Raw genomic sequence first — 56123 nt, 5'->3', positions numbered from 1 at the left:
AGCACGTGGAAAAGGCCGACTGGGCCGCTCTGGCCGAGGAGATGAACGCCTACGGTTGCGCGCTGACCGGGCCGATCCTCACCGCCGCCGAGTGCGGTGAGATCGCCGGCCTGTACGACGAGGCGACCCGCTTCCGGTCGACGATCGACATGGAGCGGTACAGGTTCGGCAGGGGTCAGTACCGCTACTTCGACCCGCCCTTCCCCGACCTGGTGGAGGAACTGCGGCAGGCGTTCTACCCCAGGCTGCTGCCGATCGCCAGAGAGTGGGCGGACAAGCTCGGCAAGCCCTCCCCCTGGCCCGACACGCTGGCCGAGTGGCTGGGGATGTGTCACAGGGCGGGCCAGCCCAAGTCCACCCAGATCCTGCTGCGCTACAGGGACGGCGACTGGAACGCCCTGCACCGCGACCTGTACGGCGACCTGGTGTTCCCGATGCAGGTCGTGGTCGGGCTGAACAAGCCTGGGGCGGACTACGACGGTGGGGAGTTCCTGCTGGTCGAGCAGCGCCCGAGGGCCCAGTCGCGCGGCACGGTGACGCTGCTGCCGCAGGGGCACGGGCTGATCTTCACGACCAGGGACCGGCCTGTGCGCTCCTCGCGCGGCTGGTCGGCCTCGCCGGTCAGGCACGGCGTCAGCACGGTACGGCGTGGCCTGCGGCACACACTCGGCCTGGTCTTCCACGACGCCGCCTGATGATGGCGCGTCACGCCTGCGTCGCGTGCCGTTCGAGGAAGGTGTAGACGTCGGCCTCGTCCACGCCGGGGAACGACCCGGGCGGCAGCGCGGCCAGCACGTGGGAGTTGGCGCGCGCCGAGGGCCACGCGTACCCCTCCCAGCGCTGGGCCAGCTCGGTGGGAGGGCGGCGGCAGCAGTCGCCGGTCGGGCAGTTCGAGCGCGTCCTGTTGGTCGTCTCGCGCCCGCGGAACCACCGCGACTCCCTGTACGGCACGCCCAAGGTGATCGCGAAGTCCCGCTCGCGGGAGGGGTCGACGTGCGCCACGCAGAAGTAGGTGCCGGTCGGCGAGTCGGAGTACTGGTAGAAGACCGAGAACCTGTCAGGTGACTGGAAGACCTGCCGGCCCGACCACTGCAAGCACATGCGCTGCCCCTCGATGGCGCCCTGCTCGTCGGCGGGGAAGACGATGCCGTCGTTCTCGTAGGCCTTGTAGATCGTGCCGCCGGCGTCGTTGCGGACGAAGTGGCAGACCAGGTCGAGGTGGTGGGTGGCCAGGTTGGTGAAGCGGTGGGCGGCCATCTCGTAGGAGACGGCGAAGACGTCGCGCAGGTCCTCCACCGACAGGGCGCGGTCCTGCTTGGCCTCCTGCAGGAACAGGGTGGCGGTGCGCTCGGGCACGAGGACGGCGGCGGCGAAGTAGTTGGCCTCGGTGCGCTGCAGCAGGAAGTCGGCGAAGTCGCGCGGCTTGCCGTGGCCGAGCGCGAGGTGGCCGAGGGTCTGCAGCAGGATCGTGCGGGGGGTGTGCATGCCGAGCTGCTCGTGCTTGACGTAGATGCGGCGGTTGCGCAGATCGGTGATGGAGCGGACCGAACGCGGCAGGTCCTGCGCGGTGTGGACGGTGTACCCGAAGTGGGTCACGAGCGCCTGGACCGTGCTCTGGGACAGCGCGCCCGTGCGGTAGCCGACGGCGGCCAGGGCCGCGGCGGCCGCCTTCTCGATGTCGGGGAAGTAGTTGCCCTGCTCGCGCTGTCTGCGGCGCAGCTCGGCGTTGGCGGCTCTGGCCTCCTCGGGGGTGGCGGTGCCGCGGGCCTGTCTGGCGCGTAGCTCGCCGTACAGGCCGAGGATGTGTTCGAGGACGTCGTTGGGCACGCGGGCGGAGACCTTCAGCCGCGGCAGGCCGAGCCCTGTGTAGAGCGGGTCGCGCTGGGCCTCCTCGAGCGCGATCTCCAGCTGGGCTCGGCGGTTGGGCGGCTGGCGGCGCAGGAGCTCCTCGACCGGCACGTTGAGCGCGGTGGCCAGCGACTTGAGCAGAGACAGCTTGGGCTCGCGCTTGCCGTTCTCGAGCAGGGAGAGCTGGCTGGGCGCCCTGCTGACGCGCTCCCCCAGGTCGGACAGGGTCAGTCCGCGTTGTTTGCGCAGGTGACGCAGCCGTTGGCCGAAGGCGATGAGATCGAGCTCCTGTGTCAAAGAAAGCGGTTCTTCGCCGAGCAAGGGGGCCATGTGCGCATCATAAGCGGAAGAATCAGGCTTTTTCTATAGTCCGGCCGCGCCTGATCGTCACCGTGACGCCCCGCACGGTCATTGGTCTAGTCCATAGAGAAAAGTCGCGATTTCTTCTGCACTGAATACCCGCCAGTATCCCTGAATCGAGAAATTTCACTATTCTTCTCCTCGTCGGCCTCTACTGGGAGAGCTCCACCGGGGCAGACACTCGGTACAAGCACCCCAGGGGACGACAAAGGAGTGAACAATGAACGATCGCCTCAAGGGAGCGGCTGAGCAGCTGCGGCACGACTGGAAGAACGACCCCCGATGGAAGGGCACCGAGCGCACCTACACCGCTGAGGACGTCGTCAGGCTGCGCGGCAGCGTGCAGGAAGAGCACACGCTGGCCAGACTCGGCGCCGAGCGGCTGTGGGACCTGCTGCACACCGAGGACTACGTGCACGCGCTCGGCGCGCTGACCGGCAACCAGGCCGTGCAGCAGGTGAAGGCGGGATTGAAGGCGATCTACCTGTCCGGCTGGCAGGTGGCGGCGGATGCGAACCTCGGCGGGCAGACCTACCCCGACCAGTCGCTCTACCCCGCCAACTCGGTTCCGGCCGTCGTGCGCCGCATCAACAACGCGCTGCTGCGCGCCGACCAGATCACCTGGTCGGAGGGGTCGGACCAGACCCACTGGCTTGCTCCGATCGTGGCCGACGCCGAGGCAGGCTTCGGCGGCGTGCTGAACGCCTTCGAACTGATGAAGGGCATGATCGCGTCCGGAGCCGCGGGCGTGCACTGGGAGGACCAGCTCGCCTCGGAGAAGAAGTGCGGCCATCTCGGCGGCAAGGTGCTGATCCCGACGGGCCAGCACATCAAGACCCTCAACGCCGCCCGCCTGGCGGCCGACGTGGCGGGCGTCCCCTCACTGATCATCGCGCGGACCGACGCACAGGCCGCGACGCTCCTGACCAGCGACGTGGACCCCCGCGACCAGCGCTTCACCACCGGTGACCGTACCGCCGAGGGCTTCTACAGGGTGCGCAACGGCGTCGAGGCCTGCATCGACCGCGGCCTGTCCTACGCCCCCTACTCCGACCTGCTGTGGATGGAGACCTCCACGCCGGACCTCGACGTGGCCCGCGAGTTCGCCGAGGCGATCAAGGCGAAGTACCCCGACCAGATGCTCGCCTACAACTGCTCGCCCTCCTTCAACTGGAAGCAGCACCTGGACGACTCCACGATCGCCAAGTTCCAGCGCGAGCTCGGGCACATGGGATACAAGTTCCAGTTCATCACGCTGGCCGGCTTCCATTCGCTGAACTACTCGATGTTCAACCTGGCCCACGGCTACGCCGCCGACGGCATGACCGCCTACGTCGAGCTGCAGGAGGCCGAGTTCGCGGCCGAGCAGCGCGGCTACACCGCCACCAGGCACCAGCGCGAGGTCGGCACCGGCTACTTCGACCTGGTCAGCACGGCGATCGCGCCCGACTCCTCCACGACCGCGCTCAAGGGCTCCACCGAGGAGGAGCAGTTCGCCCACTGACCGCCTGAAACTCGCCGATTCCTCCTAGGGCATGGGAGGGTTCCCCGGCGACCGTCCCGGCCCCGCGCGCCCGCGGGGCCGGGGCGATTTCGCTCTGCGTGATCCTCCGCATTTCTCGCATCTCGTACATCTAGTGTCACGAGAGTGCTGGAGCTGCTGAAGGATCGCACCTACCTCAAATATTGGCTGGCCGTCGTGGTGTCCTTCCTCGGCGACGCCATCACCAGGGTCACCCTGATCTACGTCGCCGCGACGCTCACCGACGCCCCCGTCGTGCTGATCGCGCTCGTCATCGTCGCGCAACTGCTGCCCTCCGGCGTCCTCGGCGCGTTCGTGGGCCCGCTGGCCGACCGGCTGCCCAAGCGGGTCCTGCTCATCGGCTCCGACCTGGCCAGGATTGTGATCGTGCTGGCGATGATCCCGGCGCTGGGGTCGACGTGGCTGCTGCTCACGCTGGTCTTCCTGGAGGGCGTCGGCAAGGCCTTCTTCGAGACCGCCCGCATCGCCGCCATCCCGAAGATCGTCGGCGGGCACAGCATCCCCTCGGCGGTGGCGCTGTTCCAGAGCACGGCGCATACGATCAACCTGCTCGGCCCCGCGCTGGGCGGCCTGCTGGTCGCGGTCGGCAGCGTGCCCGTCGTGCTGATGATCGACGCGGCCACCTTCCTGGTCTCAGCGCTGCTGCTCGGCGCCATGGCGGTGCTGCGCGAGGTGCCGGCGGCGGCTCGCGAGCCGTACTGGACGGCGCTGCGGACCGGGGTGCGCGGGGTGCTGGAGGTGCCGTCACTGCGGTTCCTGGCGATCTTCCTGGTGCCGGTGATGCTGGTCCTCGGCCTGTTCACCACGAACTTCAACGCGCAACTACTGACCGTCTTCCACCTGCCCGCCCTGTCCTACGGGCTGGCGCAGGCACTGTTCGGCGGCGGCTCGATCCTCGGCGCGCTGCTCGGGCCCGCGCTGATGCGCCGTTTCCCCGACCGCCTCCTGACGGCCTCGATCGTCGTGTTCGGCCTGTCCATGCTGGCGCTGGCGCCCGCCCAGTGGAGCGGCCACTTCGCGGCGATCGCGGTGTGGTGCCTGCTGACCGGGCTCGGCTCGGGCCTGTTCCAGGTGCCCGTCGCGCACACCCTGCTGCGTGACCTGCCGGAGGATCTGCGCGGGCGCGGCGTCGCGCTGGCCAACGCGCTCATGGTCAACTTCACGATCGCGGGGGTGGTGGTGGGCAGCGTGGTCGCGGAGCTCGCGGGGGTCGCCGCGTCGATCATCGGGTCGGGCGCGCTGCTGCTCTGCGCGGCCGCCGCCCTCTCCTCCCTGTACGGCAGGCACCCGGCAGCCCCAGCGGGTCACCGCTGACTCCCGTCAACCCGACGAGGACCCCGTGGGCGTCTGCGACACCTGATCGGTCGGGGTGACCGACACCGAGGCCGTGGGATCGGGCGTCTCGCCGGGCCCCTCCTGCGGGATCGTCGTGATGCTGGAGGACGGCTGCGGGCAGTCCCGCGCCCGCTTCCTGACCGCGGGATCGACACAGTCGCCTGGGTCGCCGTTGCCCGGCGGCCCTGGCGACCTGCCGTCCTGCTCGGCCCACGTCCGCTCCTCCAGCTCCGAGCGCGTCGGCCGCAGCTTCGAGGGCTCCACCGTCCTGGTGTGGGTGACGACGACGGTCGGCGTGATCGAAGGACCGGCGGGGAACGGTCCCGCAGGGGACCTGGTCAGCGGGCCCGGATTGATCGTGGACCCCGCGGTGCCGTTCGGCACGACGACGGGAACGGTCTCGGGCAGTCCCGTGCCGTCCAGCCGTACCCCTCCTCCTCCTCCGCTGGCCGCGGCCACCGTCAGCGCCGCGATCGAGACGGTGGCCAGCGCCGCGAAACTGGCGTGCGACAGCTGAGCCCCCGCCCTGGCCCGGCGGCGGCGCGCCGAGGGACCCGGCGCCTCGGTCTCGGCCCTGTCCTGCGGCGAGCCCGCCAGGCGCACCCTTCCCCCGCCCGGCGGGTACGGCACCGGCGTCCAGATCTCCGACAGCACCCTGCCGACCGCCTCGCGCAGGTCCCACGGATCGCCCACGCCGCCCGCGGCCAGTAAGGCCCGCAGCAGCTCGACCGAGGAGGGCCGCTCGGACGGGTCCTTGGCCAGCGACGCCTCCACCGCGGGCCGCAGCAGCGCGGGCACGCCGTCGACGCGCGCGGGTTCCAGCATGATGCGCCTGGTCAGCACGTCGGCCTCGCCGGTGCCGAACGGATGGTGGCCGGTGGCGGCGAAGGCGATCAGGCACCCCCACGCGAACACGTCGGAGGCAGGCAGCGCGGGCCCGCCGGTCAGCCGCTCGGGCGCCACCCAGCCGGGGCTGCCCATCACCTGTCCCGCCTGGGTGTGAGCGGCCGCGGTGTCGACGTCGCGGGCGATGCCGAAGTCGATGACCCGCGGCCCGTCCGGCGACAGCAGCACGTTGCCCGGCTTGAGGTCGCGGTGGACCAGCCCCGCGTCGTGGACGGCGACCAGCCCGGCGGCCACGCCGAGCGCCACGCCGTAGGCCAGGTCAGGGGTCAGCGGGCCGCGCGCGACCACGACCTGCGACAGCGCGGGCCCCTGGATGTACTCGCAGACCAGGTAGGGGCGGTCACGGTCGGTGCCGTCCTCGATCACGGCCGCCGTGCAGAACGGCACCACCCTGCGCGAGAACCTCACCTCTTCGGCGAACCTGGCGCGGAGGGTGGCGTCCTGGAGGTGGACGGCGTGCGGGGTCTTCAGCGCCACGAACCCGCCCCGCGGGTGCTCGGCCAGGTAGACCACGCCCATCCCGCCGGTTCCCAGGCGCCCGAGCAGCAGGTATCTGCCGATGATCACCGGGTCGCCCACCGTCAGCGGTCGCACGCCTGGTGGCATGCCACTCGAACCACGTGCCATCCGGGGTGCCTCTCCTGCTCTGGGACACGGCCACAGCACACTGTGACCGGATCGGGCGAGGCATTTCTCCGGGACTGTCACAAGGGGTATCGAAGGTAAGGCGAATCTTCCCCAGGAGTGAGAAAGAAGTGAGGTACCTGGGCTTTCAGGTAAGAGAAGAGAGCGCTGATGCTCACCCGCCGAGGGCGGCGCTCTCCTCGACCTCCACCTGCCGGTTCCAGTCCTTCTTCACCGCGCGCCAGCCCTCGTCGTCGACGCCGAGCCGCCAGTAGCCGGAGATCGACAGCTGGTCCAGCGGGATCTGCTTGTCCACGCGCAGGAACCGGCGCAGCTCCTTGACGAAGGCGGCCTCCCCGTGGACGAACGCGTGCACCCTGCCCTCGGGGAAGTCGAGGCCGCGCACCGCCTCGACGAGCTTGCTGCCGTACGGGGCGCCCTGGCGGTGCAGGTAGGTCACGGAGGCGTCCAGCTTCTGCTCCTCCTCAGGGCCTTCGACCTCGAGGAAGACGTGCGCCTTCGTACCCGGGGCAAGCACCTCGAGGGAGGCGGCGATCGCGGGAAGCGCGCTCTCGTCGCCGACCAGCAGATGCCAGTCCGCCTCGGGGCTCGGCGCGTAGCCGCCGCCGGGGCCGATCATGTGGATAACGTCGCCGGGCCGCGCGGAAGCGGCCCACGGGCCGGCCAGCCCCTCGTCGCCGTGCACCACGAAGTCGAGCGTCAGCTCCTTGGCCGCCGCGTCCCAGGCGCGCACGGTGTAGGTGCGCAGTCGCGGCCAGTGCTCGCGCGGCACGCTCTCCCTGCAGCTCGCCACGGTGAACGGCGTCGGGTACTCCACTCCCTCGTAGGGGAAGACCAGCTTCACGTAGTGGTCGGTCAGCCCTTCGGTGGCGAAGTCGCGCAGCCCTTCACCGCCGACCACCAGCCGCACCATGTGCGGGGTGAGCCGCTCGGTCCTGAGCACGACGCCCCGATGTTCCGCCATGAACCCTCCAACTGTAGTTAGGCGGACCTAACCTATAGCTGGAACGTCATGCCGCGAGAGAAGATTCCTCCCCTGATGCGCGCACGGCGCTCAGGAAGCGGGCCATGTGCCGGTAGACCAGGCGTGCTTCGGGCAGGACGTCGGCCAGGATCGCGAAGACGTGCGGCATCCGCGGCCATTCCTCGTAGGTCACCGGCACGCCCGCCTCGCGGGCGCGCAGCGCCACCCTGCGGCCCTCGTCGCGCAGCACCTCGGTCGAGCCCGTGACGATCATCAGCGGCGGCAGCCCCGTGTAGTCGCCGAAGGCCGGTGAGACGAGCGGGTCACGCGGATCGAGACCCGACGTCCACCGCCTGGCCAGCCACTCGACCCGGCCGGCCGGCAGCATCGGGTCCTCCCATCGGTTGGCCCTGCGCGGGGTGTCGCTCAGATCGGTCCACGGCGACAGGCAGATGGCCGCGGACGGCAGCGGCAGCCCGCGATCGCGCAGCGCGAGCAGGGTGGCCAGCGTGAGGTGACCACCCGCCGAATCGCCCGCGAACAGGATGTCGGCGGGATCGTGTCCTCGCCCGAGCAGTTCGCCGTAGGCGTCGAGCGCGTCCTGCAGCGACTCGGCCAGCGAGTGGACGGGCCCCTGCCGGTAGTCGACGGCGAACACGGGGCGGCGCGCCACCACCGACAGCCGCCAGGTGATCGGCCGATGCGTGGCAGGCGAGCAGCTGAAGTAGCCGCCGCCGTGGAAGTAGAGGACCACCTTGCGCTCGTCGAGCCCCTGACCCGCGCGCACCCACTCCCCCGCGCGATGCGGGACGATGCTCACGTGGCTCGGCGGTCGCATCGGGACGAGCCTGACCAGCTCACCGAGCCGGGAGCAGGCGGTGATGGCCAGGGAGTGGCGCAGCAGCAGGCTGGACGCCGGCTTCAGGGTGCCGCGCATCAGGCCGTTGAGCGCTCGGGACTGCCAGCTGAAGGGGTAGTCGGGGAAGACGTCCAGATCGATCTCGTGCCGCACACCTAAGGAATTCCCTCTAGAGGATCGTTCTACCGGCAAGTAAGTAACTCCTCTATTTCCGGTAAATCACGGATGGCCGTATGAGACCCTTCCTGCATGGCCGGATACTCCGGAACACCTCTGCCGCAGAAGCTGGGGATCAAACCGGGCCATCGCGTGCTGGTCGTCGACGCGCCCTGCGACCTCGACATCCCCGCCTACCACCGCCGGCCCGGACGCGAGCCCTACGACGTGATCCTGATCTTCTGCGCCGACGCGGCCACCCTCCACCAGCGCTTCGGCAAGGCCGCGGCCCGGCTGGTGAAGAACGGCGGCCTATGGGTGTGCTGGCCCAAACGGGCCGGCGGCGTGCCGACCGACCTGAGCGACGACCACGTCAGGGAGTACGGACTAGCACAGGGCCTCGTCGACAACAAGGTGGCGGCCATCGACGGCACCTGGTCGGGCCTGCGCTTCGTTTATCGCCTTGCTGACCGCTGATCCCTCAGCGGATAATTACCGCTCCTAACACCCGTGCCTTCTTCTGGGCACGGGCTGTCGCCATGCCATCACTCTGCGGAGGTGACACACCATTTCCCTCTATCTCCGGCTCATCCGGTTCGGCTTCCGCAAACACGCGACCTACGTGTGGGCCGCGCTGGCGGGAGCGTTCACCAACAGCGTCTTCGGCATCCTGCGCGCCTACGTCCTGATCGCGCTCTGGCAGGCCAGACCCGGCCTGGCGGGCTACGACGTGATCGACGCCGTCACCTTCTGCTTCATCACTCAGGCCTTCATCGGCCCGATGCAGCTGTTCGGCGGCGGCCTGACCATCCCCGAACGCATCCGCACCGGCGACATCGCCCTCGACCTCGTCCGTCCGGCCTCCCTGCAGGCCTGGTCCCTGTCGGAGGACCTGGGCAGGGCGGCCTACCTCTTCCTCGTCCGCGGCGTCCCGCCCACGATCATCGGCGCGCTGGTGTTCGGCATCGTCGTGCCGTCCGGCAGGGGACAGTGGGCGGCCTTCGCCGTCAGCTTCGCCCTCGGCGTGCTGGTCAGCTTCGCCTGGCGCTACCTCGTGGCGCTGTCGGTCTGCTGGCTGGCCGACGACCGCGGCGTGGCCACGGTGTCACTGGTCCTCACCACGTTCTTCAGCGGCATGATGCTGCCCCTGACGATCTTCCCCGGCTGGCTCGGCGAGCTGGCCACCGCGCTCCCCTGGGCCGCGATGGTGCAGGTGCCCGCCGACGTCTACCTCGGCAAGGCCGGCTTCCTCGACGCCGTACCGTTCCAGGCCCTCTGGGCGGCCGCGCTGCTCGCCCTCGGCGCGCTCGGCACCCAGGCGATCAGGCACAAGGTGGTGATCCAGGGTGGTTAGGACCTTCGCCATGCTGGCGTGGACGTGGACGCGCGCCGCCGCCGCCTATCCCGTCTCCTTCGCGCTCATGATCGCCTTCGGCTGCCTGATGGGCGCCGTGGACGTCGCGGTGATCCTGGTCGTCTTCGCCAACACCACCGCCCTGGGCGGGTTCACCCGTGCGGAGGTCCTCTTCCTGTACGGCACGGCCGGCACCGCCTTCGCCCTCGTCGACATGTGCGTCGGCAACCTCGACAAGATCAGCCAGCACATCAAGGCGGGCACCCTCGACACGATGCTCGTCAAACCCGCCCCCGCGTGGGTGCAGGCCGCCGTCGACAGGTTCACCCCGACCAGGTTCGGCCGCGTCCTGCAGGCGGTCACCATCCTGGTCGTGGCCCTGGCCGACATCGGGGTCCCGTGGGAGCGCGCCTGGATGATCCCAGTGATGATCGTCACGGCGATGGCCATCTTCGCGTCGCTGTGGACGCTGGCGGGGGCGGCACAGTTCGTGCTCACCGACGCCCCCGAGGTGGTCAACGCCTTCACCTACGGCAGCGGCCAGCTCGCCCAGTACCCCTTCAGCGTCTACGGCCGCGACCTGGTGCGCGGCGTGACCTACGTGCTGCCGCTCGCCTTCATCAACTGGCAGCCGGGCCTGTACGTCCTGGGCAAGGACGACCCCTTCGGGACGCCCGGCTTCCTGCGTTTCCTCGGGCCCGTCGCGGCCCTGCTTCTCGCCCTGCTGTCCGCCTTCGCCTGGCGCCAGGGCGTTCGCCGCTACCGATCGACGGGGAGTTAGGAATGATCGAACTGGAGCGCGCGGGACGCTCGTTCAAGGTGAAGCGCACGGTCGTGCACGCCGTACGGGACCTGTCCTTCAACGTGGCGCAGGGAGAGTTCGTCGGCTACCTCGGCCCGAACGGCGCGGGCAAGTCGACCACGATCAAGATGCTGTGCGGGATCCTCACCCCCACCTCCGGCAGGGTCCGCGTGGCCGGCCTCGACCCCTCGCGCAAGAGGACCACGCTGGCCAGGCGGATCGGCGTGGTGTTCGGGCAGCGGACGACGCTGTGGTGGGACCTGCCGCTGAGGGACAGCTTCGAACTGATCCGGCTCCTTTACAAAGTAGATCGCAAAGTGTTCGCCGGGCGGCTCGACGAGCTGGTGGAGACCCTCGACCTGGCCGCGTTCATGCGCACGCCGGTGCGCCAGCTCAGCCTCGGCCAGCGCATGCGCGGCGACCTGACGGCCGCGCTGCTGCACGCGCCCGACGTGCTGGTGCTGGACGAGCCCACGATCGGGCTCGACGTCGTCAGCAAGAACAGCATCCGCGCGTTCCTGCTGAGGGTGAACGCCGAGCGCGGCACCACCGTCCTGCTGACCACGCACGATCTCGGTGACATCGAGCGCCTGTGCCGCAGGGTGATGCTGATCGACCACGGCAGGCTGGCCTTCGACGGCTCACTCGACGACCTGATGGCCACCGCGCCGGACGAGACGATCGAAGAGGTCGTGACCAGGCTCTACACCCGCGCGGGTCAGTAGTAACCGCCCTGCTCGGCCTCCTCGTATTCGTCGTCCATGTCGTCCCGCCGGCCTGCCCAGCGGGACGGCATCAGCACCGGCAGGAACAACGCCACGCCCAGCATGGCGTAGACGCCTGTCGTGAGCAGCGTCCTGCTGCCCGCGCCCGCCTCCAGCACGATGTGGTGCATGGAGGGCTCGTCGGGCACGAACGACAACGCCCTGTTGACGTCCAGCGCGTAGACGACCGTCCATGCCAGCAGCACCAGCGAGGGCACGAACGTGGCCAGCGGCGACACCCTGCCCGCCACCACCAGCCCGGCCACCAGGCCGATCACCGCCATGGCGCCGAGCGCGATCCACAGCTTCGGCCCTGGGGCCGAAGCTGTGGTTCCAGGCGCGACCATCAACGCCTGCTGGACTGCCCAGCCGCCCCCGACCAGCAGGACGCCGGTCACGATCACGCCGAGAAGCAAACCAGCGAAATGCCGCACGTACATCACCTCGGCCCCGACCATAGCGACAAACCAGATAAATGAGCCAGGCATTGGCCGGAGCCGTATGGCATCGAGCGGGCCGTCAGCCGACCTTCTCGAACGGCGTCGGCGCCTGGCCGGTCCAGCGGTAGAGCTGGGCGTGGCTGGTCTGCTTGGTGACGCCGCCCTCGGTGACGGTCCCGGCCTTGGAGACGTAGTAGCGGCCGTCGCCGAGCGCGGCCAGGCCGTACTGGCCGCCGAACTCCCAGCCGCGGACGCCGGAGGGCTCGTGCTGGAGGCCGCCGGGCGCCAGGGAGAGGAGCTTGCCCTGCTCGGGGGTGGGCTGGCCCACGATGGGGCCGGTCCTGGGCCGCCGGCTTCCGTCGACGATGAAGAAGGAGTAGTTGGGGAACTGCGGCTTGACGCCCTTGTAGACGGCCATCATCCAGTTGCCGGTGTGGGCGTCGTACTCCAGGTTCTGCACGCCGTACGTGGTGTTGCCGGTGTAGGCGAAGTACTTGCCGTCGACCTCGCCGGGACCGCTCTTGTGGGGAGCGTTCTCGGTGAGCGGCCGCTCGTACTTCTTCCAGTGCCTGACGTCGTACTGGAGGATGACCTGGTGGTCGTTGTCCTGACGGGTGACGTTGGAGTAGACGCCGTAGGCGACGGTGAGCCTCTGCCTGCCGTCCTTCCTGCCGAACTCCGGGCCGAACGACACGCCGTCGATGCCGCTGCAGCCGTAGCGGTGGTCGGGGGTGTCACCGATGTTGCCGTCGAACCTGCCGTCGCCGTTCATGTCCGCGACGTAGTCGTCGACGACCTCCTTGAGGTAGACCGTGCTCACCACGTCGCTGGACTGGGCGTCCATGTCCATCCTGGTGATCCGGTCGACGTCGAAGATGGCGATGTAGAACGACTCCTGCTCCTTGTACTCCAGCGACCCGTACACCCGCCCGTCCTTCTCGTTGAAGTCAAGGTCGCCGAGGTGCCCGGTGAAGCCGGACACCGACCCGACGGGGTTGCCCCGCAGGTCGGTCTTCACCAGGAGGTTGGTGAAGGAGAAGTACATGAAGCCCTTCCGCTGGTCGACGGCGATGCCCTGCACGTGTCCCGAGGACCAGGCCCCGCCGTAGATCTCGGTCGGCATCTCCTGTGGGGCCCTGTCCGGCCCGGCCGCCGCCGCGGAGGAGGAGGAGAACATCCCGAGGGTGAAGGTGGCCGCCAAGGTGAGCGTCGCCATTCTGCGCATGTTCCGGTACCCGTCTTCATTAGGGAGCAGACCGAAATAGACGTTAATGGAGTGGACGGTGATAGTTCCGACAAAGTCATGAACTGAGAGTGAAGGGCGCCCGAAGAAGCCCACCGGCCTTCACCCGCAGCGCCGCCGTGAGAACATATGGTCACTCATGCGCGCCAACCTCCCCCTACGGCTGACGCGGGCGGCGGCCTTCTCCGCCGTCTGCGTGCTGCTGGCTGCACTCGGCCACCGCGCCGCCGGCGGCACGGGGCCCGCGACCTGGGCGTTCGGCCTGGGCGGCGCGACCGTCATGGCGGTGGCGCTGGCGCTGTCGGGCAGGGAGCGTTCGACCTCCACCATCAACCTCACGCTCGTGGCCCTGCAGGCGGGGCTGCACGAGCTGTTCGGCCTCGACGGCACGGGCGCCGTCCTCACCCTGGCCCACGGCCAGGGCCAGGCGGGCCACGGCTCGGGGCTCGGCGAGAGCCTCGGCATGCTGCTGGCCCACCTGACGGCCACGCTCATCACCGGCTGGTGGCTGGCGCGCGGCGAGGCCGCGCTCTGGTCGCTTCTGCGCCGCCTCGGGCGCCGCCTGATCAGGCTGCTGCCGCCGCTGCCCGCCGTGGCCCCGGTACGGCGGTCGCCGGTACGCGCGATCCGCCGCGTCGCCTCCCGCGGCGTGCTCCTGCGCCACATCGTCAGCAGGCGCGGTCCTCCACTTCCCGCCTTCTGACGCCCTTCCCTTCTTTCTTCTTCCCAGTCAAGTGGAGTTCCCGCATGTCCAAGTTCCGCCGCACGGCAGGCGTCCTCGCCGCCGCCACCGCCCTGTCCCTCGGCCTGGCGATCCCCGCCCTCGCCCACGTCACCGTCAACCCAGGCACCGCCGAGCAGGGCGGGTTCACCAAGGTCGCCTTCCGCGTCCCGAACGAGCGTGACAACGCCTCGACGACGAAGATCGAGGTGTCCTTCCCCGTCGACCACCCGCTGGCCTTCGTCTCGGTCAAGCCGGTTCCCGGCTGGGAGGTCAAGGTCGCCGAGGGCAAGCTGCCCAAGCCGGTGAAGACCGAGTACGGCGACCTGACCGAGGCGGTCACCAAGGTCGTCTGGTCCGGGGGCGAGATCAAGCCAGGGCAGTTCCAGGAGTTCGAGGTGTCGATGGGGCAGCTGCCGACCGACACCGACCGGCTGATGTTCCCCACCGCGCAGACCTACTCGGGCGGGGAGGTCGTGAAGTGGGCCGACGAGCCCAAGACGGACGGCACCGAGGCCGAGCATCCCGCGCCGACGCTGAAGCTCACGCCCCCTTCGGCCGACGGCGACCACCACGGAACGGCGTCGGCCTCGCCCTCGGCGGCGCCCGCCTCCCCCGCGACGCCTTCGGTGGCGCCGATGGCCGCCGGCTCGGGCTCGTCCTCCGACGGCACGGCCCGGCTGCTGGGCGGGGCGGGGCTGGTCGTGGGGGCCATCGGGGTGGTGGTCGGCTTCATGGGGCTGCGCCGCCGCAACGCCTGACCCTCTCCGCGGCCCCGGGGTCTTCCGGTACGGCGGATGACCCCGGGGATCTTCGGCCGCTCTCCGACGGCACAGGGCCGGGTCTCTCGAAGACCGGGGGGCCGGACCTGGTCTGCGGCCCTCCCCGTGGTCGCAACGCCGGGTCCGTCGAAGACCTGGATCCGGTCCTGGTCTCCGGCCGCCGTCACGCGGCCGGCGTCTTTCCGGGGTGACGGCCGAGCCCGGCCGTCTCAGGGGACGGGCGGGGGCGGGACCGTCCCCCGGCCGTCGACCCTCAGGAGGTGATGTCCTTGCTGGTGAAGCGGGCCCAGGCGAACGAGCCGAACAGCAGGATGTAGGCGCCGAAGGCCAGCAGCCCCGAGGTCAGGTCGTCGAAGGCGATCGGATCGCGCAGGACCGCGTCGAAGTCGCTCCACCAGTTCGGCAGCAGGTACGGCTGGATGACCTCGAGCTGCGGGATCGCCCTCAGCACCTGCGTGGTGATGACCAGCACGACGGTCGCCGCGATGGCCCCGATCGGCGCCTCGGTCAGCGTCGACAGCGCGATCGCGACCGCCGCCAGCGCGGCCATGCCGAGCGTGACGTAGCCGATGACGATCAGCATGCGCAGCAGCGCGTCGCCGAGCGGGATCGCCACACCCGACAGCAGGGTGACGGGCCCCGCGGGGAACAGGACCAGGCCGGTGATCAGCGCCGCGAGCGCCACGGCCGAGGCGACGGCCAGGCAGAACAGCACGGCGTTGAGGTACTTCACCGCCAGCAGCCTGGTACGGCCCGCCGGCGCCGCCAGCAGGTAGCGAAGGGTGCCGCCCGCGGCCTCGCCGGCGAGCGCGTCGCCCGCGACGACGGCGACGGCGACCGGCATGAGCAGCGGGACGAGCGCGCCCAGCGAGATGAAGGCCAGGAAGAAGCCGTTGCCGGTGACCTGCTGGATGAGGCCGCCAGGGCCGTCGGCCATGTCGTCGCCCACCATGCGCAGCACGATGCCGATGACGACGGGCACGACGGCGAGGACGGCGAGCATGGCCAGGTTGCGCGGCCTGCGGAAGGTCAGGCCGAGCTCGGAGCCGAGCATCCTGAGGAACGCGCTCACCGGTCCCACCGCGTCGGCCGTCCGCTCCTGGGGGCCGAGGACGCTCGGCGCGGTGGCCGGAAGGTCGGCGCGCGGGCCGAGTTCGGCGGTGCGCCTCGACTCGCTCACCGGCACGAGGCCCGGCGTCCTCCTGGCCGCGCCGCCGGATGACGTCTGGAGTTCCTCCTCGACCTCAGGCTCAACCTTCGACATCGAACCCCTCCCCTGTCAGGCCGACGAAGACCTCTTCCAGGCTGGGCCGTACGACCGACAGGCCCCTGACCGCGACGCCGGCCTCGACCAGCGCGGCGTTGAGACGTTCGGGGGCGTGGCCGCCGAGGTCGGCGCTCACCTCCACCCCTTCGTGGGCGACGGCCGTCAGGCCGAGCCCGAGCAGGACGCGTGCCGCGTCGGCCGCGTCGGGCGTCTCGACCCGCAGGCGCGGTGCGCGACCGCCGTTCAGCGATGCGATGGTGCCGTGGGCGACGAGCCTGCCGGTTCGCATGATCGCCGCGTGCGTGCACATCTGCTCGACCTCGGCCAGCAGATGCGAGGAGACGAACACGGTGGTGCCGTCGGAGGCGATCTCCTTGACCAGCGTGCGGACCTCGCGGGTGCCCTGCGGGTCCAGGCCGTTGGTCGGCTCGTCGAGGATGAGCAGCTCACGCGGGCCGAGCAGGGCGCCGGCGATGGCCAGGCGCTGGCGCATGCCGAGGGAGTAGTTGCGGTAGCGCTTGCCCGCGGCGGCCGACAGCCCCACCCGCTCCAGCGCGGCGGCGACCCTGGCGCGGGCCGTACGGCCTGAGGCGGTGGGGTCGGCGGCGTCGTAGCGCAGCAGGTTGGCCTCGCCCGACAGGTAGGGGTAGAAGGCCGGGCCCTCGACCAGCGCGCCGACCTGCGGCAGCGGCACCACCGAGTAGGTGCCGGAGGTGGGGGCGACCAGGCCGAGCAGCATGCGGATGGTGGTGGTCTTGCCCGACCCGTTGGGGCCGAGGAAGCCGTAGACCGAGCCGCGCGGCACGGTCAGGTCGAGGGCGTCGACCGCGATCTGCCCGCCCTTGAAACGCTTGGTCAGGCCCTCCGTGACGATCGCGTGGTCATCGGAGGGCGGGGCCGCCCCGAAGGGCGCCCCCGCTTCCAGCGTCATGCTCACTTGGCGCCTGCCGCCTTCGTGAGCTCCTCCGGGGTGACCGCGCCGACCAGCAGCCGGCCGTCGTCGGTGAACAGCGCGCTGACCAGCTTGGTCTTGATCAGTTTGCCGCTGCCCCACGGGCCGCTCACCGGGGTGGCGGACTGCAGGATGGTGTCGAGCGACGGCACGTCCTGGCGACCGGACTCCGATGTGGGCTTGGGGGCGTCGGCCGTGGGCGTGGGAAGGACCGCGACCGTGTTCCAGCCCTCGCCGACGGTCTTGACGTCGCCCTCGCGGAAGTCGGCCTTCGGCTGCTGTTCCTCGTGGACGCCGCCGAACGTCTTCTCCTCCACCTTGGCGCCGGCGGGCGGGGTGAAGGTGAAGTTCTCGGGTGCCGGCGCGGAGAAGGTGACCTGGGTGAACCCGACCTCGAAGGCGGGCTCGGCCGATCCCTTGGCGTACACCTGGACGCGCAGCGGGACGTAGGTCTCGCCGTCGAGCGCCAGGCGGATGTCCTGGATCAGCGAGCCGCTCTCCTTGGGCGCGAGCACCAGCTCGTAGGCCGAGCGTCCGGCCACCTGGGTGGTGTTGGTGACGCTGACCACGCTGTGCTCGCCGACCTTGGCCAGCAGCTGCTCGGCGGCCTGCTGCGGGGTCAGGGCGGGGGCGTTCGGCATCCGCGTCTTGTCCGGCCGGTCGGTGGCGCCCGGCTCCAGCTTGATGCGGGTGGCCTTGTTGGCCTGGCTCTCCCACAGCCACGCCTGGTCGCCGTTCACGATGACGTTGGTCTCGTTCATGGGCCCCGGTACGGCCAGCCTGAACTGGTCGCGGGAACCGTACCAGACCTTCGCCTCGTGGGAACCCGACAGCAGGCTGAGCGGGGAACCGGTGGCGGCGCCCTGCGGGAGGGCGGGAAGGCCGAGGGAAGCGGTCTCCAGGACGGTCCCCGACATCGGGGGCAGGCCGTCCTTCTGTACCGCCGCGGCCGCGTCGGCCAGCAGCTGCTGGGCCGAGCGTTCGGGCAGGACAGGGTCCCCACTGACGGCGGCGATCACCGGGCCTGCGCCGATGGCGGCGCCGATCACGGCGACGGCCGCGACAGGGACGCCCCACCTCACGAGCTTGCCTCTGGACATCTCACTCCTTCACGGTATTGCTTACGTCTCAACAGTGCGTGAAGAGTGCTGTGGCGATCCTGAGACGAGCTGAGAGGCCTCTCAGCGCCGATGGTGCACTATGTGCCCTATGAGAGTTCTGGTCGTCGAGGACGAACGGCGGATGGCCGCCGCCCTCCAGCGGGGGCTGCAGGCCGAGGGGTTCGCCGTGGATCTCGCCCACGACGGCGAGGAGGGCCTGCACCTGGCCCGCCATGGCGACTACGACGTGGTCGTGCTCGACATCATGCTGCCGAGGCTCTCGGGCTACAACGTGTGCAAGCGGTTGCGCGCGGAGGAGAACTGGGTGCCGATCCTCATGCTGTCGGCCAAGGACGGCGAGTACGACATGGCCGACGGGCTCGACCTGGGCGCCGACGACTACCTCACCAAGCCGTTCTCCTACGTGGTGCTGGTGGCCAGGCTGCGCGCGCTGCTGCGGCGCGACGCGGGGCGGCGTCCCGCGGTGCTGACGGCGGGCGACCTGTCACTGGATCCCGCCAGGCGCAGGGTGCAGCGGGGCGAGGAGGCGGTGGAGCTGACCCCTCGCGAGTTCGCGCTGCTGGAGTACCTGATGCGCCGCCACGACGAGGTGGTGTCGAAGGTGGAGATCCTGGAGCACGTGTGGGACACCTTCGACACCGACCCGAACGTGGTCGAGGTGTACGTCGGCTACCTGCGGCGCAAGATCGACGGCCCGTTCGGCAGGAACGCTTTGCAGACCGTGCGGGGCGCGGGTTACCGGCTGGCCGGCGACGGTGGCTGAGTGGTGGCGGCGCAAGAGCCTGCGCTTCAGGCTGACGGCGCTGTCGGCGGTGGGGCTCACGCTCGCGTTCGCGATGTCGGCCTCGGTGCTGATGGTGGTGCTCGGCAGGTCGCTGATGGACACGGTGGACGAGACCACCAGGCAGCACGCGCAGGCCGTACGCGCGCAGGCCGACAGCGGCACGCTGACCGACCCGATCACCACGCAGGACGGCACGATCGTGCAGGTCGTCGGCGCCGACGGCAGGGTCACGCACGGCACCTACGGGGCCGACCGGCTGGTCCCGCTGCTGGACGCCGGTAATCGGCGCAGGGCGCTGCGCCACGACTCCGCGTGGTTCCTGAACGGCGAGCCGTACGGGATCCCAGGGCCGCTGCGGGTGATCGTGATCAGCGGCGACAAGGGTGTGACCGTGCTGGCCGCGCGGCCCGTGCGTGAGATCGAGCGGAGCCTGGTGACGGCGGGCAAGGTGCTGCTGTTCGGCACGCCGCTGCTGGTGGCGTTCCTGGCGGGCGGCGGCTGGCTGATCATCGGCAGGACGCTGCGGCCCATCGCCGCGCTGCGCAGGGGCGCGGCCGACATCACCCACACCGCCAGGTCGAGGCGGCTGCCGGTCCCGCAGGCGCGTGACGAGGTGCACTCGCTGGCCGTCACCCTCAACGACATGCTGGCCAGGCTGGAGGAGGCCGAGTCGCGACAGCGCGCGCTGGTCTCCGACGCAGCGCACGAGCTGCGCAGCCCTCTCGCCAGCATCAGGCTGCAGCTGGAGGTGGCGCTCGGCCACCCCGAGGGTCAGGACTGGCCGGAGACCGCCGAGGGCGTGCTGGAGGACACCCTGCGCCTGTCGCGCCTGGCCGAGGACCTGCTCGCCCTCGCCAGGCTCGACGAACGCGGCGGCAGGCTGGCCAGGAACGAGCCCGTCAACCTGGACGAGGTCGTCAGGCAGGTCGTGGAGAGGTACGGCGAGGCCAGGCTGACCGCCTGCGACCCGGTCGTGGTGCGTGGCGACGCCCTCGACCTGAGCCGCGCGCTGACCAACCTGATGGACAACGCCGTACGGCACGCCGCCTCCAAGGTCGAGGTGGCGCTGACCGCCGACGGCGTGCTGACCGTGACCGACGACGGGCCCGGCATCCCCGAGGAGGACAGGGAGCGGGTGTTCAACCGCTTCACCAGGCTCGACCACGGCCGCAGCAGGGACGAGGGCGGCGCGGGCCTGGGCCTGGCGATCGTCCGCGAGACGCTGCTGGCGCACGGCGGGGCCGTCCACCTGGAGGACGCCGCGCCCGGCCTGCGCGCGGTCGTCGCGCTGCCCTCCATCAAGTGATTGACCGAGCGAGGCGACCCGAACTAGTTTCGGTTCTATGAGCCAGGTCGAGACGATCCTCAAGGCGGCGACCCAGCTGTTCGCCGCCCTCGGATACGACGGCACCACCACCAGGCAGATCGCCGAGGCGTCCGGCCTCAACATCGCCACCGTCAACTACCACGTCGGCGGCAAACGCGAGCTCTACCTCGCGGTGATGGAGCGCGCGCACCAGGGCGAACGCGCGATGCTGGAGCGGGCGATCGCCGACACCGAGGGCCTGGACCTCGCCGAGCGCGTCCATCGGATCGCCGACCGCTACCTCGACTTCTACGTCGACAATCCCGAGGTGTCCGCCCTGTGGCTGCACCGATGGCTGCTGGACGCCAGTGACGTCACCGAGCTGGAACGCCAGTACATCAGGCCGCTGCTGACGCTCGTCGGCGACGTGACGGGCGCGGACACCGAGATGGCGATGTGGACGGTCGTGTGGTGCGTGAACGGGTTCGTCAGGGGCGGCGTGCTCGACGACGAGGGCAGGCGCAGGGGCGCCGACGACCCCAAGGCGCTGCGGCGCTTCCGCTCCTACCTGCATATCGTGCTGCACCGCGCGCTCGGCCTCCCGGGCGACCCGCCGTGAGCCTGCCGAGAGGGCGGCTGCTCGGCTACGGAATCGGCTGGGTCGGCACCGGCGTGTTCTCGGCGGTGCCGGGGCTGCTGCTGCTCTACTACCTGACCGACGTGCTCGGCGTGGCCGCGGGGGCGGCGGGCGCCGTCCTGGTGGCGCCCAAGATCTGGGACGTGGTGCTGAACCCGGTCGTCGGGGCTGCGAGCGACCGCGAGGCGGTCCGCACCGCCAGGCGCTTCAGGCTGCTGCTGCTCGGCTCCCTGACGCTGCCCGTGGCCTTCGCCGCCATGTTCGCCGCGCCGAACGCGCCGCTGGTGGCGGTCTCCTTCATCCTGGCGGCGTCGGCCTTCGCCTCCTTCCAGGTCCCCTACGTGGCCTTACCCGCGGAGATGTCGGCCTCGCCCGCCGAGCGGACCAGGATCATGTCGTGGCGGGTGGTCTGCCTGACGGTGGGAATCCTGGTGGCGGGCGGCCTGGCTCCGGCGATCGCGTAGGCGGCGGGCTACGCGTGGATGGGCGTCGCGGTCGGCGCGGTGATGGCGGCGGCGCTGCTGGCGGCGACCTTCTCCACCCGCTGGGTGCGCTCGATGCCGGGGCCCGCCCCGCTCGGGCTGGTGGCGGCCTTCAGGATCGCCAGGGGGAACAGGGCGTTCTTCGCGCTGCTGTCGGCCTTCGTCGTGCAGGCGCTGGGGGTGGCGGTGACGCGCTGGTGCTGGCCGCCACCGGGTTCGTCTCCGTCGAAGGGTCGGCGCCCCAGCCCGGCCCTGCGCTGGCGGGGCTGACGCTCGGGTTCACCGCGCTGCCCGCGCTGCTCATGCTCGCCAGCCTGCCGTTGATCATCTGGTACGCCAAGGAGTCCGCGTGAACCTGTCCGACCTGCTGGCCGAGGTCTCCCGCCTGCGCGCCGGCGACCTGCCCGTGCGCGGAGGGAAGGTGACCGCCTACGTCTACGACACCGGAGAGCCGGAGGTCCACGAGGCGGCGGCCAGGGTGTACTTCGAGATGCTGGAGGCCAACACCCTCGATCCGACCGCGTTCCCCAGCGTGGTGGCGATGGAGAAGGAGGTCGTCGGGCAGGTCGCGGCGCTGCTCGGCGGCGGGCACGGCATCTTCACCAGCGGCGGAACCGAGTCGATCATGCTCGCGGTGAAGGCGGCGCGCGACGCGTCGGAGGTCGCCGACCCGTCGATCGTGCTGCCGGTGACCGCGCACCCCGCCTTCCACAAGGCCGCGCACTATCTCGGGGTGTCGGTGGTCCAGGTGCCGGTCTCGCTGGAGACGTTCGAGGTGTCCGCGGACGACGTGGCCGCGGCGATCACCCCGTCCACGATCATGGTGGTGGTCTCGGCGCCCTCCTACCCGCAGGGGGTCATCGACCCCGTGGCCGAGGTGGCCGCGGTGGCGGCCGCGCGCGGCGTGCCGTGCCACGTGGACGCGTACGTGGGCGGCTGGCTGCTGCCGTGGCTGCGGCTGGGCGGGGCGTGGGCGACGATGCGGGCGCTGGGGCGGGACGGCTACCTCGCGCTGGGGCGGGCGACCCTGGAGGCTTCGGTACGGCTGCGCGAGGGCCTGGGCAAGATCGCCGGCCTCCGGGTGCTCGGGGCGCCCGGCTCGTCGTTGATCGCCTTCGCGTCGGACGAGGTCGACGTGTTCGTGGTGGCGGACGAGGCCAGGCGGAGGGGGTGGTTCGTCCAGCCGCAGCTGTCGTACGCGGGGATCCCCGCGAACCTGCACATCACGGTCACCGGGGTCACTCTGTCGGGGGTGGACGCGATGCTGTCGGTGATCGCGGACTCGGTGGCGGCGGCCAGGGCGCGCGGGCCGGTCGCCGTGCCGGAGGGGCTGGTGGAGCTGGTGGCGTCGCTGGACCTGTCGACGCTGGACGACGCGGAGTTCGGGGCCCTGGCCGCTTCGGTAGGCGTGGACCTGGCCGGTGGCGGTCAGCCGGAGATGGCGGTGGTCAACACGATCCTGGACGCGTTGCCCGCCCCGAAGCGAGAGGAGATCCTGGTGCGCTTCCTCTCGTTGATCTACACCTGACCGGTTCCCGGCTCGAGACGCTCCACCTCCGCCAGGGCCCTCCGGGCCGAGGCCGCGTCGTGGACCCTGAACACCCGGGCCCCGTGCAGCGCCGACACCGCCAGCGTCGCGATCGTGCCCGCGTGCCGTTCATCCACCGGCAGCCCGCCCAGTGTCTCCCCCACGAAGTCCTTGTTCGACACCGCCACCAGCACCGGCCAGCCCGTCGCCACCATCTCGTCGAGTCTCCTGCTCACCTCCAGCGAGTGGAAGGTGTTCTTGCCGAAGTCGTGCGCGGGGTCGATGAGGATCGACTCCCGCGCTACCCCTGCCGCGACCGCCCGTTCGGCCAGCTCGACCGTGTAGCCGATGACGTCGGCGACCACGTCGGCGTACGCGATGCGGTGGGGCCGGGTGCGCGGCTCGACCCTGCCCGCGTGGGCGCACACGAGCCCGACGCCGTGCTTGGCCGCCACCTCGGCCAGGAGCGGGTCGACGCCGCCCCACGTGTCGTTGAGCAGGTCGGCCCCCGCCCTGGCCACCACGTCGCCCACCTCGGACCGCCAGGTGTCGACGCTGATGACCAGGTCGGGATGGCGGTCGCGCACGGCGGCGACCAGGTCGGCGACACGCCTGATCTCCTCCTGGGCGTCGACGACCTCGCCGGGGCCCGCCTTGACCCCGCCGATGTCGACGATGTCGGCGCCGCCCTCGACGGCCGCGTCGACCGCTTCGAGCGCGGCGCCGAAGCCGTAGGTCTTCCCCTTGTCGAAGAAGGAGTCGGGGGTCCTGTTGACCACGGCCATCACCGCGTGGTCCCCAGGACCGAACTCCCTGCCGCGCAGTCGCAAGATGCTCATCGTCTCCGAGCCTACGGAAGATCCCACGGCTTGGCACATCGCCCGGCGGTGGTACGGCTTGTCTCCGGGGTGGAGGGCGAGGGCGATCTCGTGGATCCCGGGCCTGGCCCTGATGTGGAGGCCGGGGACCCACGGCCCGGGGTTGCCGCCGACATCCCCTGAACGGCGCGACGCCGCACGGGAATCGTCCTTCTGTTTCGATGGGCAGACTGAATCAGGCACCCCGTGGGGGTTGTGATGGCACAGGGCACCGTGAAGTGGTTCAACGCGGACAAGGGCTTCGGCTTCATCGCGGTGGACGGCGGCAATGATGTCTTCGTCCACTATTCGGCCATCCAGACCAAGGGCCATCCGACCCTCCAGGAGGGTCAGCGGGTGGAGTTCGAGATCGTTCATGGCCGGAAAGGGCCGCGGGCCGCCCTGGTCTACGCGGATGCCGGTGGCGGCGGACACGAATCCGAGGGGTCCGCCGACGGGCCGGCCACGCCACCTTCTCACCCTGTCGAGCCGTGGGAGCCGACGTCGGCGCCTGCCGGCCGCCAGGCGTATGCGACCCCGCCGGGCTGGTTCCCCCGCGAGGGGCGATCTTCAGCCGGCGGAGGCGCCGCGGACCTCGGGCTCCTCGGCGCGGCCGAGATCCCGGTCTCGGTGCATCTGGACGACGAGGGCGACGCGGTGGAGGTGGAAGCGGCTGTCCGAGCGGTCCTCGCGGAGGCCGGCTACGAGATCACGATCGACTTTCCCCCCGTGCTCGGGTCCTGGTTCAAGAAGATGTCAGCCCGGCCTGGGGTCTCAGGGGAGGGCCGGCGAGGGGCTCGGGGCGTCTGCGGCCAGGTCGAACGTCTCGACGATGTCGGTGCAGGTGCCGTGTTCGCCCATGACGCACAGCGCGAGCGTGCGGTAGGTCGCGGTGAACGCCTGGGCGGGCGGCAGCGCCGCGGGGTCGACCTGGTGGGCGCGTTGCTGGAAGCGGGTCATGGTGATGTGCGGGCGGAACAGTTCGCCGACCTCGTCGTAGCCGTACCGCTCCAGGTTGTCGCGGGCGAGCGGCGGAGCCGTGAGCCGGTATTCGGACAGGACGCGGCCGACGGGATCGCGGTGCCGCAGACCGGTGCGCAACGGGGCCAGGGCGGCGATGACCTCTTCCTGCAATCGCGTGAGCGCCTGGCTCGTACGGTAGAACAGCTCGAACATGCCCTGCTCGTTGCCGGCGAAATGGTCCCCGTCGAGACTGATCCGGGGTGTCTGCGCGCTGATGGAGCGCAGCAGGCTCGCCGCGGCCTCGCGTTGGGCGGGCGTGAAGTTAGCCATGTAGAGCGACAGGTGCGCGTAGGGGCCGTCCTCGCCGAGGGTGAACTCGGTGGCCGCCCGTTCCGCGCACTGCTGACTCAGCTGTACCGATCGGATGCCGGCTTCCTGGGGCGGCAGCAGCACGACGTCGTAGACCGGAAGATCGCCCATACGGGTCAGTGTAGACACATGGGTCATAGGGAATCTGCCCCTGCGAGATCACAGGGCGGCGGGTTCGGCGTCGGCACTCTCGCCGGGTGGCCGGTCGGGCCGCCGGGTCTCCGGCGCACCGCGCGGGTGGGCGATGCGGGCCTGGGGCCGGCGCTGGACGTGGTGGCCGATGTCCTGATGGGCGGAGCTCGCGTTGGTCCCGGGGGTGGCGCGTGGCCCCCGGGCGGATGGTTCGGTGGGCTTGGGAACGTTCCTAAGCGGCCGAGCCCTTCTCCGCGGTCGCCAGGAAGTCCTGGGCGATCAGCGGGAGTCGCCGGCGCGCGTGGACGACGGCGATCACGCGGCGGACGGCCGGTTCGAGTGACCGCACCACCAGCCCCGCCCTCGCCGCCTGCTCGGCCATTCCGCGGTACCACAGCAGCGACGCCTGGCCCGCGCGGACCGCGTTGAGCCAGCCGTTCCTTTCGTCGGTCTCCAGCACGATGATCGGGTTGACCGCGTACTTGCCGAACATCGCGTCGAGCTCCCTTCTCCTGACGCTTCCCCTCGCGGGGAGGGCAAGGCGCAGTCCGTCGAGGCGGGTCATCGGGACGGGGTCGGGCAGGTCGAGCCCTGGCGGGGAGATGAGCACGATCTCCTGCCGCTCGAGCGGGTGGGTGATCAGGTCGGTCGGGACCGGCAGGTCGGTGAGGCCGAGATCGGCCCGCTGGTCCCTGATCGCGTTGACGACCGCTTCACGGCCGTCGCAGCGGATGATGTGCACGCGGACACCGGGGTGCTCGGCCGCGTAGGCGGGAAGCAGCCGCCCCGCCAGGCCGGGCTCGAGGTTGGCTGTCGATGCGATGCGCAGTTCGACGTCGGAGACACCGCCGTGGTTGGAGAGCGCCTCGATCTCCCCCACCGCGTCGAGCGCCTCTCTGGCCAGTTTGACGACCCTGCGGCCCTGCGCGGTGACGACCACCCCGCGCCCGGATCGGGCGAAGAGGGTCATCCCGAGCTCGCGCTCCAGATCTCGGATCGCGCGCGAAAGCGCAGGCTGCGCGATGTAGAGCGACCTGGCCGCGTCGGTCATGGTGCGGTGCTCCGCAGTCGCGACCACGTAGCGGAGCTGCTGCAGATTCATGGCATTGAAGCTAGGACAACGGCCGCCTCTCGGACGGCGACATAGCGGAGATCACCTCGAATGATTTCGGACTGTAACCGAGTACGGCGACATCCGTGACGGGTGATAAATCAGTATGCTTCTGCCCCAAATTCGACAAAGGTCCGGAGTGCGGGTCCCATTTCGGACAACCAGGTCAAGGGGGAGACAGGGTGACAGGCAACGGGCAATACCCCCCGCCGCCTCCCGGGCATCAGGGGCAGCCGTCTTCAGGCGAACCCCAGCAGCCGCCCTTTCCTCCCTGGCCCCCGCAGCAGCAGGGGTACGGCCAGCCGTACGAGGAGCCGGCCACCCGCCAGTATCGGCCCACGCCCCCGCCGCCCGCCCCGCCCCAGGGCCCCCCGCAGGGGCCTCCCCCCGGACCTCCGCAGGGTCGCCCCTACGCGGCCCCGCCGCCTCCGCCCCCTGCCGGTCCGCCGAGGACGTCCCCTCCGCCGTACGGCGCGCCGCAACCGCCGCCGCCCGGTGGCCCTCAGCCCTACGGTCGTCCGCAACCCCCGCCCCCCGGCGGGCCGCAACCTCCACCGCCTGGCATGCCGCACGGTCCCGGTATGCCGGGTCCCGGTGTGCCAGGACCCGGCGGGCACGGACAAGGGATGCCGGGTCCTGGCGGGCCTGGACAGGGCGGCCCCGGACAGGGCTGGCCAGGACAGGGTGGGCCAGGGCAAGGAGGGCCCGGTCCGGGCGGGCCGTACCAGCAGGGGAACGGCCACCAGGGGAACGGCCACCCGCAGCCGGGGTGGCCTCCGCACCAGGGGCAGGGTCCCGGCTACAGGCCGCCGCAGGGGCCTCCGCAGGGGGGGTACGGCCCGTGGCAACGCCCGCCGCAGCGCAGGAAGTCGAACGCGGGCGCGGTCATCGGCGCGGTGTTCGGCGCCATGGCGGCGATCTTCGTGCTGCTCGTGATCGGCTCGGCCGTCTTCAAGAGCGCCTCGAAGACCGACACCACCTCGCCGGTGGCGATCCCGACGTTCACGCCGCCGACGTTCACGCCATGGAACGAGGAGACCGATGAGCCGATCGAGCCGTCCGACCGGCCCTCCGAGCAGCCGTCGTCGTCCGACGAGCCGTCCTCGTCCGAGCAGCCGTCGCCCTCCGAGCAGCCGTCCTCCTCGGAACAGCCGTCCGAGCAGCCCTCGGAGCAACCGGCCAAGGTGACGCTGAACACGAGCCTGCAGGCCAACACCCTGTACTTCGCCGGCGCGCTGCCGCGCACGACGTGCAGGGCGGGGAACGCGAGCCTGTTCAGTCACAACCAGCTCAAGGCGCTGATCCTGAAGACCGGCAAGTGCATGGACGCGGCGTGGGGTCCGATCCTGCGCAAGAGGGGCATGCCCTGGAGCCCGCCGAACTACGCGATCGCCGCCAAGCGCGGCAGGGGCGCGTGCGGCGACTACCCGTCTCCCGGCAGCATGGTGCCGTACTACTGCCCGCGCAACAACACCATCTACGCCTCCACCTCGGCGCTGGCCAGGGGCTACGGCAACTCCATCGGCTACGGCGAGATCGTCTCGTGGCACGGCGCGACGATCAGCATGATGGCCCACGAGTACGGTCATCACATCCAGCAGATCACCGGCATCATGAACTCGCACTGGCAGAAGCATCTCCAGACGTCGAGCCAGAGCGGACGGCTGGCGCTCAGCAGAAAACTGGAGCTCCAGGCAACGTGTTTCGGCGGGATGTTCATGCGCGCGGTGTCCGGCACATATCCGGTCAATTCTCGCCAGCGTGACGTGCTCTTCTGGTTCTATTCGAGAGTGGGCGATCATCCTGGATATCCCCGCGACCACGGCACTCCGGCCAATAACAACATCTGGTTCCGGCAAGGCTGGCTGAAGAACAAGGCCTACCAGTGCAACACTTGGCTCGCTCCCGCTTCCACGACGTCGTAGCTTCATGGGCTGTTCATCCCACATTGGTCATCTGTCATTGATGTCCCGATATGGGGGCTAGAATCCTGGCAATCTCGTGACCAACGGGGGGCAAACCTCCGGGTTTGGCCTGGTACGACGTGCGAAGGAGCCGGTGTGTCGAAGCGCCCTGGAGGAGACTCCGCCGAGCGCGGGAGGAAACGACGTGCTCCTCGGCGCGCCGCGCCCGCCGAGTCCTCCGCGCAGGACCGCCAGACCCAGGACCCCGCCGCTCAGGATCCCGCGACACAGGACCGGGCGGCGCAGGACCGCGCCGCCCGTGACCAGCCCGTCCAGGACCGCACCCCCCAGGGCCACGCACCGCAGGACCGCGACGTCCAGAACCGCGCGCCTCAGGACCGCCCCGAGCCTGGCCGTGTCGATGCCGGGCATCCGGTGCAGGACCGGGCGACGAACCCGAGCAACCCACGGCCCAGAGCCGGCAAACCCCCGAGGGCGCCGAAGGCCGTTCAGGCACCCAGGTTCGCGGCGAAGATGACCCTCGGTTCGATCATCGGCTGGACCGCGCTGTCGGCGCTCATCCCCGGCGCCGCGCACCTGCGGGCCGGGCGGCGCCGTACCGGATTCATTCTGCTGGGATCGTTCGGCGCGCTCCTGATCGCGGCGCTCGTCTACGGCCTGTCGTTCATGGGCAACATCGGCGCGGTGACGCGGGAGAGCACGATGCTCACCGTGTCGGTGGCCGCCGTCATCGGCGCGCTGGCGTGGTTCGCGCTCGTGCTCACCTCCTACATCACGCTCGGCCCCGACCGTCTGAACGGCCGGGGCCAGATCGTTTCCGGGATCGTGGTCGGCCTGCTGTGCGTGTCGGTGATGGCGCCGTTCGCGCTGACCGCCAACACGATGCTGACCGTCCGCGAGACGGTCAAGGGGATCTTCCCCTCGACCTCCGACCCCGACGTACAGCCGATCAAGGAGGAGGACCCGTGGAACGGCAAGGAGCGGGTCAACTTCCTGCTCATCGGCGGTGACGGCGCGGGCAACCGCGACGGCGTGCGAACCGACAGCATGACCGTGGCCAGCGTCCACATCAAGACCGGCAACACCGTGCTGTTCAGCCTGCCGAGGAATCTGCAGCACGTACGGTTCCCCGCCTCCTCCCCGCTGGCCAAGCACTTCCCCAACGGCTTCATGGCCGAACTGCCCAACGGCGGCCTGCTGAACGAGGTCTGGAAGTTCGCCAACGACAACCCGCAGATCATGGGCGGCAAGAACAAGGGCCCCCGCGCGCTGATGGACGCCATCGGCCACACTCTCAACCTGCGGCTCGACTACTACGCGCTGATCAACATGTACGGCTTCGTCGACCTGGTCGACGCGATCGGCGGCATCAAGCTGCGCGTGGAGAAGGACATCCCGTGGGGTGGCCACTTCGGCACGGCCGGCACGATCAAGGCGGGCTATCAGCGGCTGTCGGGCGAGGAGGCGCTCTGGTACGGGCGCTCCCGCGTCGTCGACGACGACTTCGGGCGCATGGCCAGGCAGCGGTGCGTGATCGGCGCGTTCGCCCAGCAGGCGACGCCCGACAAGATCCTCACGAACTTCACCAAGATCGCGCACGCGGCCCGGCGGATGGCGGACACGAACATCCCGCAGGAGCTGCTGGAGCCGCTGGCCAACCTGGCCCTCAAGGTGAAGGACGCGCGGATCACGAGCCTGCAGTTCGTACCGCCGCAGTTCTACACCGCCTCGCCGGACTGGCCGAAGATCCGCAGGGCTGCGGTGAAGGCGCTGAGTGACTCGGTGAAGCCGACTCGGCGGGCGCTGGCGGCTCAGGTGACGGCGTCTCCTGGGGCGACCTCAGCGCCGTCCGGCAGCCGTCCTGTGACGCCGTCGGCCAGCCGTACCGCCACGCCTTCGCAGACGCCGACGAGGAACGGCCAGGCGGCGAACAACGGGTCGGCCAAGAGCCTCTCGGAGCTGTGCGGCCTCTGACCGTCGCCCCGCTTACCGCGTGACGGGACCTGGGGCCCTTACGGCCCCATCCCTGACGTCGGGTGGGGACTGGGGTCCATTCGGCAGACGCGAAAGCCACACCCCTTGCGCCCCCGCCGACCTGGGGCGGGGGCTGGGGTTCTTGGGAGGGTGGCTCCATCCGGCGTCGTGGGGTTTCCTGCGGTCGAGGACGACGGCACGCTCGGCGATCCCGCCGACCTGGAGCGGGCTGGGGTTCTTCGGGGTTGGGTCCATTCGGCGTCGGATCGGGCGGGTTCCCGTCGGGCTGGTCGGGTGACGGCGGGACGCGGGGCGTTCGCCGTCAGCCCGGTGGTGGGACGCTGCGGCATGTGTGGGGATTCGTGCCCGTATGGGAAGCAGGATGCATTTTGACGGCTGGCAGTGCATCCGCAGACAGTTCCCGCGCGAAGATAGGAGGGAGAGGGTGAGGGGGCGATGACCCGGATGCACCAGCTGACCGAACTCCTCGACGCGCTGGACGCCCAGCTGCCTGCCGTGCCGTACCGGATCAGGCATTTCCCCGAGGGGGAGGAGTTTCTCCGCCTGGGCCTTCCCGACTCCGCGCGTTCGATTCTCTATGTGTCGGGCGACCAGTGGATCTGCGTCGGCGAGGACCGATCCGGCATGATCTCCCAGCGCTGCCTGGGCAGGGTGGGTGAGGCGCCCGAGGCCATCGTCAGCCGTCTGGCGGTGCCCGCCGGGCCGCCACCACGACCGCGGTCGCGGGCCTCACGGCTCATCCGCACGATCGCCGTCGGCGTGGCCTCCGGGTTGGGCGCGTGCGTGCTGGCCGCGATCATCATCGCCATCCTCGTACTGGGCAACGGCTACGGGTACGGCTCCGACGTCGTGTACTGGACCATCAACGCGCTGGCCGCGGCCATCGGCGTCGGCGTGGGGTTCTGGGTGGCCTGGCGATACCACCGGGCCGTGTCGAGGCGCAGGAAGGCGCAGGACGATGGATGACCTGACGACCGTTCCCAAGGCCATCGCCGACCCCGCGGAGTTCATCGACGACCGGACGGGCGTGGGCGGCTTCCTGAAGAGGAACCTGCGCAAGGTCTTTCCGGACCACTGGTCGTTCCTGCTGGGTGAGATCGCGCTCTACTCGTTCATCATCCTCTTGCTGAGCGGGACGTTCCTGACGTTCTTCTTCAGGCCGAGCATGGAGCACGTGATTTACGACGGCGCGTACGCGCCGCTCAGGGGCGTCATGATGTCGGAGGCGTACGCCTCGACGTTGGACATCAGCTTCGAGGTCCGCGGCGGCCTGCTCATGCGGCAGATCCACCACTGGGCGGCCCTGCTGTTCGTCGCCGGCATGATGGTGCACATGCTCCGCGTGTTCTTCACGGGCGCGTACCGCAAGCCACGCGAGCTCAACTGGCTGATCGGCGTGATGTTGCTGACGCTGGCGCTGCTGGAGGGCCTGACCGGTTACTCGCTGCCGGACGACCTGCTGTCCGGCGCCGGTCTGCGCATCACCCAGGGCGTGATGATCTCCCTTCCGCTGATCGGCACCTACCTGTCGTTCTTCCTGTTCGGCGGGGAGTATCCGGGTGAGCTCGTCATCGCCCGCTTCTACTCGCTGCACATCCTGCTGATCCCCGGCATTCTGCTGGCGCTCATCACCGGGCACATGGTGCTGATGTGGGTGCAGAAGCACACGCAGATGCCCGGCAAGGGCCGCAACAACCACAACGTGATGGGGGCTCCGTTCTTCCCCGCGTTCATGCTCAAGGCCGGGGCGTACTTCCTATTCACGTTCGCGGTGATCGCCGGACTGGCGACGTTCGCGCAGATCAACCCGATCTGGGCGTTCGGCCCTTACACCCCTGCCGACATCTCGGCCGGTTCGCAGCCCGACTTCTACATGGGCTTCCTGGAGGGCGCGCTGCGGCTGATGCCTGCCTGGGAGATCAACCTGTTCGGGACCAACGAGTTCGGCACGCTGCCGCTGAGCGTGATGATCCCGGCGCTGCTGCCGATGGGCATCATCATGACCGGGCTCGCCCTGTATCCGTTCATGGAACAGTGGATCACCGGCGACAGGCGCGAGCACCACATCGCCGACCGTCCCCGCAACAACCCGCACCGCACCGCGATCGGCATGGCGGCCATCACGTTCTACGGCGTGCTGTGGCTGCTGGGCGCCAACGACGAAATCTCGGCCAACTTCCACATCAGCCTGACCTGGACGACCTACATCGGCCGGGTGCTGGTGCTGGCGGGCCCGGTGATCGCCTACATCGTCACCTACCGCATCTGCCTGGGGCTGCAGCGCTCGGACGCCGCGGTGATCGGGCACGGCGTGGAGGCCGGTGTGATCAAGCGGCTGCCGCACGGCGAGTACATCGAGATGCACACCCCACCGGCCGACGACATCGAGGCGCACGTGCGGGGCAAGGAAGCGGTCCCGCAGATCGAGGGCGCGGACGTCGATGGCGACGGCATTCCGCCGAAGGGGCTGCGCGGTCCGCTGGGCAAGCTGCGCGGACGGCTGTCGAACGCCTACGGCGGGGAGAAGGTGCCGCTCGACGACGGCCAGGGGCACGGTCACGCCGCCATCGGCCAGAAGGACGACAAACCCCATCCGAGCTGACCGGGGAGGCAGTCGAGCAGGCGTGAGGTCTCCGCGGCCGTCGCCTCAGGCGGCCGCTCGACGCGGCAGGAGGGCGAAGGCTCCCAGGTAGAGGACGGCGGCCACCAGCAGCAGTCCCTTGTAGCCGATGACGAGCGCGAGGTACTCGAGGCAGCCGCCCACCATCGCGCCGAGCAGGTTCGCGCCGAAGGAGGTGGTCGCGTCGGCGGTGTCGGCGAAGCGCTTGGCGAAGACGACGTTCGCCGCGAAGATCGGCAGGAACGCCACCGTCACCGCCGCCACCGCGCGCAGGGGCACCGGCAGGCCGAGCAGCCACGAGTTCGGCACCAGCCAGGCGAGCGCGAGCCCCGCGAACAGCACGCCGTACATCACGGGGAGGGGCGGGACGCGGAAGCGGCGGGTGATCTCGACCGCGGCCAGCACGGCGACCAGCACCCCTGCGAAGACGATGGCGTTGACCACCCACGTGGTGCCGAACAGCAGCGCGAACCCGGTGACGCTCTTGGTCTCGAGCAGCAGGAAGCCCACGCCGAGCAGGAACAGGTCGGCGTAGGGGCGCATCCTGGCGAACGGCCCCGCGACCACCCGCACCGCCAGCAGCGAGACGATGAGAATGAGGGTCAGCGTGATGATGTACAGCGACGGGATCGTGGAGTCCTTCAGGTAGAGGAAGGGCCGGTCGTCGCCGGTCGGCGCGGGCGTGCCCGCCGCCGCGCCCGCCCACTCGCTCCCGCAGCGCTGGGCGGCGGGCGTGATCCCCGCGGTGATGACGGCCTGCTGGCCCGCCTGGCTGACCACGTCGACGCACGGCTTGTGGCCGAAGGCGTTCTGCATGGTGGAGGCGAGTCTGTCGACCAGCCAGCTCTCCCTGTAGTAGTTGTACATCGAGAACGCCCCGCCGGGCTTGAGGTGCGCGCGGGCCGCCCGCATGGCCTCCTCGGTGAACAGGTAGCTCTCCAGCCGCAGCGACGAGGCCCCCGACACCAGCGTGAGGGAGTCGGGCAGGGCGAACAGGATGAGGTCGTACTTCTTGTCGGTCTGCTCCAGAAAGGCGCGGCCGTCGGTGATGGTGGTGCTCACGCGCGGGTCGCTGTAGGGGTGGTCGGGGTGATAGGTGCCGCCCAGCTCGCGCAGCTTGGGGTCGATCTCGACGGCGTCGACCTTCTGCGCGCCCTTGGACAGGGCGATGGCGACGTCGGTGCCGCTGCCCGCGCCGACGATCAGCACCTCCTTGGGCGGGCTCACCGCCCTCTCGTACGGCAGGCCGTACTGCGCCTCCCACTGCAGCCTGGCGGCCGCGGGCACGGCCTCCTGGTGCGGGATGCCGTTGACCTGGATGTTCATGACCTGCTCGCCGGCCCTCTCGAGCTGCCGGTAGGTGACCTTGTAGTAGGGCGACCAGAGGGCCCCCGCGGTGAGCGTCTCGGCCAGCAGCAGCCCGACCACGACGATCGAGGGCGTCACGACCAGCAGCAGGTACGGCACGGGCGGCTTCGGCACCAGCAGCAGCGCGTAGGCGACGGCCACCAGGACGCCCCAGAAGACCGGCGGCGCGCTCAGGAACGACAGCGCCGTGAACAGCGCGATCCCGCTGAGCGAGCCGATGAGGTCGTAGCGGTAGGCCTCCAGCCTCGGCAGCTCGGGGAAGCAGCGCCCGACCAGCTCGGCGGGGCCCATGAGCACGGTCGCGGCGGCGGCGAAGATGACGGGGAGTATGACCCACGCGGGCGGCCCGGTGGTCTCCAGGCTGGTCCAGTACAGGACGCCGTCGGCCTGCCGGTCGACGGTCACCGGGAACATCAGCACGACCAGCACGAGCGCGGCCAGCACGATGGGCGAGTAGTACGGCTGCCGCCTGCTCCTGCCCACGCGCAGGAACCCGAGGCCGATCCCGAGGAAGGAGCCGAGCAGGACGAAGTTGGTGAAGTAGCTCAGGTGCACGATGTTCGAGCCGGTCCAGCGGATCAGCGCGAGCTCGAGGAAGAGCATGAACCCGCTCGCCAGGATCAGTCGTGGCCGCACGGCCATCCAGTGATCACGCGTGGAGTCGGAAGAGGTGGCCTGCACCTGTGCGGTCATGCCGTCACACGCTAGTGAACCGACCGTAAACAGGGAAGCCCCCACGCGGCGTCCCGATACGGGCGATTTGCCGCGTTATTGCAGGTCACAACCCTGGAGACTCGCTGGACGCGGAGGTGATGTTGAAGGAATGTGGGAGTGGTTCGTTCCCTCCATCAGAATTCGGTGATGCTCCGTGCGAGTACTGATCCAGCTACGTCCCTCCCCCGATGTCGTGGCGGCGGTGGCCGACCCCGAACGGATCGCCACCACCGCCGACGTGGCGGACGGCCTGCCGGGCGTGGCACTCGACCCTTCGTTCGTTCCCGTGGCCGTCCCCCGGCCCGTTCCCGCGTCCGGCGGTGACCCGCTCTCGCTCGACCAGCCGCTCGACTTCTCGCTGGCCGCCGAGGACGCCTCGGTGCTCGTGCGGGGGGAGATCTCCGACGACGAGCTGGCCGTCAGGGTGTCTCTGCTGCCCACGATGCGCTCGGACGTGGTCGGGGTCTTCGCCGACCCCTTCATCGAGTCGAGCCTCACCTGTGGCGGCGACGCTCCCGTCGGCGACTGGCACGACGTCGAGCGGTTGCTGAGCACCGCCGCGTTGCACGGCGAGGGCCTCGACGGTTCGGGGGTGGCGCTCGCCGTCCTCGACACCGGCATCAACGCCGCGCACGTGGCCAGGCACCTGGGCAGGGGCGTCAACCTCGACGCCGAGCGCAGCTGGAACCCCTCCGGCGTCTCGGGCCGTCCCGGCGAGTTCGAGGTGGACCACGGGACGATGTGCGCGTTCGACACCTTGATCGGCGCTCCCCAGGCATCGCTGATCGACATCCCGGTGCTCCTGTCGAACCGTCCTGGCGGGTCGGCGCTCGACGGGCTGCTGTCGGACGCGGTGGCCGCCTTCGCGCATCTGAGGACCGTGCTCGACGCCCAGCCCGCCGAGACCAGGGCGCTGGTGATCAGCAACTCGTGGGGCTCGTTCTCCCCTCGATGGGACTTTCCTCCCGGGCATCCCGGCAACTACTCCGACAACGCCGCCCACCCGTTCAACCTGATCGTCGCCTCGCTCGAGAGGGCGGGCGCCGACGTGCTGTTCGCCGCGGGCAACTGCGGCCGCGACTGCAAGGACGGCAGGTGCGCCTATCCCGACCGGCCGATCGTGGGCGCCAACTCCCATCCGAGGGCGCTGTCGATCGGCGGCGTCGACGTCGGCGGCGAGCGGGTCGGCTACTCCTCGCAGGGGCCGGGACGGCTGACCGCCCGCAAGCCCGACGTGTGCGCCTACACCCACTTCTCCGGGTCGAAGGCGTTCGGCGACGGTGAGCCCGACTCGGGCACCTCGGCGGCCTGCCCGGTGGCGGCGGGCCTGGTCGCGGCGATCCGCACGCACTGGCCCGCCTCGCGCCTGTCGCCCAGCCAGCTGCGCTCGCTGCTGCGCCGTACCGCCGAGGACCGCAGCGAGGTCGGCTACGACTTCGACTACGGCTACGGCGTCGTCGACGCCGCGGGCGTCCTCGCCGCGTTGCGGCGGAGGGCCAAGCGCGTAGCCTGACCTCATGGAGCAGCGCGGATCCGACGGCGGCGAGCGGCGCCTCGTCCTGATAACGGTGCGGCTGCCGCAGGGCGCGACGCTCGCCGACGCGATCGAGCGGCTTCGCCTGTCGGAGGCGGATGTGGACACCGGCTACGGCCTGGTCCTCATCGACCCCGACCAGGGTCTGTACGGCCTGCGCGTGACGGAGGAGGCGGGCCGCACGGCCGGTCCGCCCTTCTCCGATCCCAGGATCGAGCCCTACGGCCCGCCTAGGCGTTCGCGCGACTGAAGATCCGGTTGCCGACCGTCAGGCTGATCGCCGCGAAGGCCGCCACGACCAGCACGCCGATCGCGACCGTGCTGGTCGTGTAGCGCCCGGAGAACAGCTCGCGCATGGCCTCGAGGACGTAGCGGAACGGGCTGACGTACGACAGCGCGTTCAGCCAGCCCGGCGCCATCGACATCGGCAGGAACGTGCCGGACAGCAACATCAGCGGCCAGACCGCGGTCATCATCACCGGCGCGAACAGGTGCTCGTTCAGCCGCATCGCCGCCGCGTAGGACAGCGCGGCGAGACTGACGCCGAGCACGACCACGAGGAGCAGCCCCCCGACCACCCCGAGGACGGGGGCGCGCAGGCCCAGGGCGTAGGCGACGGCGACCAGCAGCACGGTCTGGACCACCAGCGTGAAGGCGTTGGTGAGCACCCGTCCGAGCAGCAGGGACAGGCGGCCGGCCGGGGTCACCCTGAGCCGTTCGAGCACGCCCGAGCGCCAGTCGAAGACCACTCCGAATCCCGCCAGGCCCGCGCTGAGCAGCCCGAGCTGGATGATCAGGCCGGGCACCAGCGTCTCCCACGTGCCGAAGGTGGCGAAGATCGGCCCGAACAGCACCAGGAAGAACAGCGGCTGGGCGGCCGAGATGAGGATGCCGAGCTTGTTGCGCAGGATGATGCGGGTGTCGTGCCGGAAGATCAGCCAGGTGTCCCTCATGACGCGATCTCCATGAACGCCTCGATCAGCGTGCGCTCACCCTTGAGCTCCGCGGGGGTGCCCTGGGCGGCGATCCTTCCGCCGTCGATGATCAGCAGCCGGTCGCAGAGCGCCTCCGCCTCCTCCAGGTAGTGCGTGGACAGGAACACCGTGAGGTCGAGCGAGCGGATGTGCTCCCACAGCCCGGCCCTGCTCTGCGGGTCGAGCCCGGTGGTCGGCTCATCGAGGAAGAGCACGGACGGGCGGTGCAGCAGGCTGAAGGCGATGTCGAAGCGGCGCCGCTGGCCGCCGGAGAGCGCGCCGCCCGGCGTGTTCTCCATACCGGTCAGTTGGAGGGTCTCCAGTGTCTGCGCGATCCGCGCGCGGGCTTCGGCGCGGCTCATGCCGTACAGCATGGCCTGCAGTTCGAGCTCGTCGCCGAGGGGGTTGATCGGGTTGATGCCTCCGCTCTGCGAGACGTAGCCGATGCTGCGGCGCACGCCGCGAGGGTCGGTCAGCAGGTCGTGACCCGCGATGGTGGCCGCGCCCGAGGTGGGCGGGAGCAGGGTCGTCAGCATGCGCATGGTCGTGGTCTTGCCGGCGCCGTTGGGGCCGAGGAAGCCGACGATCTCGCCTGGCGCGACGGAGAAGTCGACGCCGTTCACGGCGTGCACGCCGTTCTTGAAGGTCTTGGTCAGACCGGATACATCGATCACATTTTTAGAGTAACCACAATTTTAGAGTCACTGCAATCTTGTAGCATGTCCACATGGACGAGGGGCTGCGGGAGCGAAAGAAGCGGGAGACCAGGCAGCGCATCGCCGACATGGCGATGGGGCTGTTCATGATGCGCGGGTTCGAGCAGGTCACGGTGGCCGAGGTGGCCAGGGCCGCCGACGTGTCGGTCAACACGGTCTTCAACTACTTCGGGACCAAGGAGGATCTCTTCCTCGACCGGCGCGAGGAGGTCGAGGAGCTGCAGAGCAACGTGGTGCGCGAGCGGCGGCGGGGCGAGAGCGTCGTGGCCGCCTTCCGCCGCGACTTCCTGGAGGCGGTCGAGGAGCGCGACTGGCGTTACGGCCTCAACGAGGGCTCCGACGTGTTCGGCCGTATCGTCGGCGAGAGCCCCTCGCTGATGGCCCGCTTCAGGGAGCTGGAACACGAGCAGACCCAGCGCCTGGCCATGACGCTGGCGGAGGAGTCGGACGCCGACCCCGACGACCTGACGCCGCGCCTGGTCGCCGCGCAGATCATGGAGACGACGCGCCTGCTGTCCCGGCACGCGATCGCGCGCAGGCTCGCGGGCGAGAGCTGGGCGGAGATCCTCCCCCTCCTCAGGACGCAGGCGGAGCGGGCCTTCGATCTTCTGGAAAGCGGAATCTCGGACTACTGTGTTCGAATGTGACGATCATTGAGCGGTTGAAGCCGTTCTTCCAGTGGCTGGCGGGCACCGACGCCTTCATGAAGGTCGGCCCGAAGATCGTCCCCGCGATGGACCGCCTGGTCCACAAGGTCACCAGAGGCCGCCCGATCAGCGACAAGATGATCCCCACGCTCGTGCTCACCACGACAGGCGCCAAGACCGGGCAGGCGCGGGAGGCGCCACTGGCGTGCCTGCCCGAGCCAGGGGGCGCCTTCCTGATCGTGGGCAGCAACTTCGGCAGGGACCACCACCCCGCGTGGAGCGGCAACCTGCTCAAGACGCCCGAGGCCGTCGTCAGCTTCAGGGGGACGCGGGTCGCCGTCGTGGCGAGGCTGCTGGAGGGCGAGGAGCGCGAGCGCGCCTGGCCAGGCCTGGTCGCGCAGTGGCCGGTCTACGACCGCTACACCGTCAAGTCCGGCAGGCACCTGCGTGTCTTCAGGCTGACGCCCGTTGACTGATCGTCCGCGGCACGTCCACCCCCGCCCCTCATGGGGGTCTGCTCATGTACCACCCTCACAAGGAGTTCCTCTGTGCGCGAGCGCGCTCGTCTGATCATCGAGAGCCCACGCTTCCAGCGATTCGTCATCGCCGTCATCCTGATCAACGCGGCCACCCTGGGTCTGGAGACCTTTCCCTGGGTGATGGAGAACGCCGCGCCCGTGCTGGGCGCGGTCGATCACGCGGCGCTGTACGTCTTCGTCGCCGAACTGCTCGCCAAGGTCTACGTCTACCGAGGGCGCTTCGCCCGCGACCCGTGGAACATCTTCGACACCGTCATCGTCGCCATCGCCGTCCTGCCTGCCGCGGGCGGCCTGTCGGTGCTGCGCGCGCTGCGCATCCTGCGGGTGCTGCGCCTGGTGTCGATCGTGCCGAGCCTGCGGCGCGTGGTCAACGCGCTGCTGGCGGCGATGCCGGGGATGAGCTCCATCGTGGTGCTTCTCACGCTCGTGCTGTACGTCGGCGGCGTCATGGCCACCAAGCTCTACGGCTCGACCGCTCCGGAGTACTTCGGCTCGCTGCCGGTCTCGCTGTTCACACTGTTCCAGACCATGACGGGCGAGGCCTGGCCGGACATCGCCCGCGAGGTCATGGCCGCGCACCCCTCGGCCTGGATCTTCTTCGTCGTCTTCATCCTCATCTGCAGTTTCGTGGTGCTGAACCTCTTCATGGCGGTCGTGGTGAGCGCCATGGACGACGAGAAGCACGCGGAGGAGGAGGCGCTGGCCGAGGTCGTGGAGGAGACCTCGGCCAGCGCCACCAACGCGATCATGGCCGAGCTCGCGGCGCTGCGGGCGGAGGTCAGGCAGCTGCGCGAGGAGGTGAGCGTCAGCGCGCCCGGCTAGGCGGGCTGTACGGCGGGCGAGGGGGCGGGCGGCTTGTAGAGCACCCGCCACAGCGCGATGGCCAGCATGAGTGCGACCAGACCCCAGCCCGGCACGGGCCCGGCGAACAGTCCTACGAGCAGCGGCGCCACGACTGTGGGCAGCGCCCAGAGCAGGATCCACCGCTGCCCGGCCTTGGCGGCGACGCCGAGCAGGGTCGAGACGGCGAAGTAGGCCGCGAGCCCGCCGCACAGCAGCCAGCGGATCCCGCCGGGCACGTGTCCCTCGGTGTGCCCGGCCACCAGGCCGAGGCCCGCGGCGACCGTGGTGATCGAGGCGGTCATGACGAAGTGGGCGGGCAGCAGCAGGTACGGCTTGAGCCCCTGCTCGCTGGCCTCGGGCACGGCGCTCAGGCCGTAGTGGAGGGTGAGCCACCACAGGCACACGATCAGCCCGAACCCGGCGAGGGCGGCCAGCATGAGGCTCTGGCCCCACGTCTCCTGGTCGGAGGCGGCGACGACCACCTGCATCACCGCCTCGCCGAGCACGATGATCACGAAGAGGCCCAGCCGTTCGCCCAGGTGCGCCGTGTGCAGCACGGCCGCGGCGGGCGTCCCGATCCGCCGGACGGCGCCGCCGCGGCGCAGCTCGCGGGCCTGGAGGCGAGCGTGGTGGTTGCGCATCTCCTCGACCAGCCGCTCGGGATTGCGCACCTGGATCACGGTGAAGGCGATGTCGAGCGCCATCCCGATGCCCCACATGAGGTAGCGCCACAGCGGGTCGTCGACGAACAGCGAGCCGATCCACGGGCCGAGTCCGATGCCGAGCTGGGCGGCCGGCCACGCGGTGACGACCGCCCCCGTCGCCTGCAGCGACCTGGAGGCGCTGATCCTGCAGATGACGTAGGCGACCACGAAGGCCGTGTCGTGCGTGCCCAGCGCTCCAGGGAGGTTGTCGGCGACGTGCGGGGCGGCCGCGGCCATGACCGCGATGCAGAACATCCCGATCAGCATGCTGCGGGTGCGGGTCTTGTCCGCCTCGACGTTGGAGTAGAGCGTGAGCGAGGTCCACACACTCCACACCGCGTAGTACAGCACCGCGAAGAGGGCCAGATCAGCCCAGGTCGGGTGGTGCAGGCGGTGCGCGAGCTGCGCCACCGCCACGACGACCACCAGATCGAAGAAGAGCTCGAGCCAGCTGGCGTGGCGTTCCTCGGTGTGATTCACGACTAACGAGAGTAGAACTCCACCACGAGCTGCTCGTCCACGGGTACCGCGATCTGATCGCGCTCGGGTCTGGCGACCAGCGTGAAGGTCAGGTCGGCGTGGTCGACGCTCAGGTAGCCGGCGATCCGCTCGTCCGCGTGGACGCCCGCGGTCGCGGCCACGAACGGCTGCATCGTGCGCGAACGCTCGCGCACGCTGACGACCTGTCCGGGCTTGACCAGGTAGCTGGGGATGTCGACCTTGCGGCCGTCGACGCTGATGTGGCCGTGGGCGACGTACTGCCTGGCGGCGTAGATCGAGGGGGCGAGGCCCGAGCGGAGCACGAGCGAGGCCAGGCGGCTCTCCAGCAGCACGACGAGCTCGGCGCCCGAGGCGCCCGACTTGCGCACGGCCAGGTCCCAGTAGCGGCGCAGCTGGCGCTCGGAGACGTCGTAGTACCAGCGCAGCTTCTGCTTCTCCATCAGCCGCAGACCGTAGTCACCGGTGGTGCGGCGGTTGGTCTTGCGGCCGTGCTCGCCCGGCGGGTAGGGGCGCTGCTCGAAATAGCGGACGGCTTTCCTGGTCAGCGGGACGCCCGCGCGTCGGGACAGTCGCACCTTCGGGCCGGTGTAGCGCACGTTCACCTCATGTGGTTAGGTAATGCTTACTAAGGCAAGCCTAACCTATATTCATCGTCGATCTCAAGGAGACGCCATGCCTCTGGCCGCCCCTCCGCTGCCCGAACGCGTCCGCACCCTCGCCGCGACCTCGCGGGCCGCGCAGCTGATCGTCGACGGCGCCCGGTCTCCCGTGAGAGGGGCCGTCGACTCCCGCGGCCGTCCCGTCCTGCTCGTCAGGCCGGGCGAGCGGCTGCACGGGCTGCGCGGCGACGCGGTCGTGTCGGTGAATTTGACCGCGATGCGGTGGCTGGGCGAGGTGGAGCACCCCCGCGGGCTGATCGAGGTCCAGGGATGGGCCGAGGCCGTGCCCGAGGGCGAGGCGCGGGAGGCAGCGGTGGCGATCTCGGCGCACACCGCCGACGAGGGCCTGTTCGAGGCCCTGGAGCGGTACGGCTCGCCGGACGCGCCCCGCCTGCTGCGCCTCGACGTCGGCCAGGTGGTCTACCTGACGGGCGAGGAGTCGGGCGTGCTGGACGCCGACGAGTACCTTGAGGCCTCGCCCGACCCGCTGTCCGAGGTGGCCGAGCAGGTGCTGGCCCACGTCAACGGCTCGCACCGGCAGCAGCTCGCGGCGGGCGTCGGGCGGCTGCTCGGGCGCCCGGCCGAGTCGGTGTGGCTGTGGGAGCTCGACAGGTACGGCGCGACGGTCAGGCTCGACGACGAGGACGCCTCGCTGGTCCGCTTCCCATGGCCGGTGCCCGCCGGCACGGGATCGTGCCTGGAAACCGCACTCAGAGGCATCCTCTGCGCCTGCTGAGCCGGGCCGCGACAGCGGGTATCTTGATCCACCCGCTCGGCGGCTCACCTACCATGCATGTCGTGAGCGATACCGGGCGGCGCGAGCGCGCCATGATGACCATCGCGGCTCTCGCCGGCACGATGATGCTGGCGTTCTCGGCGATCCTCATAGGCGGATCCCTGCCCTCACCAGGGCCGTGGAGGGCTCAGGGCGAGGCCGAACCGCCGTCGCCCGCCGAGCGGCCCGCCGGCACGCACTCGGTGAGCAGCACCCCCCGCTCGACCGAGCGGGCCTCGCTCCAGCGCGAGACGCCCGTGCCGCCCGCCACCCACGACATCCGCCCGTCGGCTGCCCCCTCGCCGCCCGCCTCATCGCCCGCGTCGTCGCCCGCCAGGAGCAGGCCGACGCGCAGCCCCGGCATGGTCCCACCGGCCACGCCCACCGAGAACCCGGAGATGTCGGCCGCCGCCAGGCCGTCCGCGCCGGGGCTGATCGAGGCGACCTCGGCGTCGCCCGAGCCGCCGCGGCGGACGAGGAAGCCGAAGAAACCGAAGAAGCTAGTCCGTCGCGACACGAACCTCAGGGAAGTCACCGATCCTGGCCTTGAGCGGGGCAGCGCTTTCTGAGGGCAGCGCAAGCATCGCCCAGAACTCCTTGGTCTGGCCCGGCTCGAAGCTCTCGGCCCCCAGGCGGACGCCCGAGGTCCCGCTGCAGGCGCAGTAGGCGTCGGTGTCGCCATCGGTGGTGACCATGATCCGTCCAGGCAGGTACCTGCGGCGGGCCGCCACGTCCGTGAGACGGACGTTGCCGGCGCCGAAGTACTTGAAGGTCGGCGAGGGGCTCGACGCCGGAGCGAACGACGAGGGCGGTGACGCCGGCGGCGGCGACGGCTTCGCCACGGGAAGGAAGGCGGCGGGACCGCACCCGGCGAGCAGGATCACAAATACGGCGAACGGCACGATCCTTGACCACATCCGGCAGATCTCGCCATAGCCGACTGTCAGCGCGTCAGGCGATTCGTCAGCGTTTCGTCCACGGCGTCCGGTGACAGGACGTGGTCCAGCACCATCACCGCGCACCCGCTGATGCCCGCCGCCGCCCCCAGCTTGCTGGTCTCGATCCGCAGGCGGCGCGTGGCCAGCGCGGTCGAGCGGCGGTAGACGACCTCGCGGATGCTCGACACCAGCGGCCCGAACGCCTCGGCCACGTCGCCGCCGAGCACGACCACCGCGGGGTTGAGGATGTTGACCGCACCCGCGATCACCTCGCCGATCCTGCGGCCGGCCTCGCGCACGATCGCCATCGTCCCCGCGTCGCCCGCGCGCACCAGCGCGGTCACGTCCGCGATGGTCTTCACGTCCCGCCCGGCCGCGCGCAGGTCGCGCAGCAGGGCGGTCCCGCTGGCCACCGAGTCGACGCAGTCGACGTTTCCGCACCTGCACAGCACGCCCCCGCCGTCGCGCACGGGGATGTGGCCGATCTCCCCGGCCGCGCCGAGCGCGCCGCGCAGGATCTCGCCGCCCGCGATGACGCCTGCGCCGATCCTGGTGGAGATCTTCACGAACATCAGGTCGCCGGTCTCCTCGGCGTAGACGCCGCGGTGCTCGCCGATGGCCAGGACGTTCACGTCGTTGTCGACGAAGACGGGGACGGGGAAGCGCTCGCGGATCAGCGGGGGGATCACCACGCCGGTCCAGCTGGCCATCACCCTGGCCGACTCCGTACGGCCGGCGGCGAACTCGACGGTCGCGGGCACGCCCATGCCCACGCCCTTGACCCGGCTGCCGGGGCAGCCTTCGAGCAGTTCGTCCCAGGTGTCCATGAGCAGCGGCAGCACCACGTCAGGCCCCTGCTCCACGTCGATGACGAACTCGCGGCCCGCCAGCTCGCGGCCCGCCAGGTCGCAGACCGCCACCCGGGTCCGGCTCGCGCCGAGCGCGGCCACCAGCACGACGCCGCCCGAGGCGTTGAACTCCAGCCGCACAGGGGGGCGGCCGCCCGTGGAGGGCGCGTCGGTCCGCTCGACCACCAGGCCGCGATCGAGCAGCTCGCCGACGCGCAGCGACACCGCCGGTCGCGACAGGCCCGTCACCCGCCCGAGGTCCGCTCGCGTGACGGCTTCACCGGTGCGGATGAGGTCGAGGACCTCCCCGCTGGTGGCGAGCGTGGCTGCGGTACGTCTGGGCATCGGCCAAGTGAATCACAGACGGTTAGGTAATGAAAAGTCATGACTTTCTCATCTCAAATAGCAAAAGCCCGCTTGTGTACTCTCCTAACTCTGACTAATGTCCGTTCTGTCCTTCCTTGGTAGATCATCGGAGTCCAGCCGTGTTGTCCCCCACCTGTCACACCGCCGATCTGGTCGTCTTCGGCGGCACCGGCGACCTGTCGATGCGCAAGCTGTTGCCCGCCTTGTTCCACTCCGACCTGGAGGGCAGGCTCGCCCCCGAGACGCGGATCATCGCCATGTCTCGCGGCGGACTGACCGACGCCGACTTCCGCGGCAAGGTCGACGCCGAGGTGCGCTCCGCCGTACCCGATGACGCGGAGACCTGGCAGCGCTTCATCGGCCGGCTGTACCACGTGTCGGTCGACGTCGGCGGTGAGGACGGCAGCGGCTGGTCCAGCGTGGTGAAGATGCTGGCGGGACACGAGGACAGGGACAGGGTCTTCTACCTGGCCAGCCCGCCCATGACCTTCGGACCGTTCTGCAGGGAGCTGCAGCAGGCGGGTCTTGTCACCCCCCTTTCCCGTGTGGTGCTGGAGAAGCCGCTCGGCCGCGACCTGGTCAGCGCCCAGCGCATCAACGACGAGGTCGGCGAGATCTTCGACGAGCGGCAGATCTTCCGCATCGACCACTACCTCGGCAAGGAGACGGTGCAGAACCTGCTCGTCCTGCGCTTCGCCAACGCCTTCCTCGAGCCGATCTGGAACTCCCTCTGGATCGACCACGTGCAGATCACCGCGGCCGAGACCGTCGGCACTCCCGGACGCCGCGGCTACTACGACCACGCGGGCGCGCTGCGCGACATGGTGCAGAACCACCTGCTGCAGCTGCTGACGCTGGTCGCCATGGAACCGCCCGCGCGCAACGACCGCGAGGCGATCCGCGACGAGAAGGTCAAGGTGCTGCAGTCGCTGCGGCCCATCGTCGGCACGGAGGTGGACCGCTTCACCGTGCGCGGCCAGTACACCGGCGCCGGCGACATGCCCTCCTACCTCGACGAGCCCGCCTCCACGCCGACGACGGAGGCCTCGCGCAGGGTCGAGACCTTCACCGCGATCCGCGCCGAGGTCAAGAACTGGCGCTGGGCGGGCGTGCCGTTCTACCTGCGGACCGGCAAGCGCATGCCGTACCGGCGCTCGGAGATCGTCATCCAGTTCAAGGACGTGCCGCACTCCATCTTCCCCGGTGGCACGCCCAACCGCCTCGTGCTGCGGCTGCAGCCCGAAGAGGGCATCGAGCTGCACATCATGGCCAAGGAGCCGGGCGCGGGCGAGACCCTGCTGAAGCCGGTGCCGCTGTCGCTCAGCTTCGGCAAGACGTTCGCCACGCGGGTGCCCGAGGCGTACGAGCGGCTGCTGTCCGACGTGCTCAGCGGCAACCCCACCCTGTTCATGCGGCGCGACGAGGTGGAGGCCGCGTGGCGGTGGATCGACCCGATCCTCGCCACGTGGGAGTCGTCCGCCGAGCTCCCCGAGCCCTACCCCGCGGGGACGACCGGTCCCGCGGGCGCCCACGAACTGCTCGGCCGCAGCGGCCGGGCCTGGCACGACGAGGAGGCGTAGAAACAGTGAATCCGACTATCCAGCAGGTGACCGAGCGGGTGGCTGAGCGTTCCCTCGCCAGCCGTACCGTCTATCTGGAGCGCGTCAGGCGCGAGGGCGAGCTGGCCCGCTCGCGCGGCCCCGCCCGCGCGCACCTCGGGTGCGCGAACCTGGCCCACGGCTTCGCCGCCGCCTCGGCCGAGGACAAGCCCCTGCTGAGGGGTACGGCCAAGCCCGGCGTGGCGATCGTGACCAGCTACAACGACATGCTCAGCGCGCACCAGCCGTACGAGAGCTACCCCGGCGAGCTGAAGACGGCCGTGCGGAAGGCCGGCGGCGTCGCGCAGGTCGCCGGCGGCGTGCCCGCCATGTGCGACGGCATCACGCAGGGCAGGGCGGGCATGGAGCTGTCCCTCTACAGCCGCGATGTGATCGCGATGGCGACGGCGATCGCGCTGTCGCACGACATGTTCGACGCCTCGCTCCTGCTGGGCGTCTGCGACAAGATCGTGCCCGGCCTGCTGATCGGCGCGCTGCACTTCGGGCACCTGCCCGCGGTGTTCGTGCCCGCGGGACCGATGGCCTCGGGACTGCCGAACAAGGTCAAGGCCCGCACCCGCCAGCTGTTCGCCGAGGGCAAGATCGGCAGGGACGAGCTGCTCGACGCCGAGTCGAAGTCCTACCACTCCCCCGGCACGTGCACCTTCTACGGCACCGCCAACTCCAACCAGGTGATGATCGAGGTCATGGGCCTGCACCTGCCGGGCTCGACCTTCGTCAACCCGCACACCCCGCTGCGGCACGCGCTCACCGAGGCGGCGGGCGCGCGGGCGGTCGAGATCACCGCGCACGGCGCCGAGTACACGCCCGTGGGCGAGGTCGTCGACGAGAAGGCGATCGTCAACGCCTGCGTCGCGCTGCTGGCCACCGGCGGCTCCACCAACCACACGCTGCACCTGGTCGCCATCGCGGCCGCCGCGGGCATCGTGCTGACGTGGGACGACCTGGCCGCGCTGTCCAAGGTCGTGCCCTCGCTGACGAAGATGTACCCCAACGGCCAGGCCGACGTGAACCACTTCCGCGACGCGGGCGGCATGCAGGCGCTGATCGGCGACCTGCTGGACAACGGGCTGCTGCACGGCGACGTCCTGACGATCGCGGGCAGGGGCCTGGACCACTACAGGTCCGCTCCCACGCTGAAGGAGGACGCGCTGGTCTGGGAGGAGCTCACCTCCGGCAGCGCCGACCTCGACGTGCTGCGGCCCGTCGCCGAGCCGTTCTCCACCGACGGCGGCATCCACATGGTCGACGGCAACCTGGGCTGCGCGGTCAGCAAGGTCTCGGCGGTCAAGCCCGAGCACCTGGTGATCGAGGCGCCGGCGCGCGTCTTCGACGACCAGCTGCAGCTGCTGCGGGCCTTCGAGGCGGGCGAGCTGGACGGGCAGGACTTCGTCGCGGTGATCCGCTACCAGGGGCCGAGCGCGAACGGCATGCCCGAGCTGCACAAGCTGACCCCGCCGATGGCGGTGCTGCTCGACCGCGGGCAGCGGGTGGCGATCGTGACCGACGGGCGGATGTCGGGCGCGTCGGGCAAGGTGCCAGCGGCGATCCACCTGTCGCCCGAGGCGGCCGACGGCGGCCCCATCGCGCTGGTCCGCGACGGGGACCTGATCAGGCTCGACTCGGCGGCGGGAACGCTGGACGTGCTGGCCGACCTGTCGGGGCGCACGCCTGAGGGGCGCGCGCTGAGCGACGCGGAGTGGGTCGGGACGGGACGCGAGCTGTTCTCGGCGTTCCGCAGGATGGCGGGCCACGCCGAGCACGGGGCGAGCGTCTTCGGCGTCAACGGGGCAGAGTCCCCCACCCACGGCCCAGGGCTGGGCTTCGCGGCCCCTGCCGGCTTCGCCCACTCCGAGGTCGCCGAATGACCCCGGCCCCCGACAAGACGCGCGTAGCCCACGGCGCGAGCCCCCGGCGGACCCGAAGGGGTGCCGGGTGAGGATGTTCGACCTGCCGTGGCTGGTGGCCGACATCGGCGGGACCAACGCCAGGTTCGGCCTCGTCACCGAGCCGGGTGGCGCGCCCACCGAGATCACCGTACTGGCCGGCGCCGACCATGACACGCTCCCCGAAGCCGTAGCCGCGTATCTCGCGGACCATGCGGGCGGAGTTCGGCCGGGAGCCGCGTGCCTGGCGGTCGCGGGCCCGATCGACGGCGACTCCTACCGCCTGACCAACCTGCCGTGGACGGGCTCGGTGCGCGACCTCGGCCTGCCGTACGCCACGCTGCTGAACGACTTCGAGGCGCTCGCGGTGTCGCTGCCGCACCTGGCGGGCGACGACCTCGCCTCGCTGGGCGGCCCCGAGCCGGCGGACGGCGTCAAGGCCGTCCTCGGCCCCGGCACGGGCCTCGGCGTGGCCGGGCTGGTGCCCGCCGAGCGCGGCTGGGTGCCGGTCCCCGGCGAGGGCGGCCACGTCACCGTGCCGATCCTCGACGACAGGGAGCTGGAGATCGTCAGAGTCCTGCGCGCGGGCGGCACGCCGCACGTGGTGGCCGAGCACCTGCTGTCGGGTCCCGGCCTCACGCGCCTGCACGACGCGCTGGCCGTGGTGAACGGCGTGCGTGCCCCCAAGCTGGGCGCCTCGGACATCGTGGCCAGGCTCGACGACTCGCTGTGCGCGGAGACCGTCGAGGTGTTCTGCGGCATGCTCGGCAGCTTCGCCGGCAACGTGGCCCTCACGCTCGGCGCGAGGGGCGGGGTCTACCTCGGCGGCGGCGTGCTGCCGCGTATCGTGGACCGGGTCCGCGCCAGCGACTTCCGCCGCCGGTTCGAGGCCACGCCCCACCTCGTCGACTACCTGTCGGCCATCGCCACCACCCTGATCGTCGCGCCGCAACCGGCGCTCACCGGCGCCGCCGCGTGGCTGGCGCAGCAATCGCTGAAGGAGCTCGTCCCATGAGTCTGCTCGACCTCGCCCCCGTGATCCCCGTCGTCGTCGTCGACGACGTGGAGACCGCCGTGCCGATGGCGCGCGCCCTGGTGGCGGGCGGGCTGCCGGTCATCGAGGTCACGCTGCGCACGGCGTGCGGGCTGGAGGCGATCGCGCGCATCGCGGCCGAGGTCCCCGGCGCGGTGATCGGCGCGGGCACGGTCAGGACGCCCGCCGACATCGCGGCTTCGGTGGAGTCCGGCGCGAAGTTCCTGGTCTCGCCGGGGACTACGCCGGCGCTGCTGGACGCCCTGCTCGCCGCCGGGGTGCCCTTCCTGCCCGGCGCGGCGACCGCTTCGGAGGTCATGACCCTGGCCGAGCGCGGGCTCGGCGAGCTCAAGTTCTTCCCCGCCGAGGCCGCGGGCGGCCTGCCGTACCTCAAGTCGCTGGCGGGCCCGCTGCCCGATGTCAGGTTCTGCCCGACGGGCGGGATCAGGCCGGAGACCGCCCGCGACTACCTGGCGCTGCCGAACGTCGGCTGCGTGGGCGGCACCTGGCTCACGCCCGCCGACGCGCTGGCCTCGGGCGACTGGGGACGGGTGGAGAAGCTCGCCGCCGAGGCCGCGGCGCTGCGCTGACGAACGACCACAGACTCGCCGGCGGGACATCCTCCCTCGCCCGCCGCGGCCATGGGTATGCCGTGACCCGGCGCTGAACTCATGGAACAGGCCCGTGGGCGCCAACCCGCGCCCACGGGCCTTTCCCTTGCCATCTCCTGCGGTCCCTGAGCATTGGCTCCTGATTCAGTGGCCTGTATGCCCACTTGACACGGGACACGAGAGGATACGAATTGACTGTTCGGCGTGAGATCAGCAAGCTGAGCTGTCCCATCAGGGATGATGGAACCAGTGACCACGGCGCGGAAGGCGCCTTCCGGGGGGGACGAGGTGGACGTGACGGCCAAGGAGTCGCAGCGACGTGCCGATGGCGGCAAGAGCAAGAAGAAGGGCTCCTCATGGAAGGAGCTGCCGATCCTCATCGTCGTGGCGCTCGGCCTCGCCCTGCTCATCAAGACCTTCATCGTGCAGCCGTTCTACATCCCCTCGGAGTCGATGGAGAACACCCTGCTGATCAACGACAGGGTGCTGGTGAACAAGCTCGTGTACCACACGCGCGACATCGAGCGCGGTGACGTCATCGTCTTCAACGGCGAGGACTCGTGGGATCCCGAGGTGGTGACCGAGGCGCCGAGCAACCCGGTGACGGGTGCGCTGCGCTGGGTCGGCGAGCTGTTCGGGCTGGTGCCTGGCGAGAAGGACTACATCAAGCGCGTCATCGGCGTGCCGGGCGACAAGGTCGAGTGCTGCGACTCCAAGGGCCGGATCACGGTCAACGGAGTGCCGCTCGACGAGAAGAGCTACCTGTATCCGGGTGACGTGCCGTCCGACAAGCAGTTCAAGATCACGGTGCCGGAGGGCAGGCTGTGGGTCATGGGCGACCACAGGTCGGTGTCCTACGACTCGCGCGGCCACATCGGCGACCCGGGCGGCGGCACGATCGCGGTGGACAACGTGCTCGGCCGGGCTTTCGTGATCATGTGGCCGGTGTCGCGATGGAGCTCCCTGGACATACCCGCGACCTTCAACCAGCCGGGCCTGAAGAAGTAGGCGCTCAAGGGCCGAGGTAGGCGAGAACGGCGGCGACGCGGCGGTGGACGTCGGCGCTGTTCTCCAGCCCCAGCTTGGTGAAGATGGCGTTGACGTTCTTCTCCACCGACGAGATCGACAGGTGCAGGGCCCGCGCGATGCCGCCGTTCGAGCGGCCCCTGGCCATCTCGCGCAGCACGTCGCGCTCGCGCGGGGTCAGCTCCTCCTGCTCCTCCCGCACGTCCCTTCTTGCCAGCAGGCCCTCCACCACCTTGGGGTCGATCACCGAACCCCCCGTGGCGACGGCCCTGATCGCGCCGAGCAGCTCCTCCAGGTCGCCCACCCTGTCCTTGAGCAGGTAGGCGAATCCCTCGGTGCCGTGCTTGAACAGCTCGAAGGCGAACAGCGCGTCGGCGTACTGCGACAGCACGACCACGCCGATGCCCGGGTGCTCCGCGTGGACGCGATGGGCGGCGTCGATGCCCTCGAAGCCCGCCCTCCACTGCCCTCCTGGCATCCTGATGTCGGTCACGACCACGTCGGGCGTGAGCCTGCGCACGGCGTCGAGCAGTTCGTCGGCGTTGCCGACCGCGCCCACCACGACGATCTCGCCGGACATCTCCAGCAGCCGCCTGGTGCCTTCGCGCACCAGGTAGTGGTCGTCGGCCACGACCGTCCGCAGCGGCTCAGCCATCGACGGGCACCCACGCCATCATCCGTGTCCCCTTCCCTGTCTCGCTGACGATCTCGAGCCTGCCGCCGAGGGCGTCGAGCCGGTCCGACAGCGGGGACAGGCCCCTCCTGACCGTCGTGGCGAGGTCGAAGCCCTTGCCGTCGTCGCTGACGGTGGCGCGCAGCCTGCCACCTTCGCGGGCCAGCCGTACCTCGATCCTCGTGGCGGCGGCATGCTTGAGCGCGTTGGCCACCGCCTCGCTGACGGTGAAGTACATCGCGCCCTCCACCTCGTCGGGGAAGCGGGCGGCCCGCAGCCCCTCGCCCACGCTCACCTTGGTGGGGACGGGCAGCCGCGCGCAGCGCTCCTCGACCGCCTCGACGAGGCCGCCCTGGCCGAGCGCGGACGGGTGGATGCCGGCGGCCAGCTCGCGCAGGTCGGCGAGGGTCTGGCGGGCCTGCTCGCGCAGTTCGGCGAGCATCCGCGGACCGCCGCCCGTGGCCCTGGCCAGTTCGAGCCCCGCGATCAGGGCGACGAGCTGCTGCTGGACGCCGTCGTGGATGTTGCGCTCGATCCGCCGCCGCTCCGCCTCCTGCGCGTTGACCAGGCGCGCGGCCAGGCCGTCGCTCTGGATGGCGAGCCCCGCGGGTACGGCGAGCGCTTCGAGGAAGCGGCGGTCCTCGGCGGTGAGGGCGCCGTACTCCCTCGGACCGCACTCCAGCTGGCCGAGCCCGCCCCTGACGGGGACGACGAGCGCGGCGGGCCCGTCCTCGTGCCCTGCCACGACGCGGGCGCCGTCGGCCAGCCGTACCGCCGCCCAGGTGGTGTTCAGCGCCACGCGCACGGCGGCGGCCAGCCTGCCGAGCAGCTCCACGGGCTCGGGGCTGTCGTCGAGGACGGAGCCGAAGCGGGAGAGCACCTCGCCGACCGTGGGCCGCACGTCGAAGACCATGAGCAGCCTGGAGCCCCGGATGCCGATCCTGATGTCGAGGAGCTGGTGGCGGACGACGGCGACGGCGACCGCGGCGGGCAGCGAGCCGAGGATGCCGGTCAGCCCGGCCATTCCCCATCCCTCGTGGCCGCCGACGAGGAAGACGGCGAGCGCGACGAAGCCCGCCAGGTTGGCCGTCGCGCCGGCCACCATCCAGGCGTACTGCCCGCGTTCGGCCCGCCCGCTGCGCCGCCACCGCACGACGAGGCCCACGGCCACGATCACGGCCACGGCCCACGCGGTCAGCTGGCCGAGGCTGGCCATCACGGCCGCCGGCAGGGGAGCCGTCGTGGGATTGCCCAACGATATGGGCCCCATCATGATGATGCCGCCGGCGTGTGCGGCGATCGCGGCCGCCCCGATCCAGGCCACGGGCCGCCAGCGCCTGGATGGCAGCCGCCCCTCGGGGAACAGCAAGGGGACGAAGATCGAGTTGAGCCCGTAGTAGACGGCGTACATCGCGGCGCCGACGGGGTTCACGAACCCTGCCACGGGCGCGAACCTGGTCTCGAAGCCGACGCCCAGGGTGCCCGCGCCGAAGCTCACCGCCGTGGCCAGCAGCAGCCAGCCGTACGGGATCAGGGGGCGTCTGACGGCCAGCAGCCAACCCAGCGCGGGGAAGAGCAGGGCCAGGACGATGAAGGCCCACTGGAGGAACGGGGCGGGCAGTCCCGTCTCCATCAACGCTCCCGCGACCACGCCCGCTGCGGCGATCGCCGCGAGGAACCCGGCAATCAGCCTCGAACCCATAAGCACCAATCGTCGAGAGCCAGCCGGGGGACGTCTATGAGGTTATCCGCATATTTGATGATGAGGCTGGCTTGGTGGGCTTCCCGCACCCGGCTCGGTTGGCTGGACGGCATGAGAACCGTTGCCATCACCGTGACCGCCTCGTCGCTCCTCCTGACGGCGTGCGCCGCCGCCGTCACCTCGCCGGCGGCGGCCGCCTCCGCCGGAGCGGCCACGGCAGGGACCGCGGTCGTGCGCGATGTCCCGATCCCCGACACGGCCGCGGGCAGGCAGCTGCGCTGGTTCGTGGCGGCCGTGCCGGACGCGCCGATCCCCGAGGAGCAGTTCCCCGAGCACTTCAGCGCGGCGATGGTCGCCCAGATACCGCCCGCCGAATTCAACAAGACCCTGGTCGCCATGAAGGACCTGCGTCTTGCCAAGATCCTCCACGCCGAGCCCAACATGATCACCTCCGAGGTGACGACGGGGGGCAAGACGTTCTGGATGGAACTCACGGTCGACTCCGACGGCAAGATCAGCGGGCTGCGGCTGCTGACCCCCGTCACTCCGAAGCCCACTCCCACGAGCTGGAAGGAGATCGACGGGCGCGTCAAGAAGGCGGCGCCGAGGATCGGGTTCATGGCCGCCGAGATCACCCCCGGCGGCGACTGCCGTCCGGTGCGCTCCCTCGCCCCGCGTACGGCCAGGCCGCTCGGCTCGATGTTCAAGCTGTACGTCCTGCGGGCCGCCGCCAAGAAGATCCCCGACTGGGACTCGAAGCTCACCATCAAGCCGGAGCTGAAGAGCGTGGGCAGCGGCGAGCTGCAGAACAGGCCGGACAACAGCCAGGTCTCGGTGATGGAGGCCGCCAAGCTGATGATCGCCATCAGCGACAACACCGCGGCCGACCTGCTGATCCACAAGGTCGGCAGGAAGGCCGTCGAGGCCACCCAGTCGCGCAACGTCCCGTTCCTCACCACGCGGGAGCTGTTCGCGCTGAAGGGCGCCGACTACCCCGCGCACGCCAAGCGCTATCTGCCGCTCGGGAAGGAGCAGCGAAGGGACTACCTGGACAAGGTGGTCGCCAAGGTGCCGCTCAGCGCGATCTCCGCGTGGGCCAAGCCGCGCGAGCTGGACACCATCGAGTGGTTCGGCTCCCCCGCCGACGTCTGCGCCGCGCACGCCAAGCTGCGCGGGCTCAAGGACAGGCGCGTCGAGGAGGTCATGACGCAGTCCGACGGCGGGCTCGGCCTCGACCCGAAGAAGTGGCGTTCGGTGTGGTTCAAGGGCGGGTCCGAGCAGGGCGTCGCGGACGTCGGCTACTCGGCCAGGACCAAGGACGGGCGCACGTTCTTCGTCACGGCCATGGCCTCCGACACCGCGGCCCCGCTCGACGAGGGCAACGTCACCACCGAGCTGATCGCCGTGAGCAAGGGGGCGTTCGCGCTGATGGAGAAGCGCTGACAGCCGCCCCGCGAGGTCCCGGTCACTCCGGCCCACCTCTGTGAGCAGGGCACGGGCGGCCACTCCCAGGGCGCGGCGCAGCTCGGCGGGGCCCAGGTCGCCGGCCAGGGCCCCGCGCAGCGGTGCGGTGAGCTCGGCCGGCAGCCGGTCGGCGCCCTCAGCGTAGGGATCACACCCTCGTGGGGGCGCAGACCGGCAGCGAGCGACGGGCGTAGGAGAGGGCGGCCACGATGAGGCCGATGCCGAGGCCGGCGAAGGCGAGCCCGCCGAACAGGGTCATCCACGTGATTCCCTCGGCGGTGAAGGGCGGCGAGGCGGTCATCTCCGGCAGGACGCCGGCCACGGTGAGCGCGGTGTAGCAGACGAGCAGCACGCCGTAGACCGACAGGGTGGTGGCCGTCAGCCACGCGGGGATCAGCGGCAGCAGGCGCGGCACCCGCCGTCCCGCCAGGAACAGCGTCCAGCGAGGGAAGATCTGTCCCCACTTGTACATCAGGCCGGTCAGCAGGAAGACGCCGACCAGCGCGGCCAGCACGGTCACGTCGATCCCCGCCGACGCCAGCGCCGCCGACACGCCCCGCTCCTCGGCGCCCATCACCCGCTGCCACGCCGCGCCGGTCACGCCGAGCGCGTCGCCGTCCAGCAGCCAGATCGTCTTGACCGCCGCCCACGGCACCAGCCCGCACATCAGCGCGTAGACCGCCACCCGCGTCCGCGTGGACGCGCGCGTCGGCGCGGGGTGGCTGGGCGCTCCCCCACCCTCGTGCCCGCCCCCGCACCTCGGGCAGCGCCCGCGCAGCCTCCTCCCGTACGGCACGGCGGCCCCCAGCAGCAGGACCGCGCCCACGGCGTTCAGCACCACCTGCGCCAGCCCCGTGACGCTGTCCACTCCGGTCAGCGACATCAGCGTGACGAAGAGCATCGGCGCGCCCGCCGTTCCCGCGGCGAAGACGGCGAGGGCCACCCACAGCGTCGCCATCACGACCACGCTGCCCTGCCTGGCCCGGCTCGCCAGCGCGGCGAGGACGGCCAGCGCCGCCATGAGCAGGTGGACGGCCGGCGTGTAGCTCAGCTGCAGCGCCCACCCCACAGGCGTTCCCGTCACGACCCAGGACACCTGCGCCGCCGCGTACAGGCAGGCCCAGATCATCAGCGCGTTCATGCCTCCAGGGTCGTGGCCCCTGGGCCGCGCGGCCTCCCCCCGCAGTGCCATCCCGCTCCCCCACGAGGGGG

At 70.5% G+C, this 56123-nt stretch carries 54 protein-coding genes and 1 pseudogene (1 of these 55 only partly in view); 32 read left to right on the top strand and 23 right to left on the bottom strand.

Translation table 11 applies throughout. The annotated features are described in order from the left end of the window. Positions 1 to 695: the 3' portion of a 2OG-Fe(II) oxygenase gene (locus tag AB0B45_RS13785; RefSeq protein ID WP_358129690.1), read on the top strand. 16 nt of this gene lie to the left of the window's left edge; the window shows 695 of its 711 coding nt (coding positions 17–711); its start codon lies beyond the left edge, outside the window; its stop codon occupies positions 693 to 695. Positions 696 to 705: 10 nt separating this feature from the next. On the opposite strand, the gene AB0B45_RS13780 is transcribed toward AB0B45_RS13785, so the two are convergent. Continuing rightward, positions 706 to 2145, bottom strand: a complete 1440-nt coding sequence (locus AB0B45_RS13780; RefSeq protein WP_358130267.1) for a helix-turn-helix domain-containing protein — start codon at positions 2143 to 2145, stop codon at positions 706 to 708. Positions 2146 to 2428: 283 nt separating this feature from the next. Between AB0B45_RS13780 and aceA the strand changes: the two genes are divergently transcribed. Then, the gene (aceA, locus tag AB0B45_RS13775) at positions 2429 to 3712 is read left to right on the top strand and encodes an isocitrate lyase (protein WP_358129687.1); all 1284 of its coding nucleotides are present in this window, start codon (positions 2429 to 2431) and stop codon (positions 3710 to 3712) included. A 144-nt stretch (positions 3713 to 3856) separates the two neighbouring features. After that, a complete protein-coding gene (locus tag AB0B45_RS13770; RefSeq protein WP_358129685.1) occupies positions 3857 to 5065 on the top strand; it encodes an MFS transporter in 1209 nt (402 codons plus the stop codon). A 6-nt stretch (positions 5066 to 5071) separates the two neighbouring features. Here AB0B45_RS13770 and AB0B45_RS13765 read toward each other — a convergent pair whose 3' ends face one another. The 3 genes from AB0B45_RS13765 to AB0B45_RS13755 all read right to left on the bottom strand — a co-directional run bounded on the left by AB0B45_RS13765 (position 5072) and on the right by AB0B45_RS13755 (position 8613). Then, positions 5072 to 6586 (bottom strand): serine/threonine-protein kinase, encoded by a 1515-nt coding sequence (locus tag AB0B45_RS13765; protein WP_358129682.1) that lies wholly within the window; start codon positions 6584 to 6586, stop codon positions 5072 to 5074. Positions 6587 to 6791: 205 nt separating this feature from the next. Further along, complete coding sequence (locus AB0B45_RS13760; protein WP_358129679.1) at positions 6792 to 7601, bottom strand: siderophore-interacting protein; 810 nt, start codon at positions 7599 to 7601, stop codon at positions 6792 to 6794. A 46-nt stretch (positions 7602 to 7647) separates the two neighbouring features. Further along, positions 7648 to 8613, bottom strand: coding sequence for an alpha/beta hydrolase (locus AB0B45_RS13755; RefSeq protein ID WP_358129676.1), 966 nt, complete (start codon positions 8611 to 8613; stop codon positions 7648 to 7650). A 96-nt stretch (positions 8614 to 8709) separates the two neighbouring features. On the opposite strand from AB0B45_RS13755, the gene AB0B45_RS13750 reads away from it, so the two are divergent. The 4 genes from AB0B45_RS13750 to AB0B45_RS13735 all read left to right on the top strand — a co-directional run bounded on the left by AB0B45_RS13750 (position 8710) and on the right by AB0B45_RS13735 (position 11497). Then, positions 8710 to 9093, top strand: a complete 384-nt coding sequence (locus AB0B45_RS13750) for a hypothetical protein (RefSeq protein ID WP_358129673.1) — start codon at positions 8710 to 8712, stop codon at positions 9091 to 9093. A 145-nt stretch (positions 9094 to 9238) separates the two neighbouring features. Further along, a complete protein-coding gene (locus AB0B45_RS13745) occupies positions 9239 to 9970 on the top strand; it encodes an ABC-2 family transporter protein (protein WP_358129670.1) in 732 nt (243 codons plus the stop codon). Next, on the top strand, positions 9963 to 10751 hold the full coding sequence (locus AB0B45_RS13740) for an ABC-2 family transporter protein (RefSeq protein ID WP_358129667.1): 789 nt from the start codon (positions 9963 to 9965) through the stop codon (positions 10749 to 10751). Before AB0B45_RS13745 ends, AB0B45_RS13740 begins: the two co-directional genes overlap by 8 nt. A 2-nt stretch (positions 10752 to 10753) precedes the next feature. Beyond that, positions 10754 to 11497, top strand: coding sequence for an ATP-binding cassette domain-containing protein (locus AB0B45_RS13735; protein WP_358129664.1), 744 nt, complete (start codon positions 10754 to 10756; stop codon positions 11495 to 11497). Here AB0B45_RS13735 and AB0B45_RS13730 read toward each other — a convergent pair. Beyond that, entirely contained in the window at positions 11491 to 11976 is a 486-nt protein-coding gene (locus AB0B45_RS13730) for a hypothetical protein (protein ID WP_358130265.1), read from the bottom strand. The two genes, AB0B45_RS13735 and AB0B45_RS13730, sit on opposite strands and share 7 nt — an antisense overlap. A gap of 79 nt (positions 11977 to 12055) precedes the next feature. Next, on the bottom strand, positions 12056 to 13192 hold the full coding sequence (locus tag AB0B45_RS13725) for a hypothetical protein (RefSeq protein WP_358129661.1): 1137 nt from the start codon (positions 13190 to 13192) through the stop codon (positions 12056 to 12058). A gap of 166 nt (positions 13193 to 13358) precedes the next feature. On the opposite strand from AB0B45_RS13725, the gene AB0B45_RS13720 reads away from it, so the two are divergent. Both AB0B45_RS13720 and AB0B45_RS13715 read left to right on the top strand, forming a co-directional pair. Continuing rightward, positions 13359 to 13922 carry an MFS transporter gene (locus tag AB0B45_RS13720; protein WP_358129659.1) on the top strand — a complete coding sequence of 188 codons (564 nt, stop codon included), beginning with the start codon at positions 13359 to 13361 and terminating at the stop codon, positions 13920 to 13922. A 44-nt stretch (positions 13923 to 13966) separates the two neighbouring features. Next, the gene (locus AB0B45_RS13715) at positions 13967 to 14701 is read left to right on the top strand and encodes a YcnI family protein (RefSeq protein WP_358129656.1); all 735 of its coding nucleotides are present in this window, start codon (positions 13967 to 13969) and stop codon (positions 14699 to 14701) included. A 274-nt stretch (positions 14702 to 14975) separates the two neighbouring features. On the opposite strand, the gene AB0B45_RS13710 is transcribed toward AB0B45_RS13715, so the two are convergent. Genes AB0B45_RS13710 through AB0B45_RS13700 form a run of 3 tightly spaced genes read right to left on the bottom strand, consistent with a single transcriptional unit; the run spans position 14976 to position 18041 of the window. Beyond that, on the bottom strand, positions 14976 to 15986 hold the full coding sequence (locus tag AB0B45_RS13710) for an ABC transporter permease (RefSeq protein ID WP_358129652.1): 1011 nt from the start codon (positions 15984 to 15986) through the stop codon (positions 14976 to 14978). Then, positions 15973 to 16920, bottom strand: coding sequence for an ABC transporter ATP-binding protein (locus tag AB0B45_RS13705; protein ID WP_358130263.1), 948 nt, complete (start codon positions 16918 to 16920; stop codon positions 15973 to 15975). Before AB0B45_RS13705 ends, AB0B45_RS13710 begins: the two co-directional genes overlap by 14 nt. Positions 16921 to 16922: 2 nt before the next feature. Further along, positions 16923 to 18041, bottom strand: a complete 1119-nt coding sequence (locus AB0B45_RS13700) for a DUF2092 domain-containing protein (protein WP_358129649.1) — start codon at positions 18039 to 18041, stop codon at positions 16923 to 16925. A gap of 109 nt (positions 18042 to 18150) precedes the next feature. Between AB0B45_RS13700 and AB0B45_RS13695 the strand changes: the two genes are divergently transcribed. The 6 genes from AB0B45_RS13695 (at position 18151) to AB0B45_RS13670 (ending at position 22799) form a co-directional block, all read left to right on the top strand. Beyond that, positions 18151 to 18825 carry a response regulator transcription factor gene (locus tag AB0B45_RS13695; RefSeq protein ID WP_358129646.1) on the top strand — a complete coding sequence of 225 codons (675 nt, stop codon included), beginning with the start codon at positions 18151 to 18153 and terminating at the stop codon, positions 18823 to 18825. Then, positions 18818 to 20152 carry an ATP-binding protein gene (locus AB0B45_RS13690; protein ID WP_358129643.1) on the top strand — a complete coding sequence of 445 codons (1335 nt, stop codon included), beginning with the start codon at positions 18818 to 18820 and terminating at the stop codon, positions 20150 to 20152. Before AB0B45_RS13695 ends, AB0B45_RS13690 begins: the two co-directional genes overlap by 8 nt. Before the next feature lie 37 nt (positions 20153 to 20189). After that, entirely contained in the window at positions 20190 to 20771 is a 582-nt protein-coding gene (locus AB0B45_RS13685) for a TetR/AcrR family transcriptional regulator (RefSeq protein ID WP_358129640.1), read from the top strand. Further along, entirely contained in the window at positions 20768 to 21253 is a 486-nt protein-coding gene (locus AB0B45_RS13680) for an MFS transporter (RefSeq protein WP_358129638.1), read from the top strand. The genes AB0B45_RS13685 and AB0B45_RS13680 overlap by 4 nt, the downstream gene beginning before the upstream one ends. Positions 21254 to 21271: 18 nt before the next feature. After that, complete coding sequence (locus tag AB0B45_RS13675) at positions 21272 to 21541, top strand: hypothetical protein (protein ID WP_358129635.1); 270 nt, start codon at positions 21272 to 21274, stop codon at positions 21539 to 21541. Between the two features lie 85 nt (positions 21542 to 21626). Then, positions 21627 to 22799, top strand: a complete 1173-nt coding sequence (locus AB0B45_RS13670; protein WP_358130261.1) for an aminotransferase class V-fold PLP-dependent enzyme — start codon at positions 21627 to 21629, stop codon at positions 22797 to 22799. Here AB0B45_RS13670 and folP read toward each other — a convergent pair. After that, the gene (folP, locus tag AB0B45_RS13665; protein WP_358129632.1) at positions 22790 to 23638 is read right to left on the bottom strand and encodes a dihydropteroate synthase; all 849 of its coding nucleotides are present in this window, start codon (positions 23636 to 23638) and stop codon (positions 22790 to 22792) included. The genes AB0B45_RS13670 and folP overlap by 10 nt on opposite strands. A 237-nt stretch (positions 23639 to 23875) precedes the next feature. Between folP and AB0B45_RS13660 the strand changes: the two are divergent. After that, a pseudogene (locus tag AB0B45_RS13660) lies at positions 23876 to 24064 on the top strand (cold-shock protein); the annotation flags it as partial. Positions 24065 to 24430: 366 nt separating this feature from the next. Here the strand turns inward: AB0B45_RS13660 and AB0B45_RS13655 are convergent. Together AB0B45_RS13655 and AB0B45_RS13650 are read right to left on the bottom strand one after the other, a co-directional pair. Then, positions 24431 to 25099 carry a DUF1045 domain-containing protein gene (locus tag AB0B45_RS13655; RefSeq protein WP_358129629.1) on the bottom strand — a complete coding sequence of 223 codons (669 nt, stop codon included), beginning with the start codon at positions 25097 to 25099 and terminating at the stop codon, positions 24431 to 24433. Between the two features lie 253 nt (positions 25100 to 25352). After that, on the bottom strand, positions 25353 to 26222 hold the full coding sequence (locus tag AB0B45_RS13650; protein ID WP_358129626.1) for a LysR family transcriptional regulator: 870 nt from the start codon (positions 26220 to 26222) through the stop codon (positions 25353 to 25355). 635 nt (positions 26223 to 26857) lie between these two features. On the opposite strand from AB0B45_RS13650, the gene AB0B45_RS13645 reads away from it, so the two are divergent. The 4 genes from AB0B45_RS13645 (at position 26858) to AB0B45_RS13630 (ending at position 32753) form a co-directional block, all read left to right on the top strand. After that, positions 26858 to 28156: a neutral zinc metallopeptidase gene (locus AB0B45_RS13645; RefSeq protein ID WP_358129624.1), complete on the top strand. Its 1299-nt coding sequence runs from the start codon at positions 26858 to 26860 to the stop codon at positions 28154 to 28156. A 135-nt stretch (positions 28157 to 28291) separates the two neighbouring features. After that, complete coding sequence (locus AB0B45_RS13640) at positions 28292 to 30130, top strand: LCP family protein (protein ID WP_358129622.1); 1839 nt, start codon at positions 28292 to 28294, stop codon at positions 30128 to 30130. 456 nt (positions 30131 to 30586) lie between these two features. Continuing rightward, entirely contained in the window at positions 30587 to 31117 is a 531-nt protein-coding gene (locus AB0B45_RS13635; RefSeq protein ID WP_358129620.1) for a hypothetical protein, read from the top strand. Further along, complete coding sequence (locus AB0B45_RS13630; protein WP_358129618.1) at positions 31110 to 32753, top strand: ubiquinol-cytochrome c reductase cytochrome b subunit; 1644 nt, start codon at positions 31110 to 31112, stop codon at positions 32751 to 32753. Before AB0B45_RS13635 ends, AB0B45_RS13630 begins: the two co-directional genes overlap by 8 nt. A 45-nt stretch (positions 32754 to 32798) precedes the next feature. Here AB0B45_RS13630 and AB0B45_RS13625 read toward each other — a convergent pair whose 3' ends face one another. Beyond that, a complete protein-coding gene (locus AB0B45_RS13625) occupies positions 32799 to 34832 on the bottom strand; it encodes a spermidine synthase (protein ID WP_358129615.1) in 2034 nt (677 codons plus the stop codon). 175 nt (positions 34833 to 35007) lie between these two features. On the opposite strand from AB0B45_RS13625, the gene AB0B45_RS13620 reads away from it, so the two are divergent. Next, positions 35008 to 36366 carry a S8 family serine peptidase gene (locus tag AB0B45_RS13620; protein ID WP_358129612.1) on the top strand — a complete coding sequence of 453 codons (1359 nt, stop codon included), beginning with the start codon at positions 35008 to 35010 and terminating at the stop codon, positions 36364 to 36366. 4 nt (positions 36367 to 36370) lie between these two features. Continuing rightward, positions 36371 to 36637 carry a hypothetical protein gene (locus tag AB0B45_RS13615; RefSeq protein ID WP_358129609.1) on the top strand — a complete coding sequence of 89 codons (267 nt, stop codon included), beginning with the start codon at positions 36371 to 36373 and terminating at the stop codon, positions 36635 to 36637. On the opposite strand, the gene AB0B45_RS13610 is transcribed toward AB0B45_RS13615, so the two are convergent. After that, entirely contained in the window at positions 36618 to 37340 is a 723-nt protein-coding gene (locus AB0B45_RS13610) for an ABC transporter permease (protein WP_358129606.1), read from the bottom strand. The two genes, AB0B45_RS13615 and AB0B45_RS13610, sit on opposite strands and share 20 nt — an antisense overlap. After that, positions 37337 to 38035 carry an ATP-binding cassette domain-containing protein gene (locus tag AB0B45_RS13605; RefSeq protein ID WP_358129604.1) on the bottom strand — a complete coding sequence of 233 codons (699 nt, stop codon included), beginning with the start codon at positions 38033 to 38035 and terminating at the stop codon, positions 37337 to 37339. The genes AB0B45_RS13610 and AB0B45_RS13605 overlap by 4 nt, the downstream gene beginning before the upstream one ends. A 53-nt stretch (positions 38036 to 38088) precedes the next feature. On the opposite strand from AB0B45_RS13605, the gene AB0B45_RS13600 reads away from it, so the two are divergent. The 3 genes from AB0B45_RS13600 (at position 38089) to AB0B45_RS13590 (ending at position 40085) form a co-directional block, all read left to right on the top strand. Then, positions 38089 to 38724, top strand: a complete 636-nt coding sequence (locus AB0B45_RS13600) for a TetR/AcrR family transcriptional regulator (protein ID WP_358129602.1) — start codon at positions 38089 to 38091, stop codon at positions 38722 to 38724. Then, on the top strand, positions 38721 to 39200 hold the full coding sequence (locus tag AB0B45_RS13595; protein ID WP_358129600.1) for a nitroreductase family deazaflavin-dependent oxidoreductase: 480 nt from the start codon (positions 38721 to 38723) through the stop codon (positions 39198 to 39200). Before AB0B45_RS13600 ends, AB0B45_RS13595 begins: the two co-directional genes overlap by 4 nt. A 72-nt stretch (positions 39201 to 39272) precedes the next feature. Then, complete coding sequence (locus tag AB0B45_RS13590; protein ID WP_358129598.1) at positions 39273 to 40085, top strand: ion transporter; 813 nt, start codon at positions 39273 to 39275, stop codon at positions 40083 to 40085. Here AB0B45_RS13590 and AB0B45_RS13585 read toward each other — a convergent pair. Both AB0B45_RS13585 and rpsD read right to left on the bottom strand, forming a co-directional pair. After that, the gene (locus AB0B45_RS13585; protein WP_358129595.1) at positions 40082 to 41290 is read right to left on the bottom strand and encodes a low temperature requirement protein A; all 1209 of its coding nucleotides are present in this window, start codon (positions 41288 to 41290) and stop codon (positions 40082 to 40084) included. The two genes, AB0B45_RS13590 and AB0B45_RS13585, sit on opposite strands and share 4 nt — an antisense overlap. A 2-nt stretch (positions 41291 to 41292) precedes the next feature. Then, a complete protein-coding gene (gene rpsD / locus AB0B45_RS13580) occupies positions 41293 to 41907 on the bottom strand; it encodes a 30S ribosomal protein S4 (RefSeq protein ID WP_358130258.1) in 615 nt (204 codons plus the stop codon). 76 nt (positions 41908 to 41983) lie between these two features. On the opposite strand from rpsD, the gene AB0B45_RS13575 reads away from it, so the two are divergent. After that, a complete protein-coding gene (locus AB0B45_RS13575) occupies positions 41984 to 42706 on the top strand; it encodes a DUF2470 domain-containing protein (protein WP_358129593.1) in 723 nt (240 codons plus the stop codon). A gap of 187 nt (positions 42707 to 42893) precedes the next feature. On the opposite strand, the gene AB0B45_RS13570 is transcribed toward AB0B45_RS13575, so the two are convergent. The 3 genes from AB0B45_RS13570 to AB0B45_RS13560 are packed head-to-tail and all read right to left on the bottom strand — an operon-like array spanning position 42894 to position 44876. Next, positions 42894 to 43262 carry a hypothetical protein gene (locus AB0B45_RS13570; RefSeq protein WP_358129590.1) on the bottom strand — a complete coding sequence of 123 codons (369 nt, stop codon included), beginning with the start codon at positions 43260 to 43262 and terminating at the stop codon, positions 42894 to 42896. Further along, entirely contained in the window at positions 43246 to 43662 is a 417-nt protein-coding gene (locus tag AB0B45_RS13565; protein WP_358129588.1) for a hypothetical protein, read from the bottom strand. Before AB0B45_RS13565 ends, AB0B45_RS13570 begins: the two co-directional genes overlap by 17 nt. A 26-nt stretch (positions 43663 to 43688) precedes the next feature. Beyond that, positions 43689 to 44876: an ROK family transcriptional regulator gene (locus AB0B45_RS13560; protein WP_358129585.1), complete on the bottom strand. Its 1188-nt coding sequence runs from the start codon at positions 44874 to 44876 to the stop codon at positions 43689 to 43691. A gap of 140 nt (positions 44877 to 45016) precedes the next feature. On the opposite strand from AB0B45_RS13560, the gene zwf reads away from it, so the two are divergent. The 5 genes from zwf to lepB all read left to right on the top strand — a co-directional run bounded on the left by zwf (position 45017) and on the right by lepB (position 51054). Continuing rightward, positions 45017 to 46477 carry a glucose-6-phosphate dehydrogenase gene (zwf, locus tag AB0B45_RS13555; RefSeq protein ID WP_358129582.1) on the top strand — a complete coding sequence of 487 codons (1461 nt, stop codon included), beginning with the start codon at positions 45017 to 45019 and terminating at the stop codon, positions 46475 to 46477. A gap of 5 nt (positions 46478 to 46482) precedes the next feature. Next, positions 46483 to 48384 (top strand): phosphogluconate dehydratase, encoded by a 1902-nt coding sequence (gene edd / locus AB0B45_RS13550; protein WP_358129579.1) that lies wholly within the window; start codon positions 46483 to 46485, stop codon positions 48382 to 48384. 73 nt (positions 48385 to 48457) lie between these two features. Further along, entirely contained in the window at positions 48458 to 49417 is a 960-nt protein-coding gene (gene glk, locus AB0B45_RS13545) for a glucokinase (protein ID WP_358130256.1), read from the top strand. Next, on the top strand, positions 49414 to 50025 hold the full coding sequence (gene eda / locus AB0B45_RS13540) for a bifunctional 4-hydroxy-2-oxoglutarate aldolase/2-dehydro-3-deoxy-phosphogluconate aldolase (protein WP_358129576.1): 612 nt from the start codon (positions 49414 to 49416) through the stop codon (positions 50023 to 50025). Before glk ends, eda begins: the two co-directional genes overlap by 4 nt. 270 nt (positions 50026 to 50295) lie before the next feature. Next, on the top strand, positions 50296 to 51054 hold the full coding sequence (gene lepB / locus AB0B45_RS13535) for a signal peptidase I (protein ID WP_358129573.1): 759 nt from the start codon (positions 50296 to 50298) through the stop codon (positions 51052 to 51054). A gap of 4 nt (positions 51055 to 51058) precedes the next feature. On the opposite strand, the gene AB0B45_RS13530 is transcribed toward lepB, so the two are convergent. After that, positions 51059 to 51727 (bottom strand): response regulator transcription factor, encoded by a 669-nt coding sequence (locus AB0B45_RS13530; protein ID WP_358129571.1) that lies wholly within the window; start codon positions 51725 to 51727, stop codon positions 51059 to 51061. Further along, positions 51720 to 53447 (bottom strand): GAF domain-containing sensor histidine kinase, encoded by a 1728-nt coding sequence (locus AB0B45_RS13525; RefSeq protein ID WP_358129568.1) that lies wholly within the window; start codon positions 53445 to 53447, stop codon positions 51720 to 51722. The genes AB0B45_RS13530 and AB0B45_RS13525 overlap by 8 nt, the downstream gene beginning before the upstream one ends. A gap of 111 nt (positions 53448 to 53558) precedes the next feature. Here AB0B45_RS13525 and AB0B45_RS13520 point away from each other — a divergent pair, with 111 nt between their 5' ends. Then, positions 53559 to 54890, top strand: a complete 1332-nt coding sequence (locus AB0B45_RS13520) for a serine hydrolase (protein WP_358129565.1) — start codon at positions 53559 to 53561, stop codon at positions 54888 to 54890. Between the two features lie 169 nt (positions 54891 to 55059). Here AB0B45_RS13520 and AB0B45_RS13515 read toward each other — a convergent pair whose 3' ends face one another. After that, entirely contained in the window at positions 55060 to 56052 is a 993-nt protein-coding gene (locus AB0B45_RS13515; protein WP_358129562.1) for a hypothetical protein, read from the bottom strand. Between the last annotated feature and the right edge of the window lie 71 nt (positions 56053 to 56123).

Origin of the sequence: Nonomuraea sp. NPDC049152 (genome assembly GCF_040648355.1) — a bacterium.
Lineage (GTDB): Bacteria > Actinomycetota > Actinomycetes > Streptosporangiales > Streptosporangiaceae > Nonomuraea.
The sequence above is the reverse complement of the archived record's forward strand: the minus strand, read 5'-3'. Positions and strand labels throughout refer to the sequence as shown.

What these genes read in the sequence shown, in the direction of transcription:
- AB0B45_RS13655 (WP_358129629.1), bottom strand. Translation starts at nt 25,099, where the DNA reads ATGGGCGATCTTCCGGTCTACGACGTCGTGCTGCTGCCGCCCCAGGAA.
- AB0B45_RS13710 (WP_358129652.1), bottom strand. Translation starts at nt 15,986, where the DNA reads ATGTCGAAGGTTGAGCCTGAGGTCGAGGAGGAACTCCAGACGTCATCC.
- eda (WP_358129576.1), top strand. Translation starts at nt 49,414, where the DNA reads ATGAGTCTGCTCGACCTCGCCCCCGTGATCCCCGTCGTCGTCGTCGAC.
- AB0B45_RS13715 (WP_358129656.1), top strand. Translation starts at nt 13,967, where the DNA reads ATGTCCAAGTTCCGCCGCACGGCAGGCGTCCTCGCCGCCGCCACCGCC.
- AB0B45_RS13615 (WP_358129609.1), top strand. Translation starts at nt 36,371, where the DNA reads ATGGAGCAGCGCGGATCCGACGGCGGCGAGCGGCGCCTCGTCCTGATA.
- AB0B45_RS13520 (WP_358129565.1), top strand. Translation starts at nt 53,559, where the DNA reads ATGAGAACCGTTGCCATCACCGTGACCGCCTCGTCGCTCCTCCTGACG.
- AB0B45_RS13760 (WP_358129679.1), bottom strand. Translation starts at nt 7,601, where the DNA reads ATGGCGGAACATCGGGGCGTCGTGCTCAGGACCGAGCGGCTCACCCCG.
- AB0B45_RS13610 (WP_358129606.1), bottom strand. Translation starts at nt 37,340, where the DNA reads ATGAGGGACACCTGGCTGATCTTCCGGCACGACACCCGCATCATCCTG.
- AB0B45_RS13625 (WP_358129615.1), bottom strand. Translation starts at nt 34,832, where the DNA reads ATGACCGCACAGGTGCAGGCCACCTCTTCCGACTCCACGCGTGATCAC.
- aceA (WP_358129687.1), top strand. Translation starts at nt 2,429, where the DNA reads ATGAACGATCGCCTCAAGGGAGCGGCTGAGCAGCTGCGGCACGACTGG.
- AB0B45_RS13695 (WP_358129646.1), top strand. Translation starts at nt 18,151, where the DNA reads ATGAGAGTTCTGGTCGTCGAGGACGAACGGCGGATGGCCGCCGCCCTC.
- AB0B45_RS13635 (WP_358129620.1), top strand. Translation starts at nt 30,587, where the DNA reads ATGACCCGGATGCACCAGCTGACCGAACTCCTCGACGCGCTGGACGCC.
- AB0B45_RS13565 (WP_358129588.1), bottom strand. Translation starts at nt 43,662, where the DNA reads ATGTGGTCAAGGATCGTGCCGTTCGCCGTATTTGTGATCCTGCTCGCC.
- AB0B45_RS13600 (WP_358129602.1), top strand. Translation starts at nt 38,089, where the DNA reads ATGGACGAGGGGCTGCGGGAGCGAAAGAAGCGGGAGACCAGGCAGCGC.
- AB0B45_RS13700 (WP_358129649.1), bottom strand. Translation starts at nt 18,041, where the DNA reads ATGTCCAGAGGCAAGCTCGTGAGGTGGGGCGTCCCTGTCGCGGCCGTC.
- AB0B45_RS13515 (WP_358129562.1), bottom strand. Translation starts at nt 56,052, where the DNA reads ATGAACGCGCTGATGATCTGGGCCTGCCTGTACGCGGCGGCGCAGGTG.
- AB0B45_RS13650 (WP_358129626.1), bottom strand. Translation starts at nt 26,222, where the DNA reads ATGAATCTGCAGCAGCTCCGCTACGTGGTCGCGACTGCGGAGCACCGC.
- glk (WP_358130256.1), top strand. Translation starts at nt 48,458, where the DNA reads ATGTTCGACCTGCCGTGGCTGGTGGCCGACATCGGCGGGACCAACGCC.
- AB0B45_RS13720 (WP_358129659.1), top strand. Translation starts at nt 13,359, where the DNA reads ATGCGCGCCAACCTCCCCCTACGGCTGACGCGGGCGGCGGCCTTCTCC.
- AB0B45_RS13725 (WP_358129661.1), bottom strand. Translation starts at nt 13,192, where the DNA reads ATGGCGACGCTCACCTTGGCGGCCACCTTCACCCTCGGGATGTTCTCC.
- AB0B45_RS13705 (WP_358130263.1), bottom strand. Translation starts at nt 16,920, where the DNA reads ATGACGCTGGAAGCGGGGGCGCCCTTCGGGGCGGCCCCGCCCTCCGAT.
- AB0B45_RS13645 (WP_358129624.1), top strand. Translation starts at nt 26,858, where the DNA reads ATGCCGGGTCCTGGCGGGCCTGGACAGGGCGGCCCCGGACAGGGCTGG.
- AB0B45_RS13750 (WP_358129673.1), top strand. Translation starts at nt 8,710, where the DNA reads ATGGCCGGATACTCCGGAACACCTCTGCCGCAGAAGCTGGGGATCAAA.
- AB0B45_RS13735 (WP_358129664.1), top strand. Translation starts at nt 10,754, where the DNA reads ATGATCGAACTGGAGCGCGCGGGACGCTCGTTCAAGGTGAAGCGCACG.
- AB0B45_RS13525 (WP_358129568.1), bottom strand. Translation starts at nt 53,447, where the DNA reads ATGGGTTCGAGGCTGATTGCCGGGTTCCTCGCGGCGATCGCCGCAGCG.
- AB0B45_RS13575 (WP_358129593.1), top strand. Translation starts at nt 41,984, where the DNA reads ATGCCTCTGGCCGCCCCTCCGCTGCCCGAACGCGTCCGCACCCTCGCC.
- AB0B45_RS13630 (WP_358129618.1), top strand. Translation starts at nt 31,110, where the DNA reads ATGGATGACCTGACGACCGTTCCCAAGGCCATCGCCGACCCCGCGGAG.
- AB0B45_RS13730 (WP_358130265.1), bottom strand. Translation starts at nt 11,976, where the DNA reads ATGTACGTGCGGCATTTCGCTGGTTTGCTTCTCGGCGTGATCGTGACC.
- AB0B45_RS13675 (WP_358129635.1), top strand. Translation starts at nt 21,272, where the DNA reads ATGGGCGTCGCGGTCGGCGCGGTGATGGCGGCGGCGCTGCTGGCGGCG.
- AB0B45_RS13530 (WP_358129571.1), bottom strand. Translation starts at nt 51,727, where the DNA reads ATGGCTGAGCCGCTGCGGACGGTCGTGGCCGACGACCACTACCTGGTG.
- AB0B45_RS13685 (WP_358129640.1), top strand. Translation starts at nt 20,190, where the DNA reads ATGAGCCAGGTCGAGACGATCCTCAAGGCGGCGACCCAGCTGTTCGCC.
- AB0B45_RS13560 (WP_358129585.1), bottom strand. Translation starts at nt 44,876, where the DNA reads ATGCCCAGACGTACCGCAGCCACGCTCGCCACCAGCGGGGAGGTCCTC.
- folP (WP_358129632.1), bottom strand. Translation starts at nt 23,638, where the DNA reads ATGAGCATCTTGCGACTGCGCGGCAGGGAGTTCGGTCCTGGGGACCAC.